Below are 57,201 nucleotides of genomic sequence, written 5' to 3' on the forward strand. Positions count from 1 at the left end.
GCACCGTGATCAGTACCACCAGCAGCTGGCCGCCTATATCGACCAGCAACAGGAGATTGGCCGCTTTACCAACCCCGATGCCGTGAGCGAGCTGCGCCGGGTCAGTGAGTGGCTGGAATACAACGAGGTGGTCAGCGAGGACAACCGCATTCTGCTGGCGCTGTCGTTCCTGTTCCTGGCGGTGTGCCTGGTCAATATGGTTGGCCTGCTGCTGGCCAAATTCCTGCGCCACGCCGCCAATGTGGGCATTCGTCGGGCGCTGGGGGCCAGTCGCGGGCAAGTGATGGCCCAGCATCTTACTGAGGTGGGATTGATTGGCCTGCTGGGCGGCCTGCTGGGCAGCGTATTTGCCCTGATTGGCCTGGCGGGACTGCGCCAGCTCTACCCCGGTTATGACCAGCTGGCGCGGATGGACCTCACCATCCTGTTCAGCCTGCTGACTCTGGCGCTGTGTGCCGCCCTGCTGGCTGGGCTTTTTCCGGCCTGGCGCATCGGCCGCACCAACCCCGCCCACTACCTGAAAAGCCAATAAGGAGCCGATCATGTTTGAACTTCGCCCTATTCTGTCGGCCCTGCTGCGAAACAAAAGTGGCCCGCTGCTGATTGTGCTGCAACTGGCCCTGACCCTGGCCGTGGTTGCCAACGCCGCCTTTATCATCCAGGAGCGCCTGGCCATGATGGCGCGGGACTCCGGCATCCCCGAATCTGAGCTTATCGGCTTTACCCTGGCCGAGATGCACATGGATAAAGACCTGCTGGCCCAGCGCCAGATGGACGAGCAGGCTCTGCGCGCCATCCCCGGCGTGAAAGACGCGGTGGCCACCAACCACCTGCCCCTGACCAACAGTGGCTCCTCCACCACGGTGAGCTCCGGGCCCAGTGGCGAAGGCCGTAAGCTGAACGTGGGCTACTACACCGGCAACGAGCACCTGTTCACCACCCTGGGCCTCAGCCTCAGTGAGGGCCGCACCTTCGACGCCAGTGACATCCGCAGTGGTGGCCACACCAGCACCCCGCCTTCGCAGGTGATGCTGAGCCGCGACAGCGCCGAGTACCTGTTTCCCGACAGCAGTGCCGTAGGCAAACACGTCTACCTGCGGGATGAGCCCATCGAAGTGGTGGGCGTCTATGACCGCCTGCAAACCCCCTGGCCCCATCGCACTCACAGCTTCGCCTCCGCCCTGCTGCCGGTGGAAAACGATCGCTTCTTTGTCCGCTACATCGTGCGGGTCGACCCCGCCCAGCGGGATGCGGTGATGAAGCAGATTGAGTCCACCCTGCTGGCGCTGGACCCCAGCCGGGTGATCACCAGCCTGCGCCACTTTGACGAGATCCGCGAGCGGGCCTACCGCAATGACCGCGCCATGGCGGTGCTGCTGGGGGTGGTGATCGTGCTGCTGCTGGTGGTGACTGCGCTGGGGGTGGTCGGACTGGCCAGCTACAGCGTGGCACAGCGCCGCAAGCAGATCGGCACCCGGCGCGCCCTGGGCGCCACCCGCACCGCCATTGTCCGCCACTTCCTCACCGAGAATATGATGATCTGCCTGACCGGAATGGGGCTGGGGCTGCTGGCCGGGCTGGGGTTGAACCAATACCTGATGCACCACTACGAGCTGAGCCGTCTGCCGCTGAGTTATCTGGGGGTGACTCTGGCGGGGCTGGTGTTGCTCAGTCAGTGTGCCGCCGCTTCCCCCGCGCTGCGGGCCGCTCGGGTCTCCCCCGCGCTGGCGACCCGCTCGGTGTAACGGGCAACGGTAGCCAACGGTGAAAAACCACGTAATCTATTAGGCGGCAAAGGAGGGATTACCGGCCATGGACTGCATCTTGATCATTGACGACAACCCGGCCATCGGCGAAGCGCTGTCGCTGCTGCTGGAACTGGACGGCCACCGCACCCGTTGCTGCACCACGCCAGAAGAGGCGCTGCAACTGGTGGAAGAGGAGGAGGTCGGGCTGGTGATCCAGGACATGAACTTCAGTGCCGACACCACCTCCGGCGAGGAGGGGCGCACGCTGTTTCACGCCCTGCAGGCCAAGGCGCCCGGATTGCCGGTGATCCTGCTGACCGCATGGACCGATCTGGCCATGGCGGTAGAACTGGTGAAGGCCGGCGCTGCCGACTACCTCGGCAAACCCTGGGATGACCAGAAGCTGCGCCTCACCGTCAACAACCTGCTGGAGCTGTCCCGCCTGCGCCGCCAGGCCCGGGCCCGGGAATACCAGCAGGCCAACCGAAAGCGCCAACTGAGCCAGTTCGACCTGTGCGGCATCCTGCTGCACAGCCCGGCAATGCTGGACCTGCTCGACACCACCACCCGCGTCGCCGCCTCCGGTCTGCCGGTGCTGATCACCGGCCCCAATGGGGCCGGCAAAGAGCGCATCGCCGATGTGCTCCAGGCCAACTCTCCCCTCAAGGATCGCCCCTACATCAAGGTGAACGTCGGCGCCCTGCCGCCGGAGCTGATGGAAGCGGAACTGTTTGGGGTGGAACCCGGCGCCTTTACCGGCGCCAGCAAACGCCGCATCGGCCGATTTGAAGCCGCCGATGGCGGCACCCTGTTTCTGGATGAACTGGGCAACCTGCCGCTGTCCGGTCAGGTGAAGCTGCTGCGGGTGCTGCAAACCGGGGAGTTCGAACGCCTCGGTTGCCACCAGACCCGCCGCGTGTCGGTGCGGGTGATCAGCGCCACCAACGCCGATCTGGTGGCTGCCATTCACGCTGGTACCTTCCGGGAAGATCTCTACTATCGCCTCAATGGGGTGCAGCTGGCGCTGCCACCACTGGCGGAGCGGGAAGAGGAGATCCTGCCGCTGGCCGAGCATTTCCTCGATGGCAAAGCGTCCCTCAGCGACGCCGCCCGCCAAACCCTGCTGGCCCACCCCTGGCCCGGCAATGTGCGGGAGCTGGAAAACGCCATCGCCCGGGCCGCCCTGCTCTGCCGCGATGCGGTGATCACCCCGGCGGATCTCGCCCTGCAGGCGCCGCCTCCGCCGCCGCCCACTTCCCCATCTGACCTCGACGCCGCCACCATCACCGACGCCCTGGCCCGCCATGGCGGCATGGTGGCCCGGGCCGCACGCAGTCTCGGGGTTTCGCGCCAGCAACTGTACCGGCGCATGGAGAAACTGGCGGTGAGCAAATGAGCCTGCGCGCCCTGTTGTTGCTGTGGGCCGCGCTGTCATCACTCATCGCCGCCCTGCTGGCTATCGGCCTGCCCCGCCTGTTGCCCGGCTACAGCGAGTGGTCGACCACGGCCCAGTTGCTCACCCTGGTGTTGGTGCTGCTGCCGCTGATGTTGCTGCTGGTGTACCGGCTCAGTCGACCGCTGCGCCAGGGGCTGGCCGCGCTGGAAGCGGGCATCCTGAATTTCGCTGACGGCGATTTCAGCACCACCCTGCCCCCTCGAGGCTCGCCCGAGACCCGAACTTTGGCAGAGCAGTACAACGCCATGGCGATCAAGCTGCGGCAGGAGCGATTTACCCTGCACCAGCGGGAGCTGATCCTCGACAAGGTACTGCAGAACTCGCCGATGCTGGTGCTGCTGACGGACGCCCGGGGCCGCATCGTACTGGCCAATCGGGAGACGGAGCAGTTCTTCGGCCAGACCGGACTGGAGGGCCAGAACCTCAGCGAACTCCTCGCCCCCTACGACAACCACACCCGTGCGCTGTTTGACGCCACCACCGATGGCCTCTACCCCCTCCATTCCGATCAGCAGGCCGACACCTATTACCTGGTGCAGGGGCAGTTCCACCTCCATGGCCAGCCCCACCGCCTGATACTGGCGCGCCAACTGACCCGGGAACTGGCCCGGCAGGAAGCGGCAGCGTGGAAGAAGGTGATCCGGGTGATCAGCCACGAGCTCAACAACAGCCTGGCGCCCATCAGCTCCATGAGCCACAGTGGCCGCGCCCTGCTGCCGGAACAGTCCGACCCGCGCCTGCATCGGGTGTTCAGCGCCATCGAGGAGCGTTGCCAAAGCCTCAACCGCTTTATCCAGGGCTACGCCACCTTTGCCAAACTGCCCACGCCGCAGCCGCAGTTGGTCAGCTGGCACGCCTTTATCGAGGGGCTGCGGGCCCAGTACCCCTTTGTGCTGCAAGGCGACCTGCCCGCACTGTCCGGCTGGTTTGATGCCAGCCAACTGGAACGGGCCATGGTTAACCTGCTGAAGAACGCCCACGAGAGCGGCAGTGACGCCGACGCCATCACCCTGTCCGTGGAAACGCTGGAATCCGGCGTCAGCCTGCGCGTCAGTGACCGTGGTCAGGGCATGAGCCAGGCCACCCTTAACCAGGCCCTGATCCCCTTCTACTCCACCAAACGCCAGGGCACCGGACTGGGCCTCGCCCTCTGCCGCGAAATCGCCGAAGCCCACGGCGGCCAGATGCAGCTACAAAACCGCCCCGACGGTGGCGTCAGCGTCAGCCTGTGGTTGCCGGAAGGGTTGGCGAGTGAAGCGGCAGGAGCGGCGGAGAAATTAAAGCGAGGGTAAGTTCAATTCGTGCGCCACAGGCGCACGCTAAAGCAGGTTTCGCACTCTGAATCGAAGCACTGGCGTTAACTGTAGCGTGGACCAGTGGCCCACGGAAACCAAATGGATTCGGGCAGACTTAAGGGGACACCCACCTTAGGAGCAGGGGCGAAACCAGCCATTAAGTTTGATAGCTCTGCTCTACATCGTCCCCACTCACAAAGCGTCGACAACCAAACACACCTACCCTGCCCAACCTCCCCTTACTCGACCAGATAGTCACCCAACAATGATTCGATGGTATTTACCACCTCGGCACAGATTTGAGCATTGAGGGCATCCGGGTGCGGTGGGGCAAAGCGGCCGCTGTCATTATCGAAGTACTGGCCTGAGGCGTTGGCAAACTCCTCCGACAGGGCGGCGCGGGTCAGGATGTCGGCGCCGATGTTGAGGTCACCGCCTTTTACGCCAAAGGCGTCGCTCACCATCTTGCTGCCCAGCAACGAAGCGGGGTTTACCGCGATGTTGATCGGCTCGTTGGCGGCGCGGTTTAAGCCCCACTGCCGTGACCACATGGTCAACGCCAGTTTGCTCTGGGCGTAGGCGGCGCTGTCAGACAGAAACTGTTCCCCCCGCAGTGCTGCCAGGTCCACGCTGGCCTGGGCGGCGGAGGAGAGGTTCACCACCCTGCCCTCAGCGCCCAGCAAGGGAGCTAGCTTCTTTGCCAGCAGGTAAGGCGCCAGGGTGTTCACCACAAAGCGCACATCGAGACCGGACTCGGTTCGGGGGTTGGGGGTGCTGTAGACCCCCGCGTTATTGATCAGCACATCCAGGGCCTGTCCGCTGACCAGCACCGTGCGCGCCATCGCCACCACCTCCTCCAGACGCGACAGATCCGCCTGCAGAACCTGCACCGGACCTGCGCCGGGGATGGCGGTCAGGGTGGCCACCGTGTCCGCCAGTTTGCTGGCACTGCGGCCATGCACCAACAGGTGGTGCCCTTCGGCGGCCAGCAGTTTTGCGGTGGCCAGGCCGATGCCGTCGGTGGCGCCGGTCAGCAGAATGGTTTTCGCCATGAATGAGCACTCCTTAAACGCCACCGGGCGGGAACCGCGCGGTTCTGACACCGGTGAATCCACAAATTCGTGGTCGCAGGATCATGAATCGATACCGCGACGGCTGCCACAACCGAACCCGCGCAGAGGGCGAACCACGATGCCATTGAATATATGGGGGAACAGTACAGGGTAGCTCGTGGATCGCGGTAAGCCATTCGCAAATCGAAAAAAAAGGTTCTTCGCGGATCAGCGGGGAAAGAAGACAGAAGCGACTTCTCCAATAAAATACCTTTTCATGGCCTCTGCTCGCCTTGAGGGACTGATGCTGTTTCCGAATAAGAGTGAGCACCCAGCTATCACGGCGCAGCCGTCCACCAAAGGCCGACTCGCGGCGCCGAGCGGGAGCGACTGGGAGTGAAGCCGAGGGCCAGGGAAGGCCCGAGTGCCAGTCGAGCAAGGATGCGAGTCTGGCCAGTGCTGAACGTGAAGGAGTGGGAGCGAGGGGCTGTCGCCGCGTCGGAGGCAGGGGTGTCAAGAGCGGGGCGCGCAGCCGGGCAGCGCCCTTCTGGTGCCCGCCGGGGCATCCCGGCAATGGCTCGGTAGGTGGAAACGGGCTCGGAGCCAAGGTTCCCACGGAAATATGCGATGACCCCCCCCAAAAAAAGCCTCCGCGAGGGAGGCTTTTCTGACTCAGAAACGCGCTATCAGTCGATGGAGATGGCGGCTTCGAGGGTCAGTTTGATCATGTCGTTCAGGGTCAGCTGGCGCTCTTCAGCGGTCAGGTGCTCACCGCGAACGATGTGGTCGGTTACGGTCATCATCGCCAGTGCCTTGGCGCCGAACTCAGCAGCAACGCCGTACAGGCCGGCGGCTTCCATCTCGACACCCAGCATGCCGTACTTGGCCATGGTGGCGTAGCGGGACTCGTCCGGGCTGTAGAACAGGTCGGAAGTGTACACGTTACCCACGTGGTAGTTGGCACCCTGCTTCTGGGCAGCGTTAACCGCGGCAGACAGCAGACCGAAGTCGGCGATCATGGCGTAGTCGGTACCCGGGAAACGGGTGCGGTTCACACCGGAGTCGGTGGAAGCGCCCATGGCCAGTACCACGTCCATCATCTTCACGTTGTCGGAGATGGCGCCGCAGGAACCGATGCGGATGATGTTCTTCACGCCGTACTCGGTGATCAGTTCTTTGGCGTAGATGGAGATGGACGGTACGCCCATGCCGGAACCCATTACGGAGATGCGCTTGCCCTGGTAGGTGCCGGTGTAGCCCAGCATGTTGCGCACGTCACACACCTGTACGGCGTCTTCCAGGAAGTTCTCGGCGATGTACTTGGCGCGCAGCGGGTCGCCCGGCATCAGTACGGTGTCGGCAAAGGCGCCAGCGGGAGCATTAATGTGAGGGGTCATGGGTAGTCTCCACTTATTGGAAGGTAAACAGCAGGCCCGCAATGGTGCCGCTCATCAGGTTAGCCAGGGCCGCGGCCAGCAGGCAGCGCGGGCCGATTTGGCCAAGAACTTGGCGACGCTGGGGCGCCATCGCCACCAGGCCACCGATCACCATTGCCAGGGAGCCAAAGTTGGCAAAACCACACAGGGCAAAGGTAACGATGATTTGGGTTTTCGGGCTCAGGGTGTCAGCGACAGACATAAAGTCGACGTAAGCCACGAATTCGTTGATCGCCAGTTTCTGGCCGATAAAGGAAGCCGCCACCTGCGCTTCAGACCACGGCACACCCATCACCCAGGCCAGCGGTGCCAGCAGCACACCGAGGATGGATTGCAGTTGCAGCTTGGCTTCGGCAGCGGTCATCACGGCCTGAACGGCGGCGGCGTTGTTGTCGCCCAGGTTCAGACTGCTCAGGTTCTCAATCAGTACGCTGCGGTCGATGGCGGTGATCCACTGGCCGATCTCGGCAGCGTTCTGCTCGGTGGCCTGGGCCAGTGCAACCGCAAAGCCATCAAAGGCCGGCAGGTTGGCGGCAGTGGCCTGCAGAGCGTCGAAAGCCGCTTGCAGGTCGGCGTTACCGTAGCCGAAGAAGGCCGCAATGCCGGACAGCATGCCGTTGATCAGGGCGATCAGGGCAACAAAAGCCAGCAGCAGTGCACCCACCTGGATCACCTGCTGCATGCCCATGCTGGCACCGGCTGCCGCAGCGTCCAGTACGTTAGCGGGCTTGTCTTCCACTTCGTCGATGACCTTGTTCAGGTCCTCTTCCGCTTTCTCGGTTTCCGGGCACATCAGCTTGGCAAACAGCAGGCCAGCCGGGGCGGTCATAAAGCAGGCGGTGAGAATGTACTTGGGGTCGATGCCCAGAGAGATGTAGCCAATCATGGTGCCGCCAGCCACGGACGCCAGACCACCGGTCATCACGGCGAACAGCTCGGAGCGGGTCATGCGGTTAACGAAAGGACGCACCAGGGAGGGCGCCTCAATCGGGCCGACAAAGATGTTGGCGGTGGCAGACAGAGACTCAGCGCGGGAGGTGCCCAGGATGGCGCGCAGGACGCCACCGATGCCGCCGATGATCTTCTGCATCAGGCCGAGGTAATAGAGCACGGAGATCAGGGCGCAGACAAACACCAGCGGACCCAATACGTGCAGCAGGAAGATGAAGCCGACCTTAAAGTTGGCCAGGTCACCCATCAGGAAGCTCAGACCGGCGTTAGCGTAGCCAATCACGTTGTTGACGCCATTGGAGGCGGCCTGCAGGACGCTTTGGCCTGCCGGCACGAACATCACGAACGCGCCAAAGGCGATCTGGAACGCCAGTGCGCCCGCTACGGTGCGGACGGAAACCGCACGCCGGTTTTCAGAGAACAGCAGGGCAATACCGATCAGGGTCGCCATGCCCAGCAAACTGATGAAAACTTCCATAAAAATTACCACGAACTAAAGAGTTAGCGTCGATGGTAATTTCATTCGATGAAGTGTCGAGAGAGCCAGATCACAGGCTGCGTTGCGCAACGCAAGTCGGCGCGAACCGCCCGAAAAACCGGGCAAAATTCCGCCGCACAACAACAGGAGGGAAATGAAAACACTACGCCAGCACTACGCCCGCAACACCAGCGCAATGTTCGGTCAAATTCTGAGCCGATTCCATCTCGTTAAGGGCGGTCGATTTTTCGCCATTAACGCTGTAATTTAATTACCGTTTCGTCCTTTTAAAACGGTCACTTGCGCCTATTTCTGGCTTTTTTCACCTTGCGCCAACCAGTGCTGATACAAGCCATCAATGTCACCGCTGCACAACCGTGACATTGCGGCGGCCAATTGCGCCTCCGGCCAGTCCCACCAGGCCATCTCCAGCAGTTTGGCCTGGGCGGCATCATCAAACCGGTGGCGAATCAGACGCGCCGGATTGCCCGCCACAATGGCATAGGGCGGCACATCCTTGGTGACCACTGCACGGGCCGCAATCACCGCCCCGTGGCCGACCTTAACCCCCGGCAGAATCATCGCTTCACTGCCAACCCAGACGTCGTTGCCCAACACGGTGTCCCCGGCCGGTTGCCAGGCGTCGTTGGCATCGGCAAACGCCGGATTGTCCTGATAGAAGAAGGGAAAGGTGGTGATCCAGTCCATGCGGTGGCCCTGGTTGCCCGCCATCACAAACACCGCGCCGGTGCCGATGGAGCAGTAACGCCCGATGATCAGGCGGTCGACGTCGGTGCGGTCCGGCACCAGATAGCGCACACAGTGCTCAAAGGGGTGACCGTGGTAGTAACCGGAATAGTAGCTGTGCGCCCCCACGTCGATATTGGGGTTGCTGACCTGCTCCGCCAGCGGTTTGCCGGCAAAGGGGGATTCAAAGTAGTTGTTCATAATGCTCCTGCAATGTCGCCGTTATGGTAGGCCAAATTGCCGGAGCATGGCGTGACGCTGCTGGCGAAACGCCAAGGTTCAGGCACTTTGCAGCGGGGCTGCCAGCCACTCGGGCTGGCCCAGCGGCAACACCTCACTGCCCTGAATCACCAGCGCGCTGTGGTCATCGCACATGGCCACCGGGTAGCAGTGATGGCGGGCCAGGGCCGCCGCCGCGGTTTTCAGCTGCGGCTGGGCGTGGGGCAGGAACAGAAAAGGCAGCAGGTTGGCGCCCTGGGTGTCGTCCAGTTCCACCGAATTGGGGTCGCCGCACAGTGAGGCGGTATCGATGCTGGGGGTTAACACCATGGCACCCGCACTGACGCCCACCAGTGCCCTGCCCGACTCGCCATGACGCTTAAGGGGCAACAACAGGTTTCGGGCCTGCAACCCCGCCAGAAAGCGGTAGGTGTTGCCGCCGCTGAGGTGAATCAGGTCGCACTCCAGCACCCGCTGGGCGGTGTCGGCATCGAAGCGCTGCTCCAGCTCCAGGTAGTGGACCTCGCCCGCGCCGAGCCGGCGGTACATCGCCCGAACCGGTTCAAAGTAGTGCCATTGGGGGTCGGGCTCTGCCGCAATATAGCCGATGCGGGGACGCGTCATGCCACTGAGCACCTGGCGCAATGCGGCCTGGGCGGCCGGGGAGTCCGGCTGGCTGATCAAGGCGATCATGGCGTGCCTGCCTTACCCGCCTCGAGGATGGGCAAACCCGCTTCGGTGGGGATGTAGATGCGCTCGCCTTTGCCATCCTGCAGCCCCTTAATCCAGACGTAGCGCAGGTAGGCTTCGTTGTCCTTCAGCGAGGCGCCGATGATGCGGTTGGCCTCTGCCGCGGCTTTAGCCCGTTCAATGTCCGCCTGCCCTTCGGCACGGGCGCGAACAATCTGAGCCTCGCCTTCGGCCTGGGCCAGAGTTACTTTGGCCTTGGCTTGCATCAGCGCGGCCTGCTCCCGGGCCCGGGCCTCCTCAATCAGGATCTGTTTGCTCCACTCCGCCTCTTTCAGCGCCGCGATGCCACTCATCTCCTGCTTATACACCCGGTATTTGGGCCAGGCCCACAGTGCCGCGATGATCAGCAGCACCACCAGTAAGATCAGTGTCAGCAGGCCGCCAAAGGCCAGTGCCGGTCCGTTCCGGTTCATTCCACGTTGTCCCTGTGTTCTGGCCCGGAGGGGGCACTCCCGCCCTCCCCGATTGGCTCAATCCAATGCGTTAATCCGACCCAAAGCTATCAGCTAACCCGTTCAGATTGAAGGCAAAGCCTCAATCCAGTCGTTTTTTAAAGCGCAGCGAGGCGACCACCAGGCCCACCACGGTAAAGCCCGCCAGCCACAGGGCATCCGGTTGCAGATCCGCCAACGTCGCGTCCCGCAGGATCACCCCACGGATGGCCCGCATAAAGTGGGTAGCAGGCAGCACCTCCGCAATCTGCTGCGCCACTTTGGGCATCCCCTCATAGGGGAACATAAAGCCGGACAGCAGAATCGACGGCAGCAACACAAACACCGTCATCTGCATCGCCTGCAACTGATTGCTGGCCAGGGTGGAGATCACCAGCCCCAGCGACAGGCTGGCGGCAATAAACAGTCCGGTGATGCCCGCCAGGCTGGCCAGTGAGCCGCCGATGGGCACATGGAACACCCAGTGGCCGAGCCCAAGGATGATGCCCACCTGAATAAAGCCGATAAAGACGTAGGGGATGATCTTGCCGATCATCAACTCGATGGAGCGCACTGGCGTGTTGATCAGCATCTCCATATTGCCCCGCTCCCGTTCACGGACGATGGCGGCGGAGGTGAACATGATCATGGTCATGGTGAGGATCACCCCCACCAGACCCGGCACGATATTGACCGCGGTGCGCTGCTCCGGGTTAAAGAACAGGGTGACTTCAAAGGTGGGCACGGTGCGGTTGGCCGGTTGCCGGAACAGCTCTTTCAGAGGCATCGCCCTGAGTCCCTTGATCGCCCCGGCGATCATGGTGTCCGAGCCATCCACCAGCCAGTGCGCCACCGGACGGCTGGTCTCTTCATCGGTGGCGGGCGGCGAACCCAACCCCACACTCTGGTGGCGCACCAGGCGTTGGCTCAGGTCTTCCGGGATCACCAGCGCGGCACGCACGGTGGAGGCTTTAATGGCCGCTTCCGCCTCCTGCACCGTGGCGAACTGCTCGGTGAACTTCACCACCTGGGTGGCGCTGACGGTCTGCACCAGTATGCGGGACAACGCGGTGTTGCTTTGGTCCACCACCGCCACCGGGATCTGGCGGATGTTGGTGTTGATGGCATAGCCGAACAGCATCAGCTGGATCAGCGGAATCATCACCACCATGCCGAAGGTCATCCGGTCCCGGCTGAGCTGGGTCAGCTCCTTGCCGACGATCGCCAGTATGCGACTAAGACTTTGCATGGGACGCCCCTCCCCGGCCACCGGTGCAGGTGACAAACACATCCTCCAGACTGGGCCGCACCGCCTCAATGGCATTGGCGCCCGCCAACTCCGGCAACTGGCGAAGCCAGCTGGCGGGGTCATTCACCTGATCGGACACCAATACCCGAAGCCGCGCCCCTAACTGGGCCGCCGAAGTCACTTCGGGACGGGCCACCAGTTGCTGTTTCAGTGCGCGCAGGTCCGGCGCGGCCACCTCCACCACTTTGGCGCCCATATTGTCCATCAGCCCCTCCGGGCTGCCATCCGCCCGTTTCTGGCCCCGTTCGAGAATGGCCAGGCGATGGCACCGCTCCGCTTCATCCATATAGTGGGTGGAAACCAGGATGCTGGTGCCCTGATCGCACAGGTCAAACAGCTGTTCCCAGAACTCGCGACGGTTTTCCGGGTCCACCGCGGAGGTGGGCTCATCGAGAAACAGCAGTCGCGGCTGATGAATCACAGCGGCAGCCAGGGCCAGGCGCTGACGCTGTCCGCCACTCATGCTGCCGGCGCGCTGGTTGGCGTTCTCCGTCAGGCCATAGATGGACAGCAGTTGGTCGATACGGCGCCGCCCCTCCCGGTACGGCAGGCTGTAGATCCGGGCCACAAAACGCAGGTTCTCCAATACCGTCAAATCCTCGTATAGGGAGAATTTCTGAGTCATGTAGCCAATCTGCCGTTTCAGCGCTTCCGCCTGCTGCGGCAGTTTCAGCCCCAGCACCGTGGCCTCACCGACGCTGGGGGTCAGCAGTCCGGTCAGCATGCGGATGGTGGTGGTTTTGCCGCAGCCGTTGGGGCCGAGAAAGCCGTAGATGGTGCCCGGCGCCACCTGCAGGTCGACATCATCAACCGCAGTAAAATCACCGAACCGGCGGGTCAGACCCCGCGCTTCAATTGCCCACTCCATCGGTCACTCCCCCGTCGGCATGTCCACCTGCACCGGCACGCCGCTGGGCAGGTTGGCGGCACTGGCAGGCAGTTGCACCTCGGCCAGGTACATCAGGCGGGCACGCTCCTCCTGATTGAGGGCGTAATAGGGGGTAAATGCGGGTTCCTGACTGATCCAGCGCACGCTGCCCTCTATCGGGTCAGGCAAGCCATCAATATGAACGGTTAACTCGCTGCCGGTGCGGATATGCACCCGATAGGGTTCCGGCACATAGACGCGGGCATAGGGCGCATCACCGGCCAGCAACACCGCCACCGGGCTGCCCACCGTGACCCGCTCGCCAAGGTTCCAGGGCAGGCTGTCCAGCACCCCATCGCGGGTGGCGGTGATGGTGAGGTCGGACAGCCGCTTACGCTCACTCTCCAGTGACGCCTGATTGGCCGCCAGCTCCGCTTCAGCCATACGCAGGTCCTCTTCACGGGTGCCGTTGGTCAGCTCGCGCAGTTGCTCCTGGGCCGAGCGCAGGTTGGCGTCAGCGGCGTCGCGGTTGGCCAGCGCCCGGTCGAGGTCGGCCTGGCTGATCATCCTGCGTGCCACCAGGTCACGGTTGCGCTGGTAGGTTTGCTGCGCATCCAGCAAGGTGGCCCGCGCACCGGCCACCCGGGCCTGGGCAGCCGCCACCTCCTCTTCACGGGCACCGTTGCGCAGCTTCTCCAGATTGGCCTGAGCGCGGATCACCTCCGCTTCGGCCCGAGCCACCACAGAACGTTGCTGACGGTCATCCAGCTGCACCAGCACCTGGCCGGTCTCCACCGTCTGCCCCTGCGCCACCGGCAGGCTGACCACCACCTCGTTTACCGTTGCGGTCAGGGCAACCCGGTCCCGCTCCAGCGTCCCCAACGCCAGGTGTTCCGGCCCATAGCTGCACGCGGACAAAAGCATTCCCGCCAGTACCACCATGCCACTGCGCATACTCGCCTCATCAGTTTGTGGTTGTGGCTTTACTTTTGGTGAAATACAAAAGAAATACAAGGTGATGAGATCAAGCCTTCGGAGGCGTTAGCCATTGCTACACTGTCCAGAGGGTGACTAAGGAGGGTTTATGAGCGCACAAGCGCGACTGCGGATACTCAAGTGGGTGCTGCGGGTGGCGGGGCTTGTCATGCTGTTCGGCTGGTTGCCGCTGTCACTGCTGTGGCCATCGGGCTGGGGCTGGTACCTGCAAACCGACCATCTCTACTTTGAGGTGCTGCTTGGTGTGTACGCCACTCTGGGCGTATTTCTCATCTGGGCCGCCAGTGATCCTCTCGCCCATCGCAGCCTGATCTGGTTTACCGCCTGGTCCAGCCTGGTGCATGGCGGCGTGATGACCTGGCAGGCACTGCGCGACCCGTCCCACTTCGGCCACTTCTGGGGTGACGTCCCCGCCTTGCTGGTGCTGGCCGTGCTGATCTTCGTATTGATGCCCAAGCACGGATGGGACCTCAGCTGACCTGCACGTTGCCCCACAGTAACCACTGTGATATACGGGTTACTTCGTTGTTTCCATGGAAGAATTCTCAGTGCAGGACCATACCCAAGATCTGGAGTTTGTGCGCTCCGCCACCCTCAGTACCATCGTTAATACCGAGATCCGGCCCAGCGCCCTGCATGGCTTCGGCCTGCACGCCACCGCCCCGATCGCCGCCGGCACCCTGCTGTGCGTGCTTGACGGTCAGGTGATGCCCATCGCCCACTATCAGAAGATGGAAGCGCAGATCGGCCCCAGCCTCGGGCCATTCCGCAAGTACGTCTACATGGAGTGCAACTACCTCGACAACCAGACACTGCTGGCCCGCAACTTCCGCACCAGCTACAGCTACATCAACCACGCCCGGGACGCCAATACCGAACTGGTGCGCCACCCTCTGCGCCTGGTGGCCCTGCGTGATATCGCCGCGGATGAAGAGATGACGGTGGATTACCGGAAAGAGCAGCTTTCCGATGACTACCTCAATGACCCTGCCAAACAGTTTCTTTAAGGCGGGGCCGCTCAGAGATGGTGAAAATCCGCATGATGTGCGTGCAGCCCATCGAGGTGAGCGTCGAGCAGTACGAAAACCTGCTGGTGCGCAAATCTCACGCCCGTTCGCTGCACAGCCGCTATGACCAGAACCCGTTCCATACCGAATGGCTGCAACAGTTCCGCCAGCACCACCGCAAGTTTGTCAACAACAAGTCCCTGTTCGGCGAGGAGACCCAGCGGGTCGACGCCAACACCCTGAAAGCTGACCTCGCCCAGCCCCTGTACCACGTTGGGGGTGAGCACGACCTGTCGGAGTACCTGATCCCGGAAGAGACGGTGTACGACCTGGTGTTCGACCCGCGCTTCTTTAACTTTGTGTTGGTGTATGAGCTGGCGTTTGCCCTGCCGGAGCACAAGCTGGGGCAGATCCTGACTGCCGATCAGGCCGATGTGCGCCAGGACGATTTCTACAACACCCTGCGACGCCTGATGGTGAAGGAGCGCGATGATTCGCCGTTGTCCCAATGGGCCGTTGCCATCCGCCAGCAGGTGCTGGATACGGTGGAAACCACCTGCCGGGCGGAGCGTCGCCGTAATGGGTTTAAAGTCGCCAACATCGGCAATAACTCCGGCAACATCACCTTTTTTGTCGACGCGCCGGTCAGCGATACCCGGGTCAAGGGCCTGTTCCTCAACTGCAACGCCAACGCCGAGCGCCTGTTGGGGAACTGCACCACGGTGGTGGACAACGACAAGGTGCATTACGCCTTCTTCAGCCGCTTCCACACCATCATCAGCGATGACCCCCGCTACTACTACCGCTATGCTCCCATCCAGTACCACATCCAGTTCATCTGGTTCTATGTGCGCTACTACAGCGAGATCATGGAGGTGCTGAACCATCACGTGATGGCGCTGAACAGCCAGGCCCGCATCGGCTCCAAACGCCACGTGATCGATGAGTACATCAACAAGATCGAACAGCTGAAGATGCACAACGAAAACTTCAAGCTGGCCATTGAGTCCGACAATACGGCGGTGTACGCCCAAATCGAGGGCAAGTGGAACATCGAGAGCAGCCTGGCCAACGCCCAGTCCTACGTCTCCTTTTTTAAGGACTATCTGGAACGGGCTTACATCCGCAAAGCGGAGCGGGCCAGCCAGCGCCAGAACCACATCCTGTTTGTGATCTCCTGCATCCAGATCCTCGGCCTTATCAGCATCTGGAGCGACTACCTCGGCCTCTCCAAGCTGAAACACGCGGTGCTGGGCACTGAGCTGAGTCACCAAAGCGGCGAGTACTGGCTGCTGCACTTCAACACCTGGCTGCCCATCGCCCTGTTTGCCAGCCTGATCGCGCTGGTGGTGTTCGCCTACTTCAAAAGCGATTAAGGCCCCTGCCCCACACGGCGACTGCCGTGTGGGGCGGTTACCCTTTCCCGTTGACCCGCCGTCCCGCCGATGCTGAGGCCGCAACAGGCCCGACACACCGCTCCACTCTGACGCCTCCCCCGATACCGCGCTAACCTTCTATTCTCTATGGATTCATCATCCGCCGGTCTCATCAAGGAGTGAACTCAATGGCAACAGGTCTTTGCTTAACGAGGATTAATCGGTTCGCCGTCGCTGCTCTGGCGGCAACCAGTTTTGCCGCCAGCCTGCTTACCACAAGCACTGTGGCGCTGGGCGCGGAGCCAGCCGACACGCTCTACCGGGGCGGCCCCATCCTGACCATGAATGATGCCCAGCCACGGGCGGAAGCGCTGGCCGTCAAAGATGGACGGATCCTTGCCGTGGGCACCGAGTCGGAGATTCAACCCTACATCGGCGCGCAGACGCAGGTGCGGGAGTTGAACGGTCAGGCACTCATTCCCGGCTTTGTCGATGCGCACGGCCACGTCGCTGCGGTGGGCCTGCAGGCTTTGGCCGCCAATCTGCTTCCGCCCCCGGATGGCGATGGCAACAGCATCGAGGCGCTTCAGTCGGTGCTGCGCCAGTACGCCAGTGAGTACGAAGCGCGGATCAATCGGGTCAATGCCATCATCGGCTTTGGCTACGACGACTCGCAGCTTAAAGAGCAGCGCCACCCCACGCGCCAGGAGCTGGATGCCGTCAGAGACGACATCCCGGTTTACATCGTGCACCAGTCCGGCCATCTGGCGGTGGCCAACACCAAGGCGCTGGAGGTCGCGGGCATCACCGACCAGACCGAAGAGATGCCAGGCGGCGTGATCCGACGGGAAGCCGGCACTCAGGTGCCCAACGGGGTGCTGGAGGAGACTCCCCACTTTGTGGCACTGCAAAAAGTGCTGGGTAATCTCGACGCCGACGGCGCCAAAGAGATGATCCGCGCGGGCAGCAAACTGGTGACCACCTACGGCTATACCACCGCACAGGAGGGGCGTGCCACCACCGGTCAGGTGCGTTCCATGCAAGCGCTGGCCGCCAGCGATGAAGGGTTTGATATCGACATAGTGGCGTACCCGGACATTCTGGTGGACAGAAGCTTTATCGCGGAACAGGTCTCCCGTGAGTACCGAAACCGGGTTCGGGTCGGGGGGGCCAAGCTGACCATCGACGGTTCACCCCAGGGCTTTACCGCCTGGCGGGATCGCCCCTACTACGCGCCTCCGTCCCAGCTTCGCCGTGATTACGTTGGCTATCCCGCCGCCTCGCCGGATCAAGTGTTTGAGGCGATCAACTGGGCCTTTGCCAATGACATCCAACTGTTAACCCACTCCAACGGCGAGGCCGCCACCGACCTGCTGCTCGCCGCCATTGGCACCGCAGCCGCCGAACATGGCAATGACGACCGACGCGCCGTGCTGATCCACGGCCAGTTTTTACGTGAAGACCAGGTCGACGCCATCAAGCGCCTGAAGCTGTTCCCCTCCCTGTTCCCCATGCACACCTTCTATTGGGGCGACTGGCATCGGGAGCGTACGGTCGGGCCAGAACTCGCCGACAACATCTCACCCACCGGCTGGGTGCTCGACCGGGGCATGCGCTTCTCAACCCACCATGACGCCCCGGTGGCGTTCCCCGATTCCATGCGGGTGCTGGATGCCACCGTAACCCGGCGCAGTCGCAGCGGTGACATCATCGGTCCGGCGCACCGGGTCGATGTGATGACCGCCCTGAAAGCGATGACCCTCTGGCCCGCCTGGCAGCACTTCGAGGAGAACGAGAAAGGCTCGCTGGAACCGGGCAAACTGGCGGATCTGGTGGTCCTCTCCGCCGACCCCACCGCCGTCGACCCCGAAACGCTCGATCAGCTCACCGTGGTAATGACCATCAAAGAGGATCAGGTGATCTACCAGGCCGACGACCAACCCAGCACCAGCCTGCTGTGGCCCCGCCACCTCGGGGGCTCCGCTCCGGACGGCCCCTACTGGCGGCAGCAATTGCATTCGGGTCATCGGCACTGACAAAGCCCCACTCAGCAGAAAGGCCAGCGCATTGCTGGCCTTTTGTTTTGATTAGGCGCAATCGGCTTACAAGCCGAACTTGTAATAGAGATAGAACCGGGTGTCGGTCAGATCATCTGATGCGTCAAAGTTGACGATGGCATGGCGGGCCCGGACACTGAACCCTTCAACCAAGTGGTTCAGGTCATACCAAACGGAAAAGTCCGTCTCGTTGATCCCCTGGTTATCCTCCCCATCGATGTCATAGGTTGCCCAGTTCACGTACGCACTGACACCACGCAGCGCCGAGTCAGGCGCAAAACGGTAGCTTAGCTGCGCGCCGTAGGCATCCTCATTGGCACGACCGGACTGCACCACCTGCTGGATGATCACCTTTTCATCACCGAAGGGGGCGACCACATCGTCGTCGCCGGTTTGAACGTATTTGACCACCGCATCAAACCCACGCCATTTCACCCCAAGATGAAAGCCCGCCTGATGGGTATCGAACTGGGCTTCGGTCTGAGACAGTTTGCCGTTGGAGGATTGCTTCAGGTAGGAGGGGGTGAAGTACCAACCGGCGCTGCCCAGCTCGCCACTGAAGCTGAGCTTGAGATAGTACTGGTCATAGACGTCGTCCATGCCGTAGTACCACAGGCTGGTCTTCATATTCAGTGCCGACAGCGCCAGATTATGATCAAGCCCGAACGCGATCATGGGATTGTCTTCCACATCGACCTTAATCCCCTTGCGGGCAAACTCCCCCGCTACGCCGTCTGACACGTCGGCAAAGGTGTCATTGGTCCACCCCATATAGTCAGTGATATAGAGGGCCGAAATGGCCAGATTATCGATCGAGGTATTCTTGATGCTGGCCCCCCGGTAGGTGAACGGAATAGCACGCAAGGGGAACGGGTTCATCATCGGCGTCCGCAACTCCTGTGCACCGTAGGTCAGCTTGGTGTCGAACCAGTTGCCACTGACAAAGTACTCCTGAAGTCGGTTAACCGCGGTGCGATCCACCAGCGAGCCTGGCGCGCCTGCGCCTCCTACCAGGCCATAAAGACCTTCACTGGAATCCCAGATGGGGTTGGCGGACGCGAACGCGCCGCCGAACTGAATCCCGTTGACCTCGCCTGAGCGAAGATAAAACAGCCCACCCAGCGAGGTGTCCCGCCGGTCCTGAGTATCGCCATCAAAATTACGTTGAAAATCGAAAAGCTGAAATTGGCCTTTAAAACTGCCGTCATTAAACAGGTTCGCCAGGCCATCGTCTGCCAGTGTTGGGAAACTCACCAAACTGGCGGCGATCAGATAATGGATCCGGGTTTTCATTTGTATCATCCTAATACAGGCCATCACCACAGCCAGAGGCATAATGGCAAGGGAATTTAATTCGTAATGGATTCAGCGGGACATGGCAGTGCCGCCATTCCACTTTGGGTGATTAATTTCGTTAATTTCTACGGAACGACAAATTCGTAACGCAGGTGGCAACCCAGGCAGTAATTTTCAGATTCCTGATGTTGGTGATGGCAATAGTTGCAATTCGTTTCAGTACTGAAGTGACGGTTGTCATGAGGATTGGTTGGTAAGGTATCCTCAGTGGATTTCGCCAATGCCTTGGTATCGTGGCACTCAAGGCATTTTGTCATGGGTACGGCTTGTCGGGGTTGGGCATCGCCATGACAGTCAGTGCAACTCATCCCCATTCCGGCATGAAACGCATCCAGTTGCCCTTTTTCCTGGGCAAGCGTGACGGAAGAGAAACACATCAGTGACAGCGCGAATAACCATTGAGTCGGGGTGCGATATTTCATCATCGATTCCATCCATTCATTCTTGTTGTTGGTGGGGACCATTACAGGCGGGCAACGTGCTTACCGGTGAGGTAGCCAAAGGTGTAGCAACGGCCCAGTGACAGGCCGAACACGGTCAACGGGTAATCCACCCCACCGTAGAAACCGCCACCCAGGTTGCCGATAACGAACAGTCCACCAATGGGGTTGCCATCTGCATCCAACGCCTGGTGGTTTTCATTCACCAGCATCCCGGAGCACACGGCAGAGATGCGCATACGACGGTGAATGCCATAGAAGGGCGGTTTAACAACCGGCAGCATCTTGTCGGCCGGCTTACCGAAGTCCTCATCCTTTCCGGTCTTACACAGCTCGTTATACCGCTTCACATTGGCCACGAACGTGGCGGGATCGCAGCCCAGCTTCTGCGCCAGTTCCTCCAGCGTGTCGGCAACAAAGGTGTTGGTTTGGGACGGATAGACACCGTGTTTCTCAGCGGGGTCTTCCGGCATGTACTTTTTCAGCCCCTCAGGATCGACCAATTTGCCCGGCCAACCGGCCGCCTGGGTCATGTAGTTGGCGTCAAACACCTGAGAGTAATGGCCCGCGTTTTCTGCATCGCGCAGGTAGTTGTTCATCAGCGACATCGCCACGGTCTCATTCACAAACCGCTCGCCCTTGCGATTCACGGCCAGGAACGGCATGTCGCACATGGACGCCGGGCCCGCATCGAAGTCATGCAGCATCTTGGTGTGGCCGACCGGTTCGATCACCCCGCCAGCCCAATAAGCCATGGCGAAACCGTCACCGGTGCGCTCCATCTGCTTGCGCTCAAAGTGTTTGAGATCCGGCAGGAAGAAGTCGCACATCGCTTCGTTGTTCTGGTAGTCACCCGAGGAGAGGATCACCCCTTTATTGGCCATAAACTTGTGGTAACGGCCATCGCGGTCCTGGGCGATGACGCCGATCACACGGCCCTCCTCGTCCTGGATCAGCTGCTGGGCCGGCGTGTTGAAGAAGAACTTCACCCCGGCTTTTTCTGCGGTCTTAGCCAGCGCACGCATGCCATCGCCCGCGGTGTAAGGCTTCGGCCCGAAGTAGGAGGTGACGAAGTTGAGCGGGTATTCTGTGATCCCTTTGATGCCATGCTGGGGTTTGGTGCCCTGATCCTCTACCTGAGCACCGCCTTTTCTGGCCCGGTCGATAACCCAGGACACCGCTTCCCCGGAGTGATAGGCCCACGACCTCACCAATGCCGGGCTGCAGCGATGGGCGCTGTCCGACATCAGGCGGCTGACCAACGCCTCAACGCCGGCTTTATCGCTGGTTTTAAGGTCGAGACCGGAGCCGGTATTGCCCTGAGAGACCACGATCGCCTGCTTTTGCAGAACCGCGACTTTGGCGCCATTTTCGGCGGCGGACAGGGCGGCAGGCACACCGGATGCCCCGGCACCGACCACCACCACATCAAAACGCTGGGTGGAGGCGATTTCGCTGTCGGCAATGGGTCGCGGCTTTGGCATAAAGCTCAGGGTGGCGCCACCATCGGCACTCTTTGCCAGCCGTTCTCCCGCTTCCATCGGCTTGGCTTCCGCCATCCCCCCGGTGAGTCCAGCAAACGCCATAGCGCCAGTGCCCATCGCGGCACCGGTCATAAACCGTCGGCGGGAGATGCCATTCTGCAGTACATTGGCGGTATATTGGTCCAGCGGCTTTTGCGCTGTGGGCTTATCTTTACTCATCTCTCTCATCCTTTTTGCAAATAATGGCTTCAAATTTTTTCCGCCATAAATTTGTGAAATCAATTTATCCACTGACAATTTCATTCCTGTCAGGAACGAATTCGTGTTTGGATAATCAATCCTGATTTCAATGTTGAGTTTATCGAGATGAGTTGGCTTAACCATATGGCCGATAGCATCGTCGCTATGCAAATATGGTCATGCAGAGGCAGGTTCCGATCACGTAATACATCGCCCATTTGAAAAAGATCACAATGGGAGCCTATATGGTAAAAATGCCTTATCGAAAACGATGAGAAAAGTCGGCATCAAAAAAGGATCGCCGTTCATCAGATGGAAAATGGCGCCATAAATATAGAAAGGCGAAAATAAATAACGAAAAAACCGACACCTCTAGCAAATCCTCCCCCTCCCGAAAAGGAATAGTGAGAATGCCTTAATCGTCATATAAAGGGTGACGGTATTCATAACCGCTGCAACGCTGAGAGTCACAGCCCATTTACCAACAAAAAAACGAGAAAGTTTTTGCTTGGACAAGGGGGAACAATGACTGAATAGCAGCACATTTACAGTATTCGCCCCTATTGGATTGAGTGGCGGATCGTTATGAGTAGACTGAACCCAGTCGCACAGCCATCCCACCGCAGCCTGGAGCCAGTATGAATATCGAAGTTTTACGGGCGTTTCATACCACCGCCATCTTTGCCAATGTGAGTAAAGCGGCAGCGCAGTTGGGCACCAGCCAATCGGTACTCAGTCGTAAAATCAAAGCGCTAGAGGCAGAGCTTCAGGTTGACCTGTTCCATCGGGCCGGCAACTCCATCCAACTCACCCACAAAGGCCGTCGCTTCTTTACCACTGTCGACAACATCCTTGGCGAGCTGAACCAGGGGCTGGACAGTTTGCGAAGCGCGGATACCGGTGCCACTGGCTCAGTCATGGTGGCCGCGCCGGCGAGTTTGCTGGAAGCCCATGCCAACCTGTTCCAAAGCCTCAACGCCAGCCATCCCGGTATCCAGCTTAACCTGCGCTCAGTCAGCGCCCGCGACGCCGGACAGATGGCAGACGCCGACATCATGATCAGCAACAATCTGCCTACGGATCAGAACCTGATTGCGCGCAAAGTCGCCGACGAGCCCGCCGTATTTTGCGCCAGCAGGGATTACCTTGCTCGTCATGGCACGCCGTCGGACCCCTCGCAACTCCGCAACCACAACTGCCTGACCGGTGGTGCCGCCCTCAAGCCCGAGGCGGACTGGCTATGGCGAGACGCCAACGGGCAGGAGCAAAGTGTTACGGTCAGCGGCGTTATCACCACCGACTCCATGGGCGTTGCCAAGCGGATGATGATTGGTGGAGCGGGCATTGCCTGTTTGCCGCTTGGGCTGGTTATGGACAGCGCGTACGACTTCGAGATCCTGTTTGACGGCGAATGCTACCGCCCGATGTCGATCTACCTGGTGTATCCAGCGAATAAATACATGGCCCAGAGTGTTCGCGTCACCATCGACCACACTCTCCACCACTTTGAATTACTGCAGGCACGCTTTGGCGAGGCGTTGCAGGCGCGAACACGCCGTTCCTGAGCGGATACCCAACATCACCATTTACCTCATTCCCTTGGCTACCCGCCCTGGCGCTATCCCTCTGATTACACTCGACTCAATCGTGGGCCATCAACCCGGTGGCTCAATTGCCGCCATGGAAAATTCAGTGTAATAATTGAGCACTACTGCAAGGGAGATGCAGTCCCCACTTGATGGAGCAAGGCATGGCGCACGGACGCAAGTATTCCATTCGGGTCACCGTGGGTGGCTTGTTGATCCTGGCAACGCTTATCACCGGACTGGTGGCGCTGGCACTGCAGTTTCATTTCACCAAGGAGATGACTCAGGAGGGGCTGCTGGATCGGCTGGGCCTCACCAGCGAAGCGATCTCCGCCGACATCGCCAAACTTGACCGCGACGCCCACTTTACCGGCCAACTGCTTAGCCAGGTGGCGAAAGGGGCCTTAGCCCCGGAGCAACGACAACGCCGCATCGAACTGCTGAAGCAAACACTGGATGGCAACCCCCAGTTCTACGGCGCCTACTTTGGCCACGGCGATGGCGAGTTTGTGCAGCTGATGAACCTGAACGCCTCGCACGTGCTTCGGGAGAACCTTGGTGCGCAGGACAGTGACCGATGGGCGCTGGTCCACTATGAGCAGCAGTCAGGGCAACGCGTCCGGGTGACCCGCCTGTTGGACGACAACCTCAACCAAACCCACCGCGAACAGCAACCCGACAATTACCAGCCAAGCCAACGCGCCTGGTACAAGGGGGCGATGCGCAACGGCAGCTATAAGACCGACCCCTACCTGTTCCACACCGTTGAGATCAACGGCCAGACCTACGCGCACCGGGTGGCCGATACCGATGTGGTGGTGGGCATCGATGTGGTGCTCTCCTCCATCGCCCGCAAGTTCAATGACTACACCCGCTACCACGACGTTATTGAGGCCACCGAAGCCTACTTTTTTGATCACCACGGCGAGATCATCGCCGCCAACCAGACGGTACCCGCCAGCGCGCCACTGCCTCCTTCCCGTCCGCTGCCGCTCAGCGCAGAGCAGCAACAGTACATCGCTCAGCTGGGCACCCTCACCGTCTCCAACCAGGACGCCTGGGAGCCGATGGATTTCTCCCTTGGTGGCGTCCCCAAGGGTTATGCCATCGACATGTTTGCCATCATCAGTGAGATGACCGGCATCCCGTTCCACTTCAGTAATGGCCAAAGCTGGAATCAGCTACGACGTGGCTTTATCGATGGAGACATCGACATCCTCCACTCCCTTCAACGTAATCTCGGCAGTCGTCATCTGGGTCTGTTCAGCAGCCCGATGTACACCATGCCCTTTGCCTTGATGACCAAAGAGTCCACTCCGGTCACCCGGCTGGGTGAGTGGCAAGGGCGACGGCTGGGCATGATTGCCGGCTGGTCGATCATCCCGGCCCTCCGTACTCACTATCCGCACCTTGAGGTGGTGGAGTTTTACGATCTGAAACCCGCCTTTGATGCCCTGCGGGACGGCCAAATCGACGGCGTCATCGACGCCAGTGATGTGCTCCGCTACAAGGTATCCCAATACTATTTTGGTGACGCCACCATTCACGAAAACCTCAGTGATCTGGACAACCGCTACGACGGCCACTTCTACCTTGTGGTCAACAGCGAAAAGTCGCAGTTGCACCAGATCCTGAACCTGGCGCTGGCCAACATCAGTCAGGAACAACGCACCGCGTTGGCGCAAAAGTGGCTGCAGGCGGAAAACGGCCGCCCCAGTGCCCGCTTTGCCAGCATTGTGCCTCACAAGGCGGTGCTGGATATCATTGAGCGTGAAGAGGGACTGGGCCAGCTCCAGCGGCTGACACTGAATAAAGAGCCCGCCTATGTCTACGTCGAGCATGTGGGCAACTTTAATCAGCTCAAAGACTACATCGCGGTGATTTTGCCGGAATCCCATGTTGACCAACTGGTGCTGCAACGTATCGCCCCATCGGCGCTGGTCACGGCGGCCATCATCCTCGCACTGCTGCCCCTGGCCTGGGCCTTCAGCCGCCCCATCGTGCGCCCTATCCTGCAGTTGCGACGCGCCACCATCCAGATTGAAAAGCGCCAGTTTGACCAGGTAGAACCGGTGCAGACCAACATCAAAGAGTTGGACGACCTGTCGCGCTCGGTAAACCAGATGGCGGACACCATCAACGCCCATGAAAAGGCACAGCAAGCCTTTATCGAATCCTTTATTGAGCTGATCGCCAACGCCATCGATGACAAATCGCCCTACACCGCAGGCCACTGCCACCGGGTTCCGGAGCTGGGGCTGATGCTGGCTCAAGCGGCAGAGCAGTGTCAGGAGGGGCAGTTTGCCGGGTTCGCCTTTGCCAATGAGGATGAACGCCGGGAGTTTCGCATCGCCGCCTGGCTGCACGACTGCGGCAAGATCACCACCCCGGAACACATCGTTGATAAGGGCAGCAAACTGGAAGCGATCTACAACCGCATCCACGAGGTGCGGATGCGTTTTGAGGTGCTGTGGCGGGACGCCGAACTCGACGCGCTCAAACAGCTGGCCGACGCGCCGGAGAAAGAAGCCGACATCCAGGCGCGACTGGCTGAGCGCCAACAGCAGTTGCAGGAACAATACGCCTTTGTCGCCAACTGCAATGTCGGCGGCGAATTCTTTGACGAAGCCAGGATCGAGAAACTGCACGACATCGGTGCCCAGACCTGGTTACGCCATTTTGACGACCGCATCGGGTTATCGCCGCAGGAGGAGACTCTGCTGTGTGATGACGCCAGGCCACTGCCCGCCGTTGAACCTCTGCTGGCTGACCGCCCAGAACACAAGGTCAGCGCACGACATGACCGGGAAAACGACCCGGCCCTTGGGATCACCATGGTGGCGCCGTTGCTGGAGCAAAACCTGGGCGAGCTGTACAACCTGAGCGTTGGACGTGGCACCCTGACTGCCGAAGACCGCTACCGCATCAATGAACATATGGTCAGTGGCATTAAGATGCTGGCGAGCCTGCCCTTCCCGCCCGAGCTCAGCCGGGTACCGCGCTACGCCACCAGCCACCATGAAACCCTGGATGGCAAAGGCTACCCCCGTGGTCTGGTGGGCGAGCAGATGTCGATTCCGGAGCAGATCCTGGTGCTGTCAGACATCTTTGAAGCCCTGACCGCCTCCGACCGCCCCTATAAACGAGCAAAACCGCTCTCCGTGGCCATCGACATCATGCACAAGATGGCGCTGAACCGGCATTTTGATCCGGCGCTGTTCCGCCTGTTTCTCAGCAGCGGTACGTACCTGCGCTATGCCCGGGCCCACCTGGCGCCGGAGCAGATCGATCACGTCGACATCGGGAAATACCTGAAAACAGAAGGCGCCGATGCCCCGAAGGCAGCGGTCAGTCAGCCGGAACACATGACGGAATAGAGAATAGAGAAAAGAGAAGCAGAGCGGCAGCCTGGATCGAACGGCGCCCGCCGCTGGCCGACTTTGCAGTACCGATTCACTCTGGCATTCCCGATTGAGGCCAACGCCGCCCGGCTCTGTCAGTCCGGGTCAAACAACCGGCCTTCCACATAGGCACGGTAAGCGGCTTCCAGCATCTGCTCCCAGGTATCGAAGCGGGTGCGACTGCGGATAAAGGCGTTCCAGTCCGATGCCGGGATCGCCTGGAAATCCGCCTCAGAGTTCACCGTATAGCCACAGTTGGCAAACAGCTGCTCAATATTGGCAAAGTCGGAGTGTTCAGCCAGGAAAGCGTCGGTCAGCAGGTCACCAAGCGTGACCTCCATCCCCTCCTCGCTGCCCTCTGTCGGCTCCGCCTCCACCGCTCTGTCTGCGCCGTTTAACTTGGACATGCTGGCCCCCTTTAGCGTTGGTTACCGGTTAAGCGTATGCCGAGTATAGTTGCGACGGGCCAATTGAAAAACCGGGCCTTTTTGCCTCGATATCACGCTGCCAACCGGTCAAAACCCTAGCTCCCGGGCGCGGCGCCGGCGTTCAGTCCTTCCGCCATCCGCCGGGCGATCCGCTGGAATTCCGCGAGGTCTTCGGCGGGCACGGACTGGGAGAGTTGTGCCAACATATGGGCATCAATCGCCTGCAGGCGCTCAACGATGGCGGCGCCAGCGTCAGTCACCTGCAGAAACTGGCTGCGCTTATCCTCCGGGTTGGCCTGCTTTTGCAGTAAGCCATGTTCCAGCAGCGGTTTGAGCAAACGAGTGACCTGCGCTTTGTCCCGTTGCAGCAACATCACCACGTCGTTCGCCGTGCATGGCTGACGCCGGGATATCACCTTCAGCACCCGTACATGCATGGGGGTAATCGCTAGCCCCATGGCGTCAATCTGTTGCTGCATCTCCCGCTTCAGCGCGTGCACCAGCGTAAAAACGCTTTCCAGTAATCCTTGATTCGTCATTGGCCCCTCACCTGGCTATGCCCTCTGTCGCGTATCGCCCGCCCACATAGTTGACAACATCAACCATCGAGCATATAGTTGACATTATCAACCTTAATGGCGACACAGACAAGTTCGATATCACAGAGGAGCACAACATGACCGGCCACCTGTACAAAGTTACCGTTGAACCGCTTGAAGATCGCAAAGGCAACCCGGTTGAGGCGGCCCCACTCTGTTTTGAAGCACGCTGTCACGATGACCTCTTCGCCGTGGTGGACAAGCTGCAGGAGAAGATGCCGCTGAGCGAAGCCGACACTCAGGCCTTTGCGGTTGGCCTGAAGCTGTTCAGCGAAGTGATGATGAAAAACCGCGATAACCCGCTGTTTAAGTCGTTCAAACCCGCCTTTACCGAGTTTATGATGGCGTTGAAAAAGGGCTGAACCCAGGCCCCGCGTCATGCCCCGAGATAAGCCGCCTGTTATCATGGCGGCTTATTGGTTTTCCTGCCCCAGAGAATGGTTATGCGCCAGACCCGCCTGAACGAGGCCTACCGCGGCGAAATTTATGGCATCGCCTTTTTCCAGCACATGCTCAGCCAGCGCCCGGAACAGGCCACACTGTGGCAGGCGCTGGTTTCTGTCGAGGTGCGCACGGCGGCGTTGTTGTCGCCACTTCAGGCGGCGTCCGTCTCCGCAGCGGAGCGGGCGGCACTTTGGCACAAGGGCGTTGCCCAGGCGAGACAGTGGGATGCCCTGCCCTGGCCTGAGCTGCTGGCTACCCTGATTGACTGGGTCACGCCTTATGAGGAGCGCTACCGGGAATGGGCCGAGGCCGACCCACAACTGGCGCTGGTGGCCCGGCATGAAACCGCCATCTGGCTGGCCCTGAAGGATCTCAGCCAGGGCGGAGACGGCCTCACACCGCTGCACCAGTTTCTTGATGACTACTCCTTGTAGGGCTCCAACTCTCCCGGCTGCCACTGCTTGTCAAACCACGGCTCCAACGGCCCATACAACCTCAGCACCGTAAACCAGCCCTTGCCGGGCAGGGTTTCGGTCCAGTTGCTCTCCCAGCCCTTGGGCGCTTTGGGGCCAAAAAACAGGTCAACGGAACCGTCATCGTTGTAGCGCAGCGTATCCCGCACGTTGTTTTTGCTGGGGTAGCGCTGTTGGGTTTGCAGCTCAGAACGGGTTTGCGGGTCATACACCACCACCGACCAGAAGTTCTTTGCCGGTACCGGTGCAGGCAAACGCAGTCGGTAGGTTTCTCCCCCATCCAGATAGCGCCCTTCGGCGTCCGTGGCGTTAAAGGCGTACTGCGAGCCCACCCCCGGAATGCGCAGGGCCATAGCGGGGGTGTTGACCGTCGCCGAATAGAAAAACAGAGTACGCGCATCCAGATTGCGTCCGCCCTCTCCTTCATCGATCAACCAACGGTAATCACCGCCGACAAAGGGCGTGTACCAACCACTGTCAGGATAGAGACGCGCGTTGGCATCCCGCGGCTTCAGCCAGATGGCCCGGGCGGTGGCATTGCCCACCGCCACCGCTTCGCTCAGCAGGGTCTTCATCCGCTTATCCGGCGCAAAAGGCTGGCCCTTGCGAATGCCGATCGCCGCCGCCAGTCCCCGAAGCTCCGGCTCCAACAGGCCTACCGGTTCCCGTTGAATCACCTGGTCCAACTCCAGATAGAAATGAAAGTCGTTGGCGTGAATGGTATTAACGCTGCGGTCGGAACCGTTGATAAAGCGCATCGTCGGAGGCTCGGCGACCTGGCTGAGGGGGTACACCTTCAGCCCCTCCCGCCACATGGTGACGGCCGGTTCCGCCTTGCCCTCCACCAACAGGCCACGAAGGATCAGCCAATTGATGTAGCTGGCCGAGCGGGCCACGTAATAATCACGGCCATCGACCCGCTGAGGCTTGCCCTGGACAGAGGGGGTGATCGGCCCTTGGTAATCCGGCGGCAGAATCAGGTAATGCCCCCCTTTACCCCGGTCCGGACCCGGCGCGCCCATGTCGATGATAAAACGGAAAAACGCGTCGTTGACCGTTCCCGGCCCGGCGCCCGGTGGCACCTCCACCACGGTGGGGCCATCCCGCTGCAGATCCAGCATTGCCGAGGCGTATACGGTATCGGTATTGCCGGTCAGAAACAGCGGTCGGGCATCCATCAGCTGCTCAAAGATCACCACATCCGAGGATTGGGTTGCCCCCAGCTCCGCCATGCCGACACGTAACGCCTCCAGTGACGCGGCGGGGATAAAGTTCAGGAACACTTCAACCCCGCGCAGGAAATCGAGGTGGTCATACAGGGTGGCCACCGTGGCCGCATCCGGCCTGCCATCGTCAAAACGCAACTCCCCAATCCGGCTGGGCACCTGGTCGGGCGTCAGAATCGTTTGCGGCAAAGGCGGGTAGCGCCGCGCCTCCTCAGCGAAAACCGGCGCCATCATCAGTGACGCCAACACCAAGATCACACCGTATCGAATCGCCATTTTTCAGCTCCTTGGAAAAACCCTCTAAAGCGTAGCCCGGCCATCAGCCCCCCACAGCGTAAAGGCCGAACAGGAATACCGATTAAGCCCGTCCATGGCGTGACTTAACAAAAAGATCATATTGGCCAGTTACTTGTCTTAGGTCTTTAAAATCAGGGCGTTAGATCCGGTACTGAGGTTCACTTTCTCGACAGCGCACGCAATTCACATTTCGTTAACCGTTCAGACATGTTCGGCCACCACCTTGGTGCGCCGACGCAGCACCCTGCTGCCGAAGACAACAACTCAATGTGCGAATGGAACAAAGCATGAACTCTCAATTCAAACTCTCTTTGCTGACCGGCGCCCTGCTGCTGGCTCTGGCTGGCTGCAGCAGCGACGGTGACAACGGCGTTGATGGTGCCAATGGTGTGGATGGTGTTAATGGTGTGGACGGCGTTGACGGGCAACCGGGGCAGGATGGCAGCAACGGTCAGGTGGGCACCCTGACCCGTTTGGCCACCGTGCCTCTGGGCGCGGAAGTCACCGGCATTTTCCTGACCGAGCAGGGCGACCTGTTCTTCAACCTGCAACACCCCTCCAGCGCCAATGTCAAGACCGACCACAACAGCGTGGCCTACAACCGTGGCACCGTGGGCGCACTGGCTGGTGTGAACCTCAACCAGCTGCCTTACGACCTGGTGGACTCCCCGGTGCCGGCCTCCGCCAAGGAGCAGGAAACCGTGATGACCGCCTATGGCCAGTACCAGGTACTGGGCCAGAACGGCGACACTTATGACGGCAAACTGGCCAATGGCCTCGGTGTGGTCATGAGCCTGGACGGTGGTACCGCCGTGGTGGACACCGACATGCCGGACTTCAACGCCTTTGTTCCTACCGAAGCGGGCAAGGGTTACCTGTTCACCAACTGGGAATACATCCCCGGTGGCATGAGCCGACTGGCGCTGAGCAAGCAGGAAGATGGCCGCTGGATGGTGGATGACGCCATGATGATCGACTTCTCTGCCATCCACGGTACCGCCGCCAACTGCTTCGGCAGCCTGACCCCCTGGGGCACCCCGCTCTCCTCTGAAGAGTGGATTGTCGATTCCAGCGTCGATGGCACCACCGATCCGAGCTGGAACGAGCCGGGCAATGAAGATGTGGCACGCATGGACACCATGACCGGCGCCAGCTTCCCCAACCCCTACCGCTACGGTTACATCATCGAAGTGACCGATCCCAAGGGCACGCCGATGCCGGCCAAGCACTACGCCATGGGCCGTTACGAACATGAAAATGGCGTGGTCATGCCGGATCAGCGCACCGTCTACCTGTCCCAGGACGACACCGGCGGCGTGATGTTCAAGTTTGTCGCCGATGCCGCGGGCGACCTCTCCTCCGGCACGCTCTATGCCGCCAAACTGACTCAGGACGCTGGCAGCAACGAACCGCTGACCACCGGCTTTGATGTCAGCTGGGTCGAGATGGGCAGCGCCAACAACGACGAAGTGGAAGCCTGGATCGCCGAATTCGACGACATCGACACCAGCGACTTTGTCGAGGGACAGTCCAGCTACCTGACCCTGGCGGATGTCCAAGCCTGGGCCGAAGGCGCCGCCACCTACCCCACCGTGGCCGAGGGCGGCAACGCCGTCACCGCTGGCAAGCCGATGGATGACCGCGTGGTGTTCCTGGAGTCCCGCCAGGCCGCGCGCCAGAAAGGCGCCACCGCCGAGTTCCGCAAACTGGAAGGGATCAACATCAACGCCAAGCGTGCAGAAGAAGCCGTCGATGGTGTTGACCGCATCGCCGATGAGGACGTCACCGAAGCCTACGTCTACTTCGCCATCGCCGATCTGGACCGCACCATGATCGACGGCGAAGGCGACATTGCCCTCTCCAGCCGGGTGAAAGATTGTGGCGGTGTGTATCGCATGCCACTGCAGGCAGGTTACGACGTTAACCGCATCGAACCGGTGGTGATGGGCGGTACTTACCGCGACAGCCTGACCGGCGCTGAGCGCTGTGACGTGAGCCAACTGTCCCAGCCGGACAACGTGGTGGTGATGGACGACGGCCGCCTGCTGATTGGTGAGGATGGCTTCCAGGTCAACAACACCCTGTGGCTGTACCGTCCGGTTACCCGTTAATCGGCCTACCCACGATGCCGGGGCAGTGCGCTGCCCCGGCCCTTTGGTGAATAACGATGAAAATGACCCCTGCCCTTGGGCTGATTGCCCTGCTGAGCCCGGCGCTGCTGGCCCAGCAAACCACCCCTTTGGCCTTGCGCGACGACATTCCGGCCCGCGCCTATCTTGAGCAGGATGTGCTCTACAACGGCGAATCGGTGATTCCGCCCCAGTGCTATACCCGTACCGAGGGGCAGCACAACCCTTGTTACGTCTGCCACCAGAGTTACCAGGATCAGCGCCCCAACGTGATGAACGACGGTGACCTGCAGGGCAACTACGAATTCTCCGACCTCGGCTTTAATAACCACTGGCGCAACCTGTTTGTTGACCGCCGCGACGCCATTGCCCGCGTCAGCAATGCCGAGATCGACGCCTACGTCCAACAGGACAACTACAGCCCGTGGATCGCCCGGTTAAAAGCCAGCAACTGGCAGGGCGCCATCCCCGAAATCCGTCGCCTCGCCTACCCTGAGCACGCCTTTGATCAACAGGGCTTTGCCCGTGACGGCAGCCACTGGGTGGCGTTTAACTACAAGCCCTTCCCCAGCACCTTCTGGCCCACTAACGGCTCGGCCGGTGACGTGATGATCCGACTTCCCGCCGCCTACCGTGAACACCGGGGCCAGTACAGCCGCGACCTCTACCTAGCCAATCTGAGCCTGCTGGAGATGGCAATGAAACAGAGCGATGCCCTGACGGTACCGGCCCTGTCGGAGCGTCGGGCCGGCCTTGATATGGACGGCGATGGCAAGCTGGCTGACGCCATTCACCGGCTGCCGGCGCGGGATCATTTTCTCGGTGATGCCAGCCACATCGCCATTACCGGAATGATCTACCCCAAGGACACCGAGTTCCTCCACACTGTGCGCTACCTCCAAGTGGACGCTTTCGGCCAGGTGGGTCCGGCGCCGCGGATGAAGGAGGTGCGCTATATGCGGAAGCACATCGACACCAACCCGCTGCAACTGCGCTCCGCCTACTATCAGGAGCAGAAAGAGAAGGTGTTTGAGCAGCTGCCCAAATCCACCTTTCACGGTGATCGTGGCCTGGCCAACAACTTTGGCTGGACCCTGGACGCCCACATCGAAGATGAGCAGGGCGTCCTGCGTCAGCAAAAGCCTCAGGAACTGGCGTTCTGTAACGGTTGCCACAAGACCATCGGCACCACCATCGATCAGGTGTTCTCCTTTGCCCGCAAAGTCGATGGCAGCCCGGGCTGGGGCTATCTGGACCTCAGCCAGCAGCAGGATGTCCCGGCCCGTGGCAAGACTCAGGGTGAGTACCTGACCTATCTCGGCCGGGTGGGCGGCGGTGACGAGTTCCGCCAGAACACCGAGATGCTTGAGCGCTGGTTCCACCCCGACGGCACCGTTAATGCCAGTAAGGTGGCACAGGCCCCCCATATCGGCGCGTTGATCCTGCCCTCGCCCCAGCGGGCCCGCGACCTCAATAAAGCGTACCGGCTGATTGTTCAGGAGCAGAGTTACCTGTTTGGCCGCGACGCGGTGCTGGCTCCCGCCCGCAACGTATTCAGACAGGTGGGCGCCGATGCAGTGCCGTTGCCGGCAGAACATCATCACCGCTTTGATCTGCGTCTGGACTGGTTCCGGGCCGGACTGGCCAGCCATCAACAACGCGCGGAGCGTGCCGAGTGATGGTACCGGACCTGTTTCTGCTCAGCTGTCTGGCGATGGCCAGCGGTATCGGGGCAGACGTCGCTCTGGCCAGCGCCGCGGCGGCGGATCTGCCCCGCCGCGCACGCTGGCTGTGGCTGAGTGGCGTCACCGCCACCCACACGGTGTTCCCGATGGCAGGCTACCTGCTGACCTTCTACTTTGCCCGCCATCTGCCGCTGCTCACGCCGTGGCTGGGGCTGTTGGCCGCGGGATTAATCTTCCACTTTTACCTGTCCGAACTGCGCCGTCCGGCTGAGTCGCCGGACGCCCCCTCCCGGATCAGCTGGCCTCTGCTGCTGGCAATCAGCTGGGACGCGCTCTGGTCCGGGCCCGCCAAGTCGGCGCAAGTGCTGGAGTGGTCGCCCTTTTGGGTGGCGTTGTCATTCTTTTTGGTGGGCGCTCTGGTGTGGGGATTTGCGCTGGTGGGGATGCGACTGGGGCGCTGGCTTTTGCACACGCCTCTGTGCGCCGGAGGCTGTCGCTATCTGCAACTGGTGATCCTCAGTTACTTTGGCGGACTGGCTCTGTGTCGGTACAGTTTGCAGTGGCCGGTGCCCGGCCTGGCCATCCTGTTGATTGCCGCCAGCGTGACGGCCCTCGCACTGTGGCCCAAATCCCCCCTCCAACCCTTGAGGGATCGGTAATCTTTTCCTGTTTATTCGGATTTCCGATGGCTATACTGAGCCCCCAATGAAATCACTGAACTGAGCACCCTAACACCGTGAACCTGTTGAGAATCCTGCTGCTTTCGCTATTGATGGGCTTTACTGCCCAGGCGTTTGCACAGCCCTCAACCGCCCCCGACGGTGAGTTCTATCAGTCGCTTTCACAACCGGGCCAACTCCAAGAAGGCCCGCATCAGGTGGAGTGGGGCCTGTTTACCCATCCCCGTCTGTTGCAGATGTTCCAGCGCCAGGCCCCCCTGCCGGAGCCGGATTACGAACTGCTGCTGGAGCTGGCCGTACCGCTGGCGATGGTGCTGCAACACGGCTATGCCACGCCCCGTTCTCCGCAACTGGACTGGCACCTGAAGATCCGTCCCCCCCGCAGTCGCATAGGCGGCTGGAAAGAGAGCAACGCGCTCTACCGTCATCTCGGCACCCTGCCGACTCTCGTCTGAACCTGCCGCGGCGTGATGCCGCCAACCGTGCCATTGGTTCAATGCCCTGCATTGCGCTTTGGCTTCCTGTTCGCCTGCGGGTTTGATGCCGCGCGGACAGCCATCGGCCCCAGGGCCGAACGCAGAGAATGATGATGAAGAAACCCACACGAGCCTCGGCGGTGATCAATCGATACCCCGCCTGGAAATACGTGGTGCTGGTGGTCACCCTGGTGGTGATGACCCTCAGTGCCCTGCCCAGCTGGTACGGCGAAGACGCCGCCATTGATATCCACTGGTCCCACGCCAAAGACGCGCAAAGCACCGAACGCTATCTGGAGTCACAGGGCATCTCCGTTAAGGCGATCAACCAGCAGGGTGAGCAGACCCAGATTGTCCTGGCAGACCCTAACAGCCAATTTACCGCGCAGGCTGCGCTCACCAAGTGGATTGGCCCCGATGACAGCCTGGCACTGTCCCAACAGCCCGCAGCCCCGAGCTGGCTGCTGAATATGGGCTTTGGCCCGATGAGCCTCGGCCTCGACCTGCGCGGTGGCGTCCAGTTCCTGCTGGATGTGGACATGGCACCGGTGATGAACGCCCAGCAGCAAGCCGTGATGCAATCCCTGCGCAGCACCGTTCGCGGCGTGCGCGCCCAGGCCCAGCATGACCACAGTGTCACCACCAGTGCCCTGACTGACGCCCAACGTCAGCAGGTGATCGAGGTGGTGAAGAAGGACTACCCGGGCTGGCAGTGGCGCAACCATGTTGACGGTCTTGCCCTCTCCATGAAACCGGAAGAGCAGGAGCAACTGACCCGCCTGACCGTGATCCAGAACCTGCAGATCCTGCGCAGCCGCATCGAGGAGCTGGGCATTACCGAGGCCGTGGTCCAGCGTCAGGGCACCAACCGCATCCGCATTGAGCTGCCCGGGGTGCAAGACCCGGTGGCGGCCAAAAAAGTGATCGGCGCTACCACCAGCCTGGCCTTCTACGAGGTCAACCAGGGTGAGCCGGTTCAGGGTAAAACCCTGCCCTTTAACCAGGGCGGCACCGTGTCCGTTAAGCGCCTGCCGGTGCTGACCGGGGAACACATCATCGACGCCCGGGCCGGGCTCGACGAGATGTCTCAGCCCCAGGTCAATATCGTGCTGGACGCCGCCGGCGGCCGCATCATGTCCGACTTTACCCGCAATAAGATCGGCTACCCGATGGCCACCGCGTTCAGCGAGTATCGCCAGGACGCCGCCGGCCGCTCCGTGGTCGACACCGAGGTGATCAGCGTGGCCACCATCCAGAGTCAGCTGGGCAGCCGCTTTGTGATCACCGGCAGCGGCTCCATGGCGGAAGCGCAACAGCTCGCCCTGCTGCTGCGTGCCGGCTCTCTGACCGCTCCGGTGGTGATCGTTGAGGAACGCACCATCGGCCCCACCCTGGGGGCGGAAAACATCGAAAACGGCTTCCAGGCACTGGCCGTCGGCATGGGCGCCACCCTGCTGTTTATGGCCCTGTGGTATCGCCGACTGGGCTGGGTCGCCAACGTCGCACTGGTGGCCAACCTGGTCACTCTGTTTGGCTTGATGGCCCTGCTGCCCGGTGCGGTGCTGACCCTGCCCGGCATCGCCGGTTTGGTGCTGACAGTCGGTATGGCGGTGGACACCAACGTGCTTATCTTCGAGCGCATCCGTGACATGATCCGCCAGGGCCACAGTCTGGCCCGCGCCATCCATCTCGGCTTCGACCGCGCCCTGACCACCATCTGGGACGCCAACCTGACCACCATGATCACCGCCCTGGTGCTCTACTCCATCGGTAACGGTCCCATCCAGGGCTTTGCCCTGACCCTGGGCCTCGGCCTGATGACCAGCCTGTTTACCGGGGTATTCCTGTCCCGCGCCCTGATCAACCTGGTGTGGGGCCAAGACACTCGTCGCAAGGTGACCATATGAGATTCGATATTCGCTCCATGACCCATTGGCGTTACCTGACCGCCGCTTTTTCCATCCTGCTGACCGTTGCAGCGCTGCTGGCGCTGGGGATCCGTGGCCTGAACTGGGGCATGGACTTTACCGGCGGCGTGATTACCGAAGTGAAAATGGACGCCCAGTACAGCGGCCTGGATCTGACCAGCCGACTGGAACAGGGGTTGGGCCAGACCGTCAGCCTGGTTCAGGCGGGTGAGCCGGGCCGTTGGCTGATCCGCACCGGCCCGGTCGACCCGCAGGCCAGCAGTGATGTCACCGCCCTGTCGGTGTTGCAACAGATTGATCCGGACGTGCAGCTGATCGCCTCCAGTGTGGTGGGCGCTCAGGTGGGTCAGGAACTGGCAGAGACCGGTGGCGTCGCTGTGCTGTTCTCAATGCTGGCCATCCTGTTCTACCTCTGGTACCGCTTCGAATGGCGACTGGCCTCCGGCGCCCTGTTGGCGCTGCTGCACGATGTGATCATGGTGCTGGGCCTGTTTGCCGTTACCCAGATGGAGTTCAACCTGACGGTACTGGCGGCGGTGTTGGCGGTCGTGGGCTACTCGCTCAACGACTCCATTGTTCTGTCGGACCGCATCCGTGAGCTGCTGTTGGCCAAGCCCGACTGGCTGCTGGCCAAAATCAACGACACGGCGGTTAAACAGACCTTCGCCCGCACTATGGTGACCTCAGGCACCACCCTGACCACCGTCGCGGCGGTCTGGATCTTTGCCGGTGCCTCGCTGCACGGCTTCGCCATTGCGCTGTTTGTCGGCATCATCAGCGGCACCTGGTCCTCCATCGCCATCGGCACCGTGCTGCCCGAGATGGCCGGTCTGACGCCGGAACACTACCGGCCAGAGCCGATTCCGGACCTGCCTTAAGCGCACAAAAAACACGGCCAACTGGCCGTGTTTTTTTATCGCACGAAAAGTGCCGTTACGCCGTCATTTGCTGTGGAATGGCCACCATTCCCGGCCAGTTCTCTGCCTGTTCGATCAATTCATCCAATGACAGTGTCAGGCAGGCGTCGACGTCCTGCGGCGTCGTACCGGGAGATTCGGTGCCATCCAACAGCACCACGGCGATATCCAGTTCAGAAAGGGTCATGGGAGCTCCTTGTCACAGGTGACGTTGCTGTCTTAAGTAAAGCGCAGTTGCAACGATGTGCAGAAAACCATGCCACCGCTATCTGACAGAACAATGACCCTATCGAGGATAGGAATGGGCACAAAAAAAGCCGGGCAAATGCCCGGCTTCTTCCTGCCTGGTGAACTTAGCTTTGACGAGTCTCGACGTAAGCTTCCAGTTCGGCAACGGATACGGTCGCAATGGCTTCGCCATCGAGGCTGAACTCAACGCGGTCGCCCATACGCTGACCCAGCAGCTGACGCTCAGAACCGTCTTCGAAGAACAGGTTCATGCGGGTGCTGTCCTGGTCCAGGTACTCCATCTGGATACGCTCAACCTTGCCCTGGAGCTTCTGGTCCAGATTCGGGTTTTCGGTCAGGCTGCTGTCCAGGTGCTGGTTTACCTTGAAGATCGCTTCTACCGGCATATCAACCACCGCCGGAGAACGACCGGTGATCGGGTTGGTGCCAGTCCAGAACTCGATGCTGTTGAAGATAAACAGGTCAGCCATGCTGGCGATGCCGTATACCGGGCTCATCAGCATAAACAGACCGGCGCGGCCGTAACGGTTGTCCACGACGGACAGGTTGGCTTTGGTTACGGCGGCGGATACGCCCATCTGGCCCATGCAGCCAGTCAGGGAGGAGGTGGTCAGGGCAACGGCCACTGCGCTCAGAACGAGCTTTTTCATCTCAAACTTCCTACGAAAAAAAACGCGCGGATTATAGGCGCAAATTTGAGCTGAACCTACTCCCTAAAGAGCGACTGGCGATATTTTAATCCATGCAAATTAACTTATACCGAACATGAAAATAATTCGCGCTGCAATCGTGTGTTAAACAACTGATTTCGAATGAGGCTTTCTGCCTGGCTTACTTTTTATCCCGATCGCCCATCGGGTTAAAAAAGGCGCCAAACACCTGGGCAGGGTTGAACTCCTGCATCCGCTTGAGCTCCTGCTGCCACTGCTGCTGTTGCCCCAGCAAACTGACCATCGCCTGCTCCAGCCACTGGCCGGCCATACCACTCATGCGGCTGTCATAGAGACGGATGATCTCCTCCAGGAATTTATCGGTGAGAACCGAGGCATGCCCTTCACTCTCCATCTCTGTCAGCACCTGCAGCAACACCTGGCGGGTTAAGGGATCACCGGTTTTGGAATCCACCACCTCGAAGCTTTGGTATCCCTTGATGTAATCACGAACGTCCGCCAGCGTAATGTAACGCTTCAGCTCGGTATCGTAGAGTCGGCGATTGGGGTAACGCTTGATCAACTTCATGGTGATGTCCTGTCGGTGTTTGCCCCAGTGTAGGGAGTTGGACTGGGCAAAGAAAGGCCAGCCGTGGACGCAGCACAATATGAACTTTTTGTGCAGCGCACAATTTTGCTTGATCTTTCGCCACCCCGGCTCTAAATTAAGCATTGATTGTGCACTGCACAATTCCATTATTGGCCAATTTAGCGGGGAGCATGGCGCATGTTTACTGACGTAAAGACCCAGTTTGATGAGCAGCTGCAACGCAGCATTGATACCAACACCAAAGTGCGTGAACTGAGCACTCAGTTTGCCAGCGATGCTGCGCTGCGCAATAACGACTTTGTTAACCAGATGGTTCAGAGCAGCCTGGAAAACAGTCAGGCACTGGCCCAGTGCGCCACCCCCATGCAGCTGGTGGAGAAGCAGGTGGAGCTGTCCAACCAATTCCGCGAAGGGATGGAAAGCTACATGAAAACCAGCATCGAAGCGCTGACCCAGTATGGCCAGACCGTTGCGGAGCTGACCGGCGAACTGGTGCAGGCCAACAGCCCCAAGGCACCGACGGCCAGCCGCCGTAAGTCCGGCAAAGACGCCTGACTCTCAGCCTGAATTGAAAAAGCCCGCCTTAATGGCGGGCTTTTGTTTGTGCCTGAGTTCAAAATTGCCAAAGAGATCACACGGATAGCATCAAACTACCCCCTTTGGGGCAGTGCCTGCCCTCCGTCACTGGGTTACTGTGTCGGCATCGGATTCAGGAGTAACCCATGATCTGGCGAATTGTTCTTGTTGTGCTGGCCTACCTGCTGCTGGCTGCCCACTTTATGCGCTTTGGCGCTCTGCTGCCCACCGCCCTGCTCGCCCTGGCTCCCCTGCTGCTGTTGGCCCGACGTCGCTGGAGTGTCATTGTGCTGCAGGCGGGCCTGGTGGCCGGCGTACTGGCGGTGTGGCTGCCCAGCACTGTCGATTTTATCGCCCTGCGCCAGGCCAGTGGTGCCCCCTGGCTGCGACTGGCGGCCATTATGTCCAGCGTCATGCTGTTCAGCCTGCTGGCTGCCTGGAGCCTGCGCCCGCTGTTTGCCCGCAAACCACCACAGGGCGGAACCCTCTGACATGCCAACAAAAAGACCGGCCCATGGCCGGTCTTTTTTGATGCAAGCACTCAGGCGGCTTTGCTGGCCTTACTGGCTTTCGCCGCAGGCTTCGCGGCCGGTTTAGCGGCTTTTCCACCCTTCAGCAAGGCCATCAGTTCCACCTTGCGTTCCGCCAGGAAGAGGGCCAACTCCTCCAGTTTCTCTTCCTCAACCAGCGTCGACTGGGCCAGCATTGGCTCCAGGCTCTCGGCCAGATCCAGCATCTTGTCGTACGCGTCCGCTTCGGCTTTGGTTGAAAAGGTCATCCGCTCCTCTCCGTCCCGCTCCACCACGTACTTGACGATCACCGCCATGTCCGCATCCTCATCTGTGAAAACTCATTGCCCAGTCAGGGTAGCAAACAACACTGGATAAATAAACAGTATCCGATATGGGTAGACTGCTGGCGACTGGACTACAGTAAAAGTAACTAGATTAGAGGCATAGCTGCCCCGGATAAGGTGCACCATGACCCTTCTTGGTGCAAGTTTAACCACACCGGCTCCCGGTGTAATGGCACTTTCCCAGGTAACCCCAATATCAACGTTATGAACGCCCCAACGTGGCTGTCGCGACTTCGCTCCCACCTCCGTCTGAGGTGGCGCTTTGGCGTGCGCAACCTGCCGTTTCTGTTAGGACGCCCCCACCTCCATGTGGTGGTGCAGCAACCAGATCGTTGGCATCTGGCTTTCTTTGACTGGCTGAGTGCCCACCATCCAACGTTATACCGTCATATTCGATTCGGCATCGGTACCGGCCCCGGTGCCTTGCGCTGGCCCGGCGGCAAAGGTCTGCTGCCCTGGGCGCCCACACCGATGACCGAACCTGGCCCTCACCGATTGGATGAGTTACTGGCACTGGAGCAGCACTACCTTGACCATCAACTGCCGGTTTTCAATCCCATTTCACGGCTCAACCACAGCCGTCAGGCTACCGCCATCGCCACCGCACAAGAGCTGGGGATCGGCTGCAGTCACACCTTACCCTGCGGCCAAAGCAGCGATTTTGATGCGCTCAGTGCCCGCCTCGGGTGCCCACTGATTGTGCGCGATCAGGCCCAACTCGGACGGCCGCCGCTGTTGGTTGGCAATCGACGTCAGTGGGCCTCCCTGCCCTGGAATGGGATGGTAAAACCGATGGCCTGCCGCCAGGCGGATGCCAGCCAGACGCCTGAGCATAACGACTTTCTCGGTGTGCTCACCGGTGAGCACTACTACGAAACCCGACCATTTGTGGCGCAACACGGCGCCGGGCGTTCGGGAGACATCCGGCCACTACGGCAGTTGCAGAACACACTGGGATTAAGTCTGGTGGCATTTGAGTTCAGCCGGGATAACCGGGGCAACCCGGTGATTTGGCGGGTAACTCCACTGCCCTCTCTGCTCGAGCAAAGCCCGGAGTGGCTCGACCCGACCACTCTGGAGGCACTCTATGACGCCCTGCTCCACGGCCTGTTAGGCGAACTGCAATGGCAGTACGATGGTTCATCCATTGCGTTCTCAGCGGGTCGACAACGCCCGGCGACACGCACCCTCGACCAAAAGATTCAATAGTCCACTGAGCAGGATCAACGCCATCGCCTCATCAAAACGAAACAGCTCAAACGCACTGTCCACGTAGAACCCCAATGTCGCGATGCCAAGCATCCCCATCATTGCCGTCTCCCGCACCATCGACTCAAATCGATACATCAGCAGGTTGACCATGCCGGGGTAAACCCGCGGCAACAGTTCGTAGTGGTGCCGGTTCCAGCCTCGGGGCGCGTCGGGCCGAAGGGTCAGGCGGTCCGCTTCCCGCGCAGTCAGAAAAGCCACCAGCGCACCATTATGCAGCGCCAATGCAAGCGCGGCCGGCAAGGCACTTGGACCGAGCACCAGCATCAGGACAAAGGCCAGCCACAGCTCGGGCAATGAACGCCCAAACAGCAATACCCCCTGCCCCACGGTGCTGGCGTGTCCCATCACTGAGCGGCTGGCCCAGGGCCACAGCAGCAGGGTCAGCACCAGACTGATGGCCAGGGCCAGTCCGGACACCAGTAAGGTGTTGACCAGGCCATCCGCCGCCAGGGGAAACAGGCTGCTGGCCCATTGCCAGAGCCCCGCCCAATCCCCCTGACGCAACGGTGCGGGCCAGATCCCTTCGGTCAGAAACTGGACGATCCACTGACCACCCGGCCACACCATTGGCGGCAACCACCACAGCGAGAGCGCCAGTAACAGCAGCAATAGCGCAGGACGCCCCCACCAGCGCAAGCTGCCGATCAACAGCAGCAGCAGCCACAGCAGCGCGCCCCCCTGTGCGTAAAATCCCTGTCGAAAGGCGGACTCGAGGTAAAAGCCGAGGGTGGGTAAGCCGATAAAGCCCAGCACGGTGGCGGAACGGATGGCGCACTCGAAGCGGTAGCGGGTATAGCTGGCCAGCGCCGGCCACATCGGTGCCAGACGTCCATAGAGCAAACGATCAAGCCAGCGGGTTTGATAAGGCAGAGCCTGCTCTACGGTGGCAGGTGCCTGGGCCAGAAGGTCGGAATAGATGCGGGCAAACATGGCGGAGAATGGGATCGCCAGCGCCAGTACTCCGGTCAGGCCCGACAAGCCAAACAGCTGCATCAGCAGCAGCGCCCAGAACAGCTCATGCACCGACCGCAACAGGCCGCAACCGTATCGCACCAGTCGAAGATGATAGAGCGGCGCCAGCATCGCCCCCACCACGGCCCCCAGCGTCACCCCCAGCAGCGCAAAGGCCACGGTGGCGAACAGCGCCTCAAACAACCGTTCCGTGGCCAGGAAGTCGGGCATCAACAGCCCCTGGAACAGGCGCAACAGCTCACTGCCCGGCTCAGTGGCAACCAGGCCAACATCGCCAACAACCGCACAAACGCCACCCAGCACCAACAGTCCCAGGGTCAGGCGACGCAAGCGCGGAGTCATCATCGGTAAAGTTGCGCCAGATCCGCCTCTGACAGCGTCTCAGCGGGCTTATCGAACAATAACCGGCCGCCGGACAAGCCCAGTACCCGGTCAAAACATGCCCGGGCCAACGCCACGTCATGCAGGGCCACCACCGCCCCCTGGTGCTGTTCAAGCGCACGTTGCAGTACGGATTTGGCTTGTATCGGATCGAGCGCGGATACCGGTTCATCCGCCACCAGAGTGGGCTTAGCCTGATGCAAAGCCCGTCCCAGCGCGGTGCGCTGGCGTTGGCCACCGGACAACTGTGCAACCGGCGTCATCAGCTTGCCATCCAGTCCCAGACTGGCGGCCAGTTCACCAATGGCGCGACGGGGCTTTGGCAAAGGCAGCAGCAGATTGATCAGGTTGTACAGGCTGGAGTGGCGATTCAGTTCGCCCATGTAGATGTTGTGGTAAACCGACAGGGGTTCCACCAGGCCCTGAGCCTGGGGGCAGAGCGCCACTTGCTGGGGCGCCTGCTGGTAGAGGTGGTTCAACAGCGTGGTTTTCCCCACCCCGGAGGGGCCGAGAATGGCCACCCGCTCGTCCGCCTGAATCGCCAGGCTGACCGACTGCAACACCACTTCGTTGCCTTGTCGCAGGGTGGCCCGGTTCAACGTAAACAGTGGCATCAGCGCAACAGGCCAATCGCCTCAGCAACGTCCGAAATGGCCTGATAGTCCTCGTTACTGGCTTCGACAAAGCCCTGGCGGGGGAAGGCGTTGAGCAGTTCAGGCTCGGTCATGCCCAGCAAGGCGGCCTGAAGGCGACGGGTAAAACCATCACCGAATCGGGCGTCGGCATCCCCGCGCACGGTCCAGTGGTAATCCGGGTAAGGCGGCGTTTCCCACAGCACCTTAATCTTGGCCGGATCCACCACCCCATCGCGGATCGCCTGTTGCCAGACCTTGTAGTTGACCGCACCGGCGTCAAACACACCGGCCTGAACCTGGGCCAGGGTGCGGCTGTGGTCACCGGAGTAGCCCACCCGACTGAACACGTCACTGTCCCGCCCCAGATGCTTCTCGATGTAGTACTGGGGCATCAGGCGACCGGAGGTGGAGCCCTTGGCACCATAGGTAAAGCTGAGGCCCATCAGGTCTTCCCGCGCCAGTTCGCGCTGTTTATCCAGGCCGGTGCGGGTATTCACCACAAAGTAGGTACGGAAAAACTGGTCCTCGTAGCCCTGGGCAATGGCCTGGGAGCCCGGCACCATGCGCCGCGCCTGCAAACCGGAAAGCCCACCAAACCAGGCCAGCTGCACCTGATTATTGCGAAACGCCGTCACCGCCGCCGCGTAGGATTTCACCGGCAGGTACTTCACCTCAACGTCGAGGGTTTCGGCCAGGTAGTCGGCCACCTGATCAAAACGGGTTTGCAGGCGACGCTCATCCTGATCCGGAATCGCAGTGAAGTAGAGGGTTTCAGCCCCGACGAGAGTGGAGAACAGCAGAGCCGTAACGGCGAGCAGCGTGCGCAACATCGTCGCATCCTTGTTGGCAAAAGGTGGCAGGCTATTCTACGTGAATGACCTTTTTTTGCCATTTTTGTTAACAGCAAAAGCGCCCGCCCCGTCACGTTTTGCTACAGTGCCGACACTCTGTTGATCAAGTTCAGCCAGGATACAGCCGTTCAGCGTATGCTGTAGTGGATTGAATGGCTTACCCGGACCACCGATATGCAAATACTTGTAATTGAAGATGACCCGCTCCTTTGCCACCACCTTAAGGTGCGCCTTTCTGAGCTGGGCAACCAGGTGCAGGCCAGTCAGACCGCCTCTGAAGGCGAGTACCTGGCCAATAACTACCCCCTGGACATTGCGGTGGTTGACCTCGGTTTGCCCGACGAAAGCGGCCTGTCCCTAATCCAGCGACTGCGGGATCAGGGCAAAGCGTTCCCCATTCTGATCCTGACCGCCCGTGACAGCTGGCAGGACAAGGTGGAGGGTCTGAACGCTGGCGCCGACGACTATCTGGTTAAGCCCTTCCGCATTGAGGAGCTGATGGCTCGCCTCAACGCCCTGGTGCGCCGCAGCGCCGGCTTTATCAAACCGGAGATCAGTTGTGGTTCGCTGAAGATGGACCTGACCGGCAAAAGCGTCACCCTGGCCGGTGACCTGCTTGAGCTGACCGCGTTTGAATACCAGATCCTGGAGTACCTGATGCGCCATCATCAGCAGGTGATCTCCAAGCAACGCCTTCTGGACGTGCTGTACGAGGACCGCGAAGGCGACCCGAACACCGTTGAAGTGATGATCTCCCGACTGCGCAAAAAGCTGGTCAGCGGGGGCATGAACAACCCCATCGTCACCATCCGTGGCCAGGGCTACCGCTTTAATCAGGCCTGCCAGTAACCATGCAATTTCGCCAACTCTGCCAACGCCCGACCATCTTCCGTCGGGTGATTGGCACCTCAATGATCGTGCTGACCCTGGCGGTACTGACCCTGGCCGGGGCCGAGCGCTATCTGAACGAGAACGACCTCTATGGTCGTACCGCCCGCACCATTCCGGCCCAGCTTGCCTACATTGGCGACGAGCTGCGGGAGGATGGCGTTAATATTGGCTCCGGCGCACTGGCCAACGACGAACGCTTTAAGCCCGGAGCCAACCTGTTTGCGGTATGCAGCGCAGAAAGAGGATCCATCTTTATCTCCAAAGGCGCGCAGCGCGAAGGGCTCACCGGCTTGTGCGACCTGCTGCCGGACGACCCCGACCTGGCCCCCACCCACCCGCTGGTGCTCAACAACAACAAGCCCTATTACCTATACCCCCTGTCGTTCGATACCGATAAGGGCCACGTCGACATTCTTATCCTGCGCGATGGTGCTGACGCCGCTGCGGAGCTGAAAACCCTGGACCGGCGGGTGGCCATGAAGGTCGCCATCACCCTGCCCATTATTATGCTGCTGCTGATCAGTGCGGCATTGTGGGGGATGAAGCCGCTTAAGCACCTCGGTGAGCAGCTGCACCAGATCATCCGCGGTCGACGCACCCGGTTGGACCCGCCCAAGGCCAACGAACTGCACGAGATCACCCTGGCCCTGAACGAACTGCTGACCCAGTCAGAGCGGCGTAAGGAGACCTACCAGAATGCCATGAAAGACCTGGCTCACAGCCTCAAAACCCGGCTGGCTGCGGCTCAGGCGATTCTCGACGACGCCAAGGACCCCAGCACCACGCGGGAGGAGCTGTATGAGCAACTTGGCCAGATGGACCTGCTGGTGCAGTACCAGTTGCGTAAAGCCACCATGGGGCGTCAGGGCCTGAGCCAGGCCACTGCTGAGATAGAGCCTGTGGTTCGTCAGCTCACCACCATGCTGGATAAGGTGTACCGGGACAAAGGGGTGCATTGCGACATCCAGATCGCCTCCGGTTGCGCCTTCCCGGGCTCCAGAGAGGACCTGATGGAGCTGATGGGCAACCTGATGGACAACGCCTATCGCTTTGCCCTCAATACCGTTCGGGTCAGCGCAAGTCGAACCGACGGTGGCCACTGCCTGTTGCAGGTGGAAGATGACGGCCCGGGCATCGACCCGACAGAACGCCAGCGGGTATTGCGTCGTGGCGAACGCGCCGACGAGCGCCACCCCGGCCAGGGCATCGGCCTGGCGGTATGTCAGGAGTTGGCCGTGGCCTACGGCGGTGAACTGACCATCGACCAGTCCCCGTTGCAGGGCGCCCGCATCAACCTGTTGCTGCCGTTTGGTGGTTATTCCACAAAAGAATGAACACACCCGGCCTCCTGTTGGGTCTGTGTATGGGCAGACTACAGGAGGCCACACCATGAAACGCATTACCCTGCTCAGCGCGCTGTTGCTCAGCGCCACCACCGCGTTTGCCGGACAATTGCAGTTGGGCAGTAATGTCCGGGTGCTGACCCTGAACGGTGAACCCGTTGACGCGTACCATCAGAATCTGGACATCGGCCCCGGTTCACAGGTGATCACCGTCCGCTACGATGCGCTGTTTGAAGCCAACGCCGAAGACCACGAATTTGTCCGTTCTCCGGTTCAGGTCATCCGCTTTGAATCGATGCCGAATGAGCGTTACATGCTGCAGGCCCCGATCATGGATCTGCGCCAGGCCCGCCACTTTGCCGAAGACCCGCACTTTCAGCTGACTCGCAGTGATGGGGAGCGTATCGCGCACCGGACCTGGAGCCGTGATGAGTTGTTGGCCGAACTGCTCGCCAGGCCGTAACACTCTGTATCCTCTAGATATTGGTTCATGTAAACTGTCGGCAACATCGTGAGTTGCCGACAAACATGAGCCAAGCCAGTACCAAACTCGATATTGATAAAGTCCGTGTCGGACACTTTGTTCGCCTTCCCATCGGTTGGCGAGATCACCCCTTTATGTTCAACAGCTTCCGCATTAAGGAGCCGCAACAGATTGCGCTGCTGAAGCGGCTGAAGCTCACCTTTGTCTACATCGATCCCGACCGCTCCCGGGTGGCAGCCGATGAGCCGGCTGCCCCGGCAGTCCCGGATGAGGACACCCTGATTCAGGTGCAGCAATCATTAGCTGAGGCCAAACAGGCCCGGATTGAACGGCTGAAGAGCTACCAGCGATCCCTGAACCACGCCACCAAGAAATACCGGGACAACCTGGCCCGGGCCCGTTCGCTTTCCAGCAAGGTGCGGGCGCGCCCGGCGGAAGGGGTGCAAGCCGCCACTGAGGTGGTTCAGGGCATCATTGCCGAGTTGGTGAACTCCGATGGTCTGGAGTTGCACCTGATGAGCGAAGGGGAGCACAGTGACGCCATCCACCATCACGGCCTGAACGTGACGGTGTTGTCGTTGATGCTGGCCAAACGCCTTGGCCTGACCGAGATGGAGATGGAAGTGGTGGGCTTGGGTGCCCTGTTCCACGATTTTGGTAAGTTGCGACTGCCCGCTGGCCTCGCCACCCGAATGCCCAACGACGCCAAAGAGTGGGCGGTCTTTAAAAACCACCCCAATATGGCCGATGCCCTGATAGACGGCGACAATGGACTGCCCTGGCAGGCTGTGGCCATCATCCGCCAGCACCACGAGTTTCTTGATGGCAGTGGCTACCCGGAAGGGCTCAAGGCCGACCGCATCGATCCGCTGGCCCAGCTGGTGACGGTGGTCAATGAATACGACAACCTGGTGCACCACAAAGACCCCCGAAAACGTCGCACCCCCAATACCGCTCTCGGATGGCTCTATAAGCACCGCCAGGACCAGCTCAATACCCACTATCTGCAGCAATTTATCAAGATGATGGGGATCTACCCGCCAGGCTCCATTGTTCAACTGGACAGCGGCCAGTACGGCATCGTGATGTCACTGGATGAGCAAAACCTGCTCAGCCCCAATGTGATGCTTTACGACCCGGCCATTCCGATGAACAGCGCCGCGGTGATCAGCGTTGGCGAAGAGGGCCTCAAGGTGGCCAAGTGTCTGCCCCCGGAAGCGCTGTCCAAGGCCGCGTTTGAATACCTTAGCCCGCGCGACCGCATCAACTACTACATCAAAGGCCAGAACTGACACCAAAGTGTCCCGTCCCTGTTATGGCAGTGTCGCTCCGTTGCACCCGGTTAAGATAAACCGACACGGCGACGCTGCCATCCACGGTCCCTCACCATTCCCCGCCCGGTCTCAGACGGCCTAACGTCCTCATTTGCCTCGCCGAAACCTTGCCAAGGCGGCAACCGGCAACCATGCTTTGATGGCGCGTTCAGACGGACGCGCCATGGACGGCACTCCCCGACAACGGACGTTGCGGCATCTCAACGAATCGGAGGGGAGCATGACTTCACTGCCGGATTTCGACACGCTGCAACAACTGGCCAAAGACGACCCACAAGCGCTGGAGCGTCTGCGCCAGACTCTGATAGACGAGACCATCGCCACAGCCAAACCCGATCACCAGCCTCAACTGCGGGCGCTACAATCCCATGTTGACCGCACCCTCGAGCGGGCCAGCAACCCCTATCATGGGCTGGTTCAGGTGATGGCGATGATGCAGGACAAACTGTATTGCCTGGCCCTGGCACTCAACCAGCCCGATGCCTATTTTGACCAACAAGCCACAATTGTTCCGCTTCGGCCAGATGTTGAGCAAGCGGAGGAACAGGGGCATCACGGAGCGTGACCTACCCGACATAAATCACGTTTTTTCGTGTTCGATTTTACTCCTGCTGGCTATGCTGGAAGCCCCCCAAGCGCGCCTTGTCGGCGCCCGAAGCAGCGTTACTCAGGATGATCGATTTATTTCATGCCATTTGGCACCAGGATGTGGGATTTTTGCAGCAATATCCCCACATCTGGCTCTTGGTGCTCTGCCTGTTCTTGATCCTGATGATCGAATCGGCCTTTGTTTTCCTGCCCCTCCCCGGGGACAGCATCGTGATCTTTGGCGGTGCCCTGGTGGGACTGGGCATTGTTGATCCCAGCGTCAGTATCGTGGTGATCCCGGCTGCGGCGGCAGTGGGGGGCTATCTCGCGTATGAACAGGGCCGCTGGCTGGAACAGCGCCCCTCCCGATTCAATATTGAACGACTGCTGCCTGAGGGCACCCTGAACCGGGCTGCGGAGTTGTTCCGCAAGCACGGTATTCTGGCGCTGTTCGCGGCCCGCTTCCTGCCATTTGTCCGGGTGCTGGTGCCGATGCTGATGGGTGCCGCGCACCTGTCCCGCCGTCGTTTCGCTCTGGTCAACGCCGTCAGCGCCTGGTGCTGGGCTGGCTGCCTCGGCTTTTTCGGCGCTTTCGTCGTGAACACCCCGTTCTACGCAGAGCACAGCGCACTGATCGCACGGACCGCCGTGCTGCTGCCATTGGCGCTGTTTGCCTCCGCCATTGCCGCCGTGCTCTATCGCCACTTCCGTACCCAGCCGCCGGTGCTGCCCAAGGTGACCGTTGAGCCGCCGCTAACCGCTGCGCCCCCCGTGGATCAGGCTGCCCTGGAGCAGCAGGTCAAACAAGATCACACCGTACGCTAACGACTGCACCGTCCACCAGGCGGGCAAGTCCGTCGGCAGGGCCAACACCAACGCTAAGGTGATTGGCCCCCGACTCGGCGCCAGCAACCACTGGCGCCGCTCCTCTCCCCGAATCGGCAATCCCCGCCACATCAGCCAGGGCAGCAACGACAGCAGGCGTACCGCCCCCGCCGCCCCAATGGCCAGCAACATCGCCCAATAGCGCTCGGTGAACATCGCCGCCGTCAGAGTAAACCCCAATACCACCACCAGGCTGTCGGCCAACCAGGGCGTCAGATTCAGACAGGGCAATGGCGCTGGCCGCCCCCGCCGAATCCATACCGTGGCAGCCAGCACCACCACCAGACCGGGGGCCGCCAGCAGCCACTCGGCCCCCAGATAGAGCCACCAAAGCCACACTCCGGTTAACACCGTCCCCCAGCGCGCGCCGCCGGCCACTCGCCACACCGCCACGCCACAGGCCACCGCCAACATGGCACCCGCAACGGTTCGCAACAGGTCCGTCATCAGGGTGGCCGTTGACCACTGGCTGACACTGTCCAGAGAGAGCAACACCATCAGCAACACCAACGCCAATGCATCCACCACGGCCGCCTCCCCCTCGAGCCAGACCTGTACCCGACGGGCTCCCTCAAGGTAGGGCGTGGCGAACCCGGGGTCGGCGGTCGCCAACAGCGTGGCGGCCACCAACGCCGATAACAGAGGAAAGCCAGCGTGGCTGATGCCAAAGAACAACACCGCACTGACCCCGGCCAGCATCATCAGGAAGGTCAGAAGGGCCTGGACCGCCACCGGCCCGCGATAGCGGCGTAAACGGCGCAACGGCAAGCGGGCCGCCAACTCCCAGACAAGCAAAGGCAGCACCAGATAGAGGATGCCGGTGGTGAGCGACTGCGCATCCCAGCCGCTGTCCCACTGAAGCCGGCTGACCAGTTGCCCGGCCACGGTGCCCAGGATCAGGAGCAGCGGCAATCGCACCCCGTTTGGCAATGTTCGGCACATCGCCACCAAAGAAAACACCACCGCGGCCGAAACCAACCCATTCACCGCCGTTCACTCCCGGTTCGCCACATTATCGAAAAAGAGGCTCAATTCGCTGCCAAGTCGCGCTTTTTCGATGCACGTTCCATGACAGTTAATTGAAATTTATATTTCAGGCACCGCTGAAAGCCGCGCCGGAAGCGGGTTTGAATAATTGCTCAAAAACCCAGCGAACAAAATTAACTTTAGTGAAACATTCCGAAACTAGCTTGCAACGCCAATTCATCACAACAAACGCAATGCAGTTGCGGAGAACCTCAATGAAACTCAAGAACCTATTCACCCTAAGTGCTCTGACTTCGGCCCTGATCCTGGCCGGCTGTGGTGGCGACATCAACATCAATGCCGGTGGCGAAACCACCCCCACCACCCCGACCAATCCCACCACCCCGCCGACCAGTTCACCGACGGAAGAGGCGTACGGCAGCTTCGCGACCCGCAGCACCAGCATCGCAACCGTGGACGGCAAAGAGGTGTGGACCCTGTCCGGTAACCTGACCGGCAACGCTAACGGCAGCGGCAATCAGACCGAAGACAGCATCACCCTCGGCAACGACGTGGTGTGGGAGCTGTCCGGTGCGGTTGTGGTGGGTGGCGACAACACCAACCAGACCGTACTGAACGTTGAGCCCGGCACCACCATTCTGGGCAACTCCGATGCCTATCTGGTGATCAGCCGGGGTTCTCAAATCCAGGCCGAAGGCACCGCCGACACCCCCATCGTCTTCACCTCCGTGGAATCCGGCCTGGGCTTGTCGACTGACCGCGGTCAGTGGGGCGGCCTGGTGCTGCTGGGTAACGCTCCGGTCAACGCCTGTGCCGACCTGGCCAGTTGTGACGCCGCGTTTGAGGTGGGTAACCACAGCTACGGCGGCAACATTGAGGACGACAGCTCTGGCTCCCTCAAATACGTCCGCGTTGAATTCGGCGGCTTCAAGATTAACGACACTCAGGAACTGAACGGCGTCTCGTTCGCGGGGGTGGGCTCCGGCACCACCGTCGACTACCTGCAGGTTCATATGAACGACGACGACGGCATTGAGTTCTGGGGCGGCAACGCCACCGTCAAGCATGTGGTACTGACCGGAAACTTTGACGACTCCCTCGACTGGACCAACGGCTGGCGTGGCGCCGCTCAACACGTCTACATCCGTACCGACGACAATGGCGCCAACCGGGGTATCGAAGCCGACAGCTCCAAATCCGGCACCGATGAGCCGATGTCCAAGCCCACTCTGGCCAACCTGACCCTGCAACTGGGCGGAGGCACCAACGGCGGCGGCGACGACGCCGAAGGTATCCTGTTCCGGGTCGGCACCGGCGCCTCCCTGCACAACGCGCTGGTAAAAGGTGGCCTGGAGACCGGTGAGTGTCTTGAGATCAACGACGCCAGCACCGTGGCCAACGCCCAGGGTGGCGAACTGGTGATGACCCACAGCCTGATCGACTGTGTGGAAGCCTTTAAAAACCCGAAGGACGACGCCGACAACGTGCTGCTCGACGTCGAAGCCTGGTTCACCGGCCAAGAGGGCAACATCGTGGGTGCCGCTGCGCTGGAAGGTTATCAGCCTACCGCCGCTTCCCCGGCCCTGACCGGCGGCAAAGCGGGCCTGGCCAACATCGACAGCCGTCTCGATGACGCCGCCTACATCGGCGCCTTTGACGGCACCAACGACTGGACGCTGGGCTGGACCACCGCCATCCATGACGAGGAGGACAGCGCCCCGACCGAACTGGCACCGCTGACCTCCTGCCCTGCCGGCACCGCAAATGACGCGGCGGACGCCGCGCTTATCGAGGGTACCGATCTGGTCTGTACCCTGACCGGCAACATCACCAACAACCTTACCCTGCTGGCAGGCAGCAACGTGAAGTACAAGCTGGATGGCGGCCCGGTAGTGATTGGCGGCGACAATGAGCAGAGCGCTACTCTGGCGATTCAGGCCGGGGTTGAGGTTTATGGCACCAGCAACAGCTACCTGGTGATCAGCCGTGGCTCCAAAATCATGGCTCAGGGCAGCGAAGCGATGCCCATCGTGTTCACCTCCTCCGAAGACGTACTGGGCCTGAACACCGACCGCGGCCAATGGGGCGGTCTGGTGCTGCTGGGGAATGCGCCGGTAAACACCTGTGCCAGCCTGGACGACTGCGACGTGGCGTTCGAAGTGGGTAACCACCTGTTCGGCGGCAACAACGACGAGGATTCCAGCGGCCAGTTGAGCTATGTGCAGGTGCGCTATGCCGGCTTCAAGATCAATGACACCCAGGAACTGAACGGCATCAGCTTCGGCGGCGTTGGCTCGGGCACCCAGGTAGACCACATCCAGGTGCACAAGAACGACGACGACGGCGTTGAGTTCTGGGGCGGCAGCGTCAACCTCAAGTACGTCTACCTGACCGACAACTTCGATGACTCTCTGGACTGGACCAACGGCTGGCGTGGCAAAGCCCAGTACGTGTTCATCACCCAGGAAGACAACGCCGCTAACCGCGGTATCGAAGCGGACAGCTCCAAGTCTGACCCGCTGGGTACACCGTTCTCCAACCCAACGATCTCCAACGTCACCATCCTGCCTGCCGGTGGCAACAACGGCAGCGACGATGCCGAGGGCATGGTGCTGCGTGTAGCCACCCGCGCCCAACTCGCCAACTTCGTTATCCAGGGTGGCATCAACACCGGTGAGTGCCTGGAGATTGATGACGCCTCCACCCAGCTCAACGCCGAAGACGGCAGCCTGACCCTGACCCATTCGATCATCGATTGTGTGGAGCCGGTGAAGAACGAAGACGCGTTTGACACCACCGCCTGGTTCGAAGGCCAGGAAGGCAACGTGATTGGTCCGGTTGAGCTGACCAACGGCATGCCCACCGCTTCCTCCATCGCCCTCGGCACCGGTAAAGACATGAGCACCGTTGACGCCTTCTTCGACGACACCGATTACAAAGGCGCCTTCGATGGCAGCAACGACTGGACTCAGGGCTGGAGCTACCAGCCGTAACCCCCAGGACGACCGGGGTGGTTCACCACCCCGGCATTTCTTGCCGTATCGTCCATCGGGTTGCCTGCTGGCAGCCCGCTTATCCAAGGACTCAGGAACGTCTTAGCATGAAATCCCAACCCAAATTCCGCACCAGCAAAACCGGTTTGGCCGTGGCAAAAGCCCTGTCCCTCGCCAGTTTGCTGAGCTTCCCGGCCCTGGCGGCTGACACCGACACCGAGGCCGGGGCCGACAACCAGCAGGTGGAAGTCATCTCTGTGGTCGGCCGCCTGCAACGCGCCGCCTCTGAGGTGGTGGAAGAGCGCCGCGAGATCCCCTACGTGGCGGACCTGATGGGCGCCGACCAGATCGCCCGTACCGGCGACAGCGATGCCGCTGCTGCCCTGCGTCGTGTCACCGGCCTGACCCTGCGCAACGGCCAGTTTATCTACGTGCGCGGCCTCGGTGAGCGCTACTCCAGCACCTCATTGAATGGCGCCCAGGTGCCCAGCCCGGACCCGACCCGTTCGGTGATCCCGATGGATCTGTTCCCGGCGGCCATCATCCAGTCCCTGTCGGTGCAGAAAGCCGCCTCCCCCGCCAATCCGGCAACCTTCGGTGGCGGTCATGTCGACATCCGCACCAAGGCGATCCCCAACGACTTCTTTATCAAGTTCTCGGTCGGCGGCCAGTACAACACCAATAACAGCGATGACCGCCTCACCTACCCCGGTGGCGATGACGATTGGCAGGGCCGCGATGACGGCACCCGTGCCCTGCCCCAGTCGGTCAGTGATGCCTTTGCCAGCTACGGTGGCATCTCGGTGACCGACATCTTCCGCGTGGTGCAGGACGCCGATCAGGCGGTGGCCATCAACCGTGGCCTGGCACAGGATATGAACCGCAACATGACGCTGCAGGAGAAGAGCAGCAATCCCGGGTTCCGCGGCAGCCTCAGCGTTGGCCACAACCTGGATCTGGACGACGCCGGTGACTGGCGCTTCGGCTTTGTTGGCGGCACCTATTACAAGAACCAAACCGACAACTACCGTCAGCGTGAAGCCGAGTTGGCCAACGCCGAGGGCGACCTGAACGCCAGCGCCAACGTGCGTGGCAGTGAGCAGATTGTGCAGTGGTCCGGCATGTGGAATATGGGTCTGGAGTGGACCGACGATCATAAGCTCTCTACCCACACCACCTACCTGAGCGACACCTCCGATGACGTTCGAATCACCCTGGAAGAGACCCTCGACACCATCAATGAAGATCGCGCCCTCGAAGTCCACTCAGTGGACTACGAAGAGCGCACCCTGATCAGCAACCAGATCAGCGGTCAGCACTTTTTCCCCTATCTGTGGGACATCGAAGCCAACTGGCAGTACACCGATGCCCGCGCCCGCCGTCAGGCGCCAAACGAGCTGGCCTACACCTACTCGGTGCTGCAGGACGACAACGGCGCCATCACAGACCGGGCCATGGCCAAGCGCTCCGACGCAGCGGTGTACCGTTACAGTGACCTGAAGGACGACACCGAAAACTACGGCTTCGACCTGATGCTGCCGCTCTACATCGGCGACGCCGAACTGAAGCTGAAAGGCGGTTACGAGTACTTTGAGCGGGCTCGCACCTCCTACTCCACCCGTCTGGCCTTCGACGCCTCCCGTTACCAGGCCGATAACCTGGTGGGGGATTTTGATGAGGTGTTCTCCGACGCCAACATCAGCAACCCGGACAACGGTTTCGCCCTGCTCGACACCACCTCGGAAACCGACGACTACATCGCTGCGCAGATGATTGACGCGGGTTTTGCTGAGTTTGACCTGAACTGGGCCGACACCTTCCGCATTACCGGGGGGGCCCGTTACGAAGACTTCCGCCAGGTGATGCTGCCGCTGACCCCGGAGGGCGAAATCTCGGATGAGGGTGGCCGCAATGATGTGCTGGATTACAGCACCGCCGAAGATGGCTGGTACCCCTCCCTGTCCGCCACCTGGATCATGAACGACGAGATGCAGCTGCGTCTCGCTTACTCCAAGACTCTGGTGCGGCCGGATCTGCGGGAAGTGGCGCCGGTGCGGTTTAAGGATCCGGTCACCGGCTTTGACATGATCGGCAACGCCGACCTGGACAGCTCAGACATTCAGAACGTCGATGTGCGCTGGGAATGGTACATGGAGAGCGGCTCCAACCTGAGTGTCGGCGCCTTCTACAAGGATCTGGAAGCGCCGATTGAATCGGTGCAGGTGGTGACCGAACAGGACACCCTGCTGACCTTCCAGAACGCGGAAAACGGTGAGATCTACGGCCTCGAAACCGAGTTTCACCAGGAGCTGGGCTTTATCAACGAGGGCTCTGCCATCTGGGACGGCCTGTTTGTTTCCGGCAACCTGACCCTGAGCGACTCTGAGATCACCATCGCCCCGTCCGGCAACATCAACCCGACCAACAGCAAGCGCCGCATGACCGGCCACTCCGAGTGGGTCGCCAACCTCCAGCTCAGCTTCGATTCACCGGACAATCTGCATGCCGCTACCCTGGTCTACAACGTATTTGGTGAGCGCATCGCCTACGCCGGCAGCGCCGGTCTGGATGACGTTCTGGAGCAGCCGTTCCACTCACTGGACTTCACCTACAGCGTCTACCCGCTGGACCAAATGGCGGTGAAATTTAAAGCCAAAAACATTCTGGGCCAGGAGACGG

Annotated in this window: 52 protein-coding genes (2 of these 52 running past the window's edge); 29 read left to right on the top strand and 23 right to left on the bottom strand. The window is 60.7% G+C overall.

Annotated features, from left to right (window positions below; translation table 11 throughout):
• From FBAL_RS10660 to FBAL_RS10675, 4 genes are all read left to right on the top strand, one after another.
• Positions 1-532: the 3' end of an ABC transporter permease gene (locus FBAL_RS10660; RefSeq protein WP_013345606.1), read on the top strand. Its footprint begins 788 nt before the window's first position; 532 of the gene's 1,320 nt are visible here — the last part of the coding sequence; the start codon falls outside the window, past its left edge; it ends in the stop codon at positions 530-532.
• 10 nt (positions 533-542) lie between these two features.
• Positions 543-1,745 (top strand): ABC transporter permease, encoded by a 1,203-nt coding sequence (locus tag FBAL_RS10665; protein ID WP_013345607.1) that lies wholly within the window; start codon positions 543-545, stop codon positions 1,743-1,745.
• Positions 1,746-1,812: 67 nt separating this feature from the next.
• Positions 1,813-3,144, top strand: coding sequence for a sigma-54-dependent transcriptional regulator (locus FBAL_RS10670; RefSeq protein ID WP_013345608.1), 1,332 nt, complete (start codon positions 1,813-1,815; stop codon positions 3,142-3,144).
• On the top strand, positions 3,141-4,496 hold the full coding sequence (locus FBAL_RS10675; protein WP_013345609.1) for a sensor histidine kinase: 1,356 nt from the start codon (positions 3,141-3,143) through the stop codon (positions 4,494-4,496). Before FBAL_RS10670 ends, FBAL_RS10675 begins: the two co-directional genes overlap by 4 nt.
• Positions 4,497-4,738: 242 nt before the next feature.
• Here the strand turns inward: FBAL_RS10675 and FBAL_RS10680 are convergent, their stop codons facing one another.
• The 9 genes from FBAL_RS10680 to FBAL_RS10720 all read right to left on the bottom strand — a co-directional run bounded on the left by FBAL_RS10680 (position 4,739) and on the right by FBAL_RS10720 (position 13,694).
• Entirely contained in the window at positions 4,739-5,551 is an 813-nt protein-coding gene (locus tag FBAL_RS10680; protein ID WP_013345610.1) for an SDR family NAD(P)-dependent oxidoreductase, read from the bottom strand.
• Positions 5,552-6,237: 686 nt separating this feature from the next.
• On the bottom strand, positions 6,238-6,948 hold the full coding sequence (gene deoD, locus FBAL_RS10685; RefSeq protein ID WP_013345611.1) for a purine-nucleoside phosphorylase: 711 nt from the start codon (positions 6,946-6,948) through the stop codon (positions 6,238-6,240).
• Between the two features lie 13 nt (positions 6,949-6,961).
• The gene (locus FBAL_RS10690; RefSeq protein WP_013345612.1) at positions 6,962-8,416 is read right to left on the bottom strand and encodes a NupC/NupG family nucleoside CNT transporter; all 1,455 of its coding nucleotides are present in this window, start codon (positions 8,414-8,416) and stop codon (positions 6,962-6,964) included.
• A gap of 306 nt (positions 8,417-8,722) precedes the next feature.
• Complete coding sequence (catB, locus tag FBAL_RS10695) at positions 8,723-9,364, bottom strand: type B chloramphenicol O-acetyltransferase (protein WP_013345614.1); 642 nt, start codon at positions 9,362-9,364, stop codon at positions 8,723-8,725.
• A 78-nt stretch (positions 9,365-9,442) separates the two neighbouring features.
• Positions 9,443-10,075, bottom strand: a complete 633-nt coding sequence (locus tag FBAL_RS10700; RefSeq protein ID WP_013345615.1) for a Type 1 glutamine amidotransferase-like domain-containing protein — start codon at positions 10,073-10,075, stop codon at positions 9,443-9,445.
• Positions 10,072-10,545: an SPFH domain-containing protein gene (locus FBAL_RS10705; protein WP_013345616.1), complete on the bottom strand. Its 474-nt coding sequence runs from the start codon at positions 10,543-10,545 to the stop codon at positions 10,072-10,074. Before FBAL_RS10705 ends, FBAL_RS10700 begins: the two co-directional genes overlap by 4 nt.
• A 121-nt stretch (positions 10,546-10,666) precedes the next feature.
• A complete protein-coding gene (locus FBAL_RS10710) occupies positions 10,667-11,812 on the bottom strand; it encodes an ABC transporter permease (RefSeq protein WP_013345617.1) in 1,146 nt (381 codons plus the stop codon).
• Positions 11,799-12,740, bottom strand: coding sequence for an ABC transporter ATP-binding protein (locus FBAL_RS10715; protein ID WP_013345618.1), 942 nt, complete (start codon positions 12,738-12,740; stop codon positions 11,799-11,801). Before FBAL_RS10715 ends, FBAL_RS10710 begins: the two co-directional genes overlap by 14 nt.
• A 3-nt stretch (positions 12,741-12,743) precedes the next feature.
• Positions 12,744-13,694: an HlyD family secretion protein gene (locus FBAL_RS10720; RefSeq protein WP_013345619.1), complete on the bottom strand. Its 951-nt coding sequence runs from the start codon at positions 13,692-13,694 to the stop codon at positions 12,744-12,746.
• Between the two features lie 130 nt (positions 13,695-13,824).
• Between FBAL_RS10720 and FBAL_RS10725 the strand changes: the two genes are divergently transcribed.
• The 4 genes from FBAL_RS10725 to FBAL_RS10740 all read left to right on the top strand — a co-directional run bounded on the left by FBAL_RS10725 (position 13,825) and on the right by FBAL_RS10740 (position 18,155).
• A complete protein-coding gene (locus tag FBAL_RS10725) occupies positions 13,825-14,214 on the top strand; it encodes a DUF6632 domain-containing protein (RefSeq protein WP_013345620.1) in 390 nt (129 codons plus the stop codon).
• A 55-nt stretch (positions 14,215-14,269) separates the two neighbouring features.
• Positions 14,270-14,743 carry an SET domain-containing protein gene (locus tag FBAL_RS10730; RefSeq protein ID WP_013345621.1) on the top strand — a complete coding sequence of 158 codons (474 nt, stop codon included), beginning with the start codon at positions 14,270-14,272 and terminating at the stop codon, positions 14,741-14,743.
• 17 nt (positions 14,744-14,760) lie between these two features.
• The gene (locus FBAL_RS10735) at positions 14,761-16,119 is read left to right on the top strand and encodes a hypothetical protein (protein WP_013345622.1); all 1,359 of its coding nucleotides are present in this window, start codon (positions 14,761-14,763) and stop codon (positions 16,117-16,119) included.
• A gap of 188 nt (positions 16,120-16,307) precedes the next feature.
• Positions 16,308-18,155, top strand: a complete 1,848-nt coding sequence (locus FBAL_RS10740) for an amidohydrolase (RefSeq protein WP_013345623.1) — start codon at positions 16,308-16,310, stop codon at positions 18,153-18,155.
• 66 nt (positions 18,156-18,221) lie between these two features.
• Here the strand turns inward: FBAL_RS10740 and FBAL_RS10745 are convergent, their stop codons facing one another.
• The 3 genes from FBAL_RS10745 to FBAL_RS10750 all read right to left on the bottom strand — a co-directional run bounded on the left by FBAL_RS10745 (position 18,222) and on the right by FBAL_RS10750 (position 21,675).
• Entirely contained in the window at positions 18,222-19,469 is a 1,248-nt protein-coding gene (locus FBAL_RS10745) for an OprD family outer membrane porin (RefSeq protein ID WP_013345624.1), read from the bottom strand.
• 128 nt (positions 19,470-19,597) lie between these two features.
• A complete protein-coding gene (locus FBAL_RS19955; RefSeq protein ID WP_245544348.1) occupies positions 19,598-19,957 on the bottom strand; it encodes a cytochrome c3 family protein in 360 nt (119 codons plus the stop codon).
• Between the two features lie 38 nt (positions 19,958-19,995).
• Positions 19,996-21,675, bottom strand: coding sequence for an FAD-binding protein (locus FBAL_RS10750; protein ID WP_013345626.1), 1,680 nt, complete (start codon positions 21,673-21,675; stop codon positions 19,996-19,998).
• A gap of 659 nt (positions 21,676-22,334) precedes the next feature.
• On the opposite strand from FBAL_RS10750, the gene FBAL_RS10755 reads away from it, so the two are divergent.
• Complete coding sequence (locus FBAL_RS10755; protein ID WP_013345627.1) at positions 22,335-23,261, top strand: LysR family transcriptional regulator; 927 nt, start codon at positions 22,335-22,337, stop codon at positions 23,259-23,261.
• Positions 23,262-23,446: 185 nt separating this feature from the next.
• Positions 23,447-26,659, top strand: a complete 3,213-nt coding sequence (locus FBAL_RS10760) for an HD domain-containing phosphohydrolase (RefSeq protein WP_013345628.1) — start codon at positions 23,447-23,449, stop codon at positions 26,657-26,659.
• Positions 26,660-26,778: 119 nt separating this feature from the next.
• Here the strand turns inward: FBAL_RS10760 and FBAL_RS10765 are convergent, their stop codons facing one another.
• Positions 26,779-27,090, bottom strand: coding sequence for a hypothetical protein (locus FBAL_RS10765; RefSeq protein WP_013345629.1), 312 nt, complete (start codon positions 27,088-27,090; stop codon positions 26,779-26,781).
• 116 nt (positions 27,091-27,206) lie between these two features.
• Positions 27,207-27,650: a MarR family winged helix-turn-helix transcriptional regulator gene (locus FBAL_RS10770; RefSeq protein ID WP_013345630.1), complete on the bottom strand. Its 444-nt coding sequence runs from the start codon at positions 27,648-27,650 to the stop codon at positions 27,207-27,209.
• A 137-nt stretch (positions 27,651-27,787) separates the two neighbouring features.
• Here FBAL_RS10770 and FBAL_RS10775 point away from each other — a divergent pair, with 137 nt between their 5' ends.
• On the top strand, positions 27,788-28,072 hold the full coding sequence (locus FBAL_RS10775; RefSeq protein ID WP_013345631.1) for a DUF3861 domain-containing protein: 285 nt from the start codon (positions 27,788-27,790) through the stop codon (positions 28,070-28,072).
• Between the two features lie 81 nt (positions 28,073-28,153).
• Positions 28,154-28,588, top strand: coding sequence for a hypothetical protein (locus tag FBAL_RS10780; protein WP_013345632.1), 435 nt, complete (start codon positions 28,154-28,156; stop codon positions 28,586-28,588).
• On the opposite strand, the gene FBAL_RS10785 is transcribed toward FBAL_RS10780, so the two are convergent.
• Positions 28,576-30,129, bottom strand: coding sequence for a DUF1254 domain-containing protein (locus tag FBAL_RS10785; RefSeq protein WP_013345633.1), 1,554 nt, complete (start codon positions 30,127-30,129; stop codon positions 28,576-28,578). The two genes, FBAL_RS10780 and FBAL_RS10785, sit on opposite strands and share 13 nt — an antisense overlap.
• 308 nt (positions 30,130-30,437) lie before the next feature.
• Here FBAL_RS10785 and FBAL_RS10790 point away from each other — a divergent pair, with 308 nt between their 5' ends.
• The 6 genes from FBAL_RS10790 (at position 30,438) to secF (ending at position 37,926) form a co-directional block, all read left to right on the top strand.
• Positions 30,438-32,261 (top strand): alkaline phosphatase PhoX, encoded by a 1,824-nt coding sequence (locus FBAL_RS10790; protein WP_013345634.1) that lies wholly within the window; start codon positions 30,438-30,440, stop codon positions 32,259-32,261.
• 56 nt (positions 32,262-32,317) lie between these two features.
• The gene (locus tag FBAL_RS10795) at positions 32,318-33,958 is read left to right on the top strand and encodes a hypothetical protein (RefSeq protein WP_013345635.1); all 1,641 of its coding nucleotides are present in this window, start codon (positions 32,318-32,320) and stop codon (positions 33,956-33,958) included.
• Positions 33,955-34,623 (top strand): MntP/YtaF family protein, encoded by a 669-nt coding sequence (locus FBAL_RS10800; protein ID WP_148226740.1) that lies wholly within the window; start codon positions 33,955-33,957, stop codon positions 34,621-34,623. Before FBAL_RS10795 ends, FBAL_RS10800 begins: the two co-directional genes overlap by 4 nt.
• 77 nt (positions 34,624-34,700) lie before the next feature.
• Entirely contained in the window at positions 34,701-35,099 is a 399-nt protein-coding gene (locus FBAL_RS19605) for a hypothetical protein (RefSeq protein WP_013345637.1), read from the top strand.
• Between the two features lie 131 nt (positions 35,100-35,230).
• The gene (gene secD / locus FBAL_RS10810) at positions 35,231-37,027 is read left to right on the top strand and encodes a protein translocase subunit SecD (protein ID WP_041251269.1); all 1,797 of its coding nucleotides are present in this window, start codon (positions 35,231-35,233) and stop codon (positions 37,025-37,027) included.
• A complete protein-coding gene (secF, locus tag FBAL_RS10815; RefSeq protein WP_013345639.1) occupies positions 37,024-37,926 on the top strand; it encodes a protein translocase subunit SecF in 903 nt (300 codons plus the stop codon). Before secD ends, secF begins: the two co-directional genes overlap by 4 nt.
• Positions 37,927-37,981: 55 nt before the next feature.
• Here secF and FBAL_RS20445 read toward each other — a convergent pair whose 3' ends face one another.
• The 3 genes from FBAL_RS20445 to phaR all read right to left on the bottom strand — a co-directional run bounded on the left by FBAL_RS20445 (position 37,982) and on the right by phaR (position 39,453).
• On the bottom strand, positions 37,982-38,152 hold the full coding sequence (locus tag FBAL_RS20445) for a hypothetical protein (RefSeq protein ID WP_013345640.1): 171 nt from the start codon (positions 38,150-38,152) through the stop codon (positions 37,982-37,984).
• A gap of 166 nt (positions 38,153-38,318) precedes the next feature.
• Positions 38,319-38,864, bottom strand: a complete 546-nt coding sequence (locus FBAL_RS10820) for a DUF3332 domain-containing protein (protein ID WP_013345641.1) — start codon at positions 38,862-38,864, stop codon at positions 38,319-38,321.
• 181 nt (positions 38,865-39,045) lie between these two features.
• Positions 39,046-39,453, bottom strand: a complete 408-nt coding sequence (gene phaR / locus FBAL_RS10825) for a polyhydroxyalkanoate synthesis repressor PhaR (RefSeq protein ID WP_013345642.1) — start codon at positions 39,451-39,453, stop codon at positions 39,046-39,048.
• A 198-nt stretch (positions 39,454-39,651) separates the two neighbouring features.
• On the opposite strand from phaR, the gene FBAL_RS10830 reads away from it, so the two are divergent.
• Positions 39,652-40,029 (top strand): phasin family protein, encoded by a 378-nt coding sequence (locus tag FBAL_RS10830; RefSeq protein ID WP_013345643.1) that lies wholly within the window; start codon positions 39,652-39,654, stop codon positions 40,027-40,029.
• A gap of 167 nt (positions 40,030-40,196) precedes the next feature.
• Positions 40,197-40,541: a hypothetical protein gene (locus tag FBAL_RS10835; RefSeq protein ID WP_013345644.1), complete on the top strand. Its 345-nt coding sequence runs from the start codon at positions 40,197-40,199 to the stop codon at positions 40,539-40,541.
• 50 nt (positions 40,542-40,591) lie between these two features.
• On the opposite strand, the gene FBAL_RS10840 is transcribed toward FBAL_RS10835, so the two are convergent.
• Positions 40,592-40,876, bottom strand: coding sequence for a YebG family protein (locus tag FBAL_RS10840; protein ID WP_013345645.1), 285 nt, complete (start codon positions 40,874-40,876; stop codon positions 40,592-40,594).
• Positions 40,877-41,110: 234 nt separating this feature from the next.
• Here FBAL_RS10840 and FBAL_RS10845 point away from each other — a divergent pair, with 234 nt between their 5' ends.
• Complete coding sequence (locus FBAL_RS10845; RefSeq protein WP_148226742.1) at positions 41,111-42,115, top strand: hypothetical protein; 1,005 nt, start codon at positions 41,111-41,113, stop codon at positions 42,113-42,115.
• Here the strand turns inward: FBAL_RS10845 and FBAL_RS10850 are convergent.
• Genes FBAL_RS10850 through FBAL_RS10860 form a run of 3 tightly spaced genes read right to left on the bottom strand, consistent with a single transcriptional unit; the run spans position 42,062 to position 44,996 of the window.
• Positions 42,062-43,495: a PhnE/PtxC family ABC transporter permease gene (locus tag FBAL_RS10850; protein WP_013345647.1), complete on the bottom strand. Its 1,434-nt coding sequence runs from the start codon at positions 43,493-43,495 to the stop codon at positions 42,062-42,064. The genes FBAL_RS10845 and FBAL_RS10850 overlap by 54 nt on opposite strands.
• Positions 43,492-44,145, bottom strand: coding sequence for an ATP-binding cassette domain-containing protein (locus tag FBAL_RS10855; RefSeq protein ID WP_013345648.1), 654 nt, complete (start codon positions 44,143-44,145; stop codon positions 43,492-43,494). Before FBAL_RS10855 ends, FBAL_RS10850 begins: the two co-directional genes overlap by 4 nt.
• Positions 44,145-44,996, bottom strand: a complete 852-nt coding sequence (locus FBAL_RS10860; protein WP_013345649.1) for a putative selenate ABC transporter substrate-binding protein — start codon at positions 44,994-44,996, stop codon at positions 44,145-44,147. The genes FBAL_RS10855 and FBAL_RS10860 overlap by 1 nt, the downstream gene beginning before the upstream one ends.
• A 195-nt stretch (positions 44,997-45,191) precedes the next feature.
• Here FBAL_RS10860 and FBAL_RS10865 point away from each other — a divergent pair, with 195 nt between their 5' ends.
• The 6 genes from FBAL_RS10865 to FBAL_RS10890 all read left to right on the top strand — a co-directional run bounded on the left by FBAL_RS10865 (position 45,192) and on the right by FBAL_RS10890 (position 50,482).
• The gene (locus FBAL_RS10865) at positions 45,192-45,866 is read left to right on the top strand and encodes a response regulator (RefSeq protein ID WP_013345650.1); all 675 of its coding nucleotides are present in this window, start codon (positions 45,192-45,194) and stop codon (positions 45,864-45,866) included.
• Positions 45,867-45,868: 2 nt separating this feature from the next.
• Positions 45,869-47,242 (top strand): ATP-binding protein, encoded by a 1,374-nt coding sequence (locus FBAL_RS10870; protein WP_013345651.1) that lies wholly within the window; start codon positions 45,869-45,871, stop codon positions 47,240-47,242.
• Positions 47,243-47,297: 55 nt separating this feature from the next.
• A complete protein-coding gene (locus FBAL_RS10875; protein WP_013345652.1) occupies positions 47,298-47,714 on the top strand; it encodes a DUF2057 family protein in 417 nt (138 codons plus the stop codon).
• 65 nt (positions 47,715-47,779) lie between these two features.
• Positions 47,780-49,027: an HD-GYP domain-containing protein gene (locus FBAL_RS10880; RefSeq protein ID WP_013345653.1), complete on the top strand. Its 1,248-nt coding sequence runs from the start codon at positions 47,780-47,782 to the stop codon at positions 49,025-49,027.
• A 262-nt stretch (positions 49,028-49,289) separates the two neighbouring features.
• Positions 49,290-49,634 carry a DUF3135 domain-containing protein gene (locus tag FBAL_RS10885; RefSeq protein ID WP_013345654.1) on the top strand — a complete coding sequence of 115 codons (345 nt, stop codon included), beginning with the start codon at positions 49,290-49,292 and terminating at the stop codon, positions 49,632-49,634.
• Positions 49,635-49,741: 107 nt separating this feature from the next.
• Positions 49,742-50,482 (top strand): DedA family protein, encoded by a 741-nt coding sequence (locus FBAL_RS10890; RefSeq protein ID WP_013345655.1) that lies wholly within the window; start codon positions 49,742-49,744, stop codon positions 50,480-50,482.
• Here the strand turns inward: FBAL_RS10890 and FBAL_RS10895 are convergent.
• A complete protein-coding gene (locus tag FBAL_RS10895) occupies positions 50,411-51,454 on the bottom strand; it encodes a cation:proton antiporter domain-containing protein (protein WP_041251270.1) in 1,044 nt (347 codons plus the stop codon). The genes FBAL_RS10890 and FBAL_RS10895 overlap by 72 nt on opposite strands.
• Before the next feature lie 329 nt (positions 51,455-51,783).
• Between FBAL_RS10895 and FBAL_RS10900 the strand changes: the two genes are divergently transcribed.
• Positions 51,784-54,522, top strand: a complete 2,739-nt coding sequence (locus tag FBAL_RS10900) for a hypothetical protein (protein ID WP_013345657.1) — start codon at positions 51,784-51,786, stop codon at positions 54,520-54,522.
• A gap of 107 nt (positions 54,523-54,629) precedes the next feature.
• Positions 54,630-57,201: the 5' portion of a TonB-dependent receptor domain-containing protein gene (locus tag FBAL_RS10905; protein WP_013345658.1), read on the top strand. 80 nt of this gene lie beyond the right edge of the window; the window shows 2,572 of its 2,652 coding nt (coding positions 1-2,572); the start codon lies at positions 54,630-54,632; its stop codon lies beyond the right edge, outside the window.

Origin of the sequence: Ferrimonas balearica DSM 9799, assembly GCF_000148645.1 — a bacterium.
GTDB lineage: Bacteria > Pseudomonadota > Gammaproteobacteria > Enterobacterales > Shewanellaceae > Ferrimonas > Ferrimonas balearica.

Excerpts from the sequence above, each read along its gene's own strand:
- FBAL_RS10765 (WP_013345629.1), bottom strand. The coding sequence starts at position 27,090 with ATGTCCAAGTTAAACGGCGCAGACAGAGCGGTGGAGGCGGAGCCGACA.
- FBAL_RS10860 (WP_013345649.1), bottom strand. The coding sequence starts at position 44,996 with ATGTTGCGCACGCTGCTCGCCGTTACGGCTCTGCTGTTCTCCACTCTC.
- FBAL_RS10775 (WP_013345631.1), top strand. The coding sequence starts at position 27,788 with ATGACCGGCCACCTGTACAAAGTTACCGTTGAACCGCTTGAAGATCGC.
- FBAL_RS10760 (WP_013345628.1), top strand. The coding sequence starts at position 23,447 with ATGGCGCACGGACGCAAGTATTCCATTCGGGTCACCGTGGGTGGCTTG.
- FBAL_RS10755 (WP_013345627.1), top strand. The coding sequence starts at position 22,335 with ATGAATATCGAAGTTTTACGGGCGTTTCATACCACCGCCATCTTTGCC.
- FBAL_RS10890 (WP_013345655.1), top strand. The coding sequence starts at position 49,742 with ATGATCGATTTATTTCATGCCATTTGGCACCAGGATGTGGGATTTTTG.
- FBAL_RS10770 (WP_013345630.1), bottom strand. The coding sequence starts at position 27,650 with ATGACGAATCAAGGATTACTGGAAAGCGTTTTTACGCTGGTGCACGCG.
- FBAL_RS10780 (WP_013345632.1), top strand. The coding sequence starts at position 28,154 with ATGCGCCAGACCCGCCTGAACGAGGCCTACCGCGGCGAAATTTATGGC.
- FBAL_RS10680 (WP_013345610.1), bottom strand. The coding sequence starts at position 5,551 with ATGGCGAAAACCATTCTGCTGACCGGCGCCACCGACGGCATCGGCCTG.
- FBAL_RS10880 (WP_013345653.1), top strand. The coding sequence starts at position 47,780 with ATGAGCCAAGCCAGTACCAAACTCGATATTGATAAAGTCCGTGTCGGA.
- FBAL_RS10705 (WP_013345616.1), bottom strand. The coding sequence starts at position 10,545 with ATGAACCGGAACGGACCGGCACTGGCCTTTGGCGGCCTGCTGACACTG.
- FBAL_RS10830 (WP_013345643.1), top strand. The coding sequence starts at position 39,652 with ATGTTTACTGACGTAAAGACCCAGTTTGATGAGCAGCTGCAACGCAGC.
- FBAL_RS10835 (WP_013345644.1), top strand. The coding sequence starts at position 40,197 with ATGATCTGGCGAATTGTTCTTGTTGTGCTGGCCTACCTGCTGCTGGCT.
- FBAL_RS10795 (WP_013345635.1), top strand. The coding sequence starts at position 32,318 with ATGAAAATGACCCCTGCCCTTGGGCTGATTGCCCTGCTGAGCCCGGCG.
- FBAL_RS20445 (WP_013345640.1), bottom strand. The coding sequence starts at position 38,152 with ATGACCCTTTCTGAACTGGATATCGCCGTGGTGCTGTTGGATGGCACC.
- FBAL_RS10875 (WP_013345652.1), top strand. The coding sequence starts at position 47,298 with ATGAAACGCATTACCCTGCTCAGCGCGCTGTTGCTCAGCGCCACCACC.
- FBAL_RS10715 (WP_013345618.1), bottom strand. The coding sequence starts at position 12,740 with ATGGAGTGGGCAATTGAAGCGCGGGGTCTGACCCGCCGGTTCGGTGAT.
- FBAL_RS19955 (WP_245544348.1), bottom strand. The coding sequence starts at position 19,957 with ATGATGAAATATCGCACCCCGACTCAATGGTTATTCGCGCTGTCACTG.
- FBAL_RS10885 (WP_013345654.1), top strand. The coding sequence starts at position 49,290 with ATGACTTCACTGCCGGATTTCGACACGCTGCAACAACTGGCCAAAGAC.
- FBAL_RS10735 (WP_013345622.1), top strand. The coding sequence starts at position 14,761 with ATGGTGAAAATCCGCATGATGTGCGTGCAGCCCATCGAGGTGAGCGTC.
- FBAL_RS10820 (WP_013345641.1), bottom strand. The coding sequence starts at position 38,864 with ATGAAAAAGCTCGTTCTGAGCGCAGTGGCCGTTGCCCTGACCACCTCC.
- FBAL_RS10865 (WP_013345650.1), top strand. The coding sequence starts at position 45,192 with ATGCAAATACTTGTAATTGAAGATGACCCGCTCCTTTGCCACCACCTT.
- FBAL_RS10855 (WP_013345648.1), bottom strand. The coding sequence starts at position 44,145 with ATGCCACTGTTTACGTTGAACCGGGCCACCCTGCGACAAGGCAACGAA.
- FBAL_RS10725 (WP_013345620.1), top strand. The coding sequence starts at position 13,825 with ATGAGCGCACAAGCGCGACTGCGGATACTCAAGTGGGTGCTGCGGGTG.
- FBAL_RS10700 (WP_013345615.1), bottom strand. The coding sequence starts at position 10,075 with ATGATCGCCTTGATCAGCCAGCCGGACTCCCCGGCCGCCCAGGCCGCA.
- FBAL_RS10900 (WP_013345657.1), top strand. The coding sequence starts at position 51,784 with ATGAAACTCAAGAACCTATTCACCCTAAGTGCTCTGACTTCGGCCCTG.
- FBAL_RS10730 (WP_013345621.1), top strand. The coding sequence starts at position 14,270 with ATGGAAGAATTCTCAGTGCAGGACCATACCCAAGATCTGGAGTTTGTG.
- FBAL_RS10840 (WP_013345645.1), bottom strand. The coding sequence starts at position 40,876 with ATGGCGGTGATCGTCAAGTACGTGGTGGAGCGGGACGGAGAGGAGCGG.
- FBAL_RS10870 (WP_013345651.1), top strand. The coding sequence starts at position 45,869 with ATGCAATTTCGCCAACTCTGCCAACGCCCGACCATCTTCCGTCGGGTG.
- FBAL_RS10690 (WP_013345612.1), bottom strand. The coding sequence starts at position 8,416 with ATGGAAGTTTTCATCAGTTTGCTGGGCATGGCGACCCTGATCGGTATT.
- FBAL_RS10740 (WP_013345623.1), top strand. The coding sequence starts at position 16,308 with ATGGCAACAGGTCTTTGCTTAACGAGGATTAATCGGTTCGCCGTCGCT.
- FBAL_RS10710 (WP_013345617.1), bottom strand. The coding sequence starts at position 11,812 with ATGCAAAGTCTTAGTCGCATACTGGCGATCGTCGGCAAGGAGCTGACC.
- FBAL_RS10850 (WP_013345647.1), bottom strand. The coding sequence starts at position 43,495 with ATGATGACTCCGCGCTTGCGTCGCCTGACCCTGGGACTGTTGGTGCTG.
- FBAL_RS10665 (WP_013345607.1), top strand. The coding sequence starts at position 543 with ATGTTTGAACTTCGCCCTATTCTGTCGGCCCTGCTGCGAAACAAAAGT.
- FBAL_RS10790 (WP_013345634.1), top strand. The coding sequence starts at position 30,438 with ATGAACTCTCAATTCAAACTCTCTTTGCTGACCGGCGCCCTGCTGCTG.
- FBAL_RS10720 (WP_013345619.1), bottom strand. The coding sequence starts at position 13,694 with ATGCGCAGTGGCATGGTGGTACTGGCGGGAATGCTTTTGTCCGCGTGC.
- deoD (WP_013345611.1), bottom strand. The coding sequence starts at position 6,948 with ATGACCCCTCACATTAATGCTCCCGCTGGCGCCTTTGCCGACACCGTA.
- secF (WP_013345639.1), top strand. The coding sequence starts at position 37,024 with ATGAGATTCGATATTCGCTCCATGACCCATTGGCGTTACCTGACCGCC.
- FBAL_RS10670 (WP_013345608.1), top strand. The coding sequence starts at position 1,813 with ATGGACTGCATCTTGATCATTGACGACAACCCGGCCATCGGCGAAGCG.
- catB (WP_013345614.1), bottom strand. The coding sequence starts at position 9,364 with ATGAACAACTACTTTGAATCCCCCTTTGCCGGCAAACCGCTGGCGGAG.
- FBAL_RS10675 (WP_013345609.1), top strand. The coding sequence starts at position 3,141 with ATGAGCCTGCGCGCCCTGTTGTTGCTGTGGGCCGCGCTGTCATCACTC.
- secD (WP_041251269.1), top strand. The coding sequence starts at position 35,231 with ATGATGAAGAAACCCACACGAGCCTCGGCGGTGATCAATCGATACCCC.
- FBAL_RS10785 (WP_013345633.1), bottom strand. The coding sequence starts at position 30,129 with ATGGCGATTCGATACGGTGTGATCTTGGTGTTGGCGTCACTGATGATG.
- phaR (WP_013345642.1), bottom strand. The coding sequence starts at position 39,453 with ATGAAGTTGATCAAGCGTTACCCCAATCGCCGACTCTACGATACCGAG.
- FBAL_RS10750 (WP_013345626.1), bottom strand. The coding sequence starts at position 21,675 with ATGAGTAAAGATAAGCCCACAGCGCAAAAGCCGCTGGACCAATATACC.
- FBAL_RS10745 (WP_013345624.1), bottom strand. The coding sequence starts at position 19,469 with ATGAAAACCCGGATCCATTATCTGATCGCCGCCAGTTTGGTGAGTTTC.
- FBAL_RS10845 (WP_148226742.1), top strand. The coding sequence starts at position 41,111 with ATGAACGCCCCAACGTGGCTGTCGCGACTTCGCTCCCACCTCCGTCTG.